41 protein-coding genes and 1 tRNA gene (1 of these 42 only partly in view) are annotated in these 46,914 nt (G+C 66.8%); 17 read left to right on the forward strand and 25 right to left on the reverse strand.

Features of this window, described 5'->3' with window-relative positions; all coding sequences use genetic code 11:
- From nuoL to AC1DXX_RS10070, 21 genes are all read right to left on the reverse strand, one after another.
- Positions 1 to 1,080: the 5' portion of an NADH-quinone oxidoreductase subunit L gene (gene nuoL / locus AC1DXX_RS09970; RefSeq protein ID WP_478134020.1), read on the reverse strand. It extends 954 nt beyond the left edge of the window; only the first 1,080 of its 2,034 coding nucleotides appear in the window; the start codon lies at positions 1,078 to 1,080; its stop codon lies off the left edge, out of view.
- Between the two features lie 7 nt (positions 1,081 to 1,087).
- Positions 1,088 to 1,396: an NADH-quinone oxidoreductase subunit NuoK gene (gene nuoK / locus AC1DXX_RS09975; RefSeq protein WP_007837741.1), complete on the reverse strand. Its 309-nt coding sequence runs from the start codon at positions 1,394 to 1,396 to the stop codon at positions 1,088 to 1,090.
- Positions 1,393 to 2,040: an NADH-quinone oxidoreductase subunit J gene (locus tag AC1DXX_RS09980; protein WP_478134021.1), complete on the reverse strand. Its 648-nt coding sequence runs from the start codon at positions 2,038 to 2,040 to the stop codon at positions 1,393 to 1,395. Before AC1DXX_RS09980 ends, nuoK begins: the two co-directional genes overlap by 4 nt.
- Positions 2,041 to 2,078: 38 nt before the next feature.
- Entirely contained in the window at positions 2,079 to 2,600 is a 522-nt protein-coding gene (gene nuoI, locus AC1DXX_RS09985; RefSeq protein WP_478134022.1) for an NADH-quinone oxidoreductase subunit NuoI, read from the reverse strand.
- A 17-nt stretch (positions 2,601 to 2,617) separates the two neighbouring features.
- Positions 2,618 to 3,694: an NADH-quinone oxidoreductase subunit NuoH gene (nuoH, locus tag AC1DXX_RS09990; protein WP_478134023.1), complete on the reverse strand. Its 1,077-nt coding sequence runs from the start codon at positions 3,692 to 3,694 to the stop codon at positions 2,618 to 2,620.
- Positions 3,691 to 5,853, reverse strand: a complete 2,163-nt coding sequence (gene nuoG / locus AC1DXX_RS09995; RefSeq protein WP_478134024.1) for an NADH-quinone oxidoreductase subunit NuoG — start codon at positions 5,851 to 5,853, stop codon at positions 3,691 to 3,693. The genes nuoH and nuoG overlap by 4 nt, the downstream gene beginning before the upstream one ends.
- Positions 5,854 to 5,873: 20 nt before the next feature.
- Positions 5,874 to 7,214, reverse strand: a complete 1,341-nt coding sequence (nuoF, locus tag AC1DXX_RS10000) for an NADH-quinone oxidoreductase subunit NuoF (protein ID WP_478134025.1) — start codon at positions 7,212 to 7,214, stop codon at positions 5,874 to 5,876.
- Positions 7,214 to 7,759 (reverse strand): NADH-quinone oxidoreductase subunit NuoE family protein, encoded by a 546-nt coding sequence (locus AC1DXX_RS10005; RefSeq protein ID WP_478134026.1) that lies wholly within the window; start codon positions 7,757 to 7,759, stop codon positions 7,214 to 7,216. Before AC1DXX_RS10005 ends, nuoF begins: the two co-directional genes overlap by 1 nt.
- Positions 7,760 to 7,769: 10 nt before the next feature.
- The gene (locus tag AC1DXX_RS10010) at positions 7,770 to 9,023 is read right to left on the reverse strand and encodes an NADH-quinone oxidoreductase subunit D (RefSeq protein WP_429611292.1); all 1,254 of its coding nucleotides are present in this window, start codon (positions 9,021 to 9,023) and stop codon (positions 7,770 to 7,772) included.
- Between the two features lies 1 nt (position 9,024).
- Complete coding sequence (locus AC1DXX_RS10015) at positions 9,025 to 9,636, reverse strand: NADH-quinone oxidoreductase subunit C (protein ID WP_478134027.1); 612 nt, start codon at positions 9,634 to 9,636, stop codon at positions 9,025 to 9,027.
- 13 nt (positions 9,637 to 9,649) lie between these two features.
- Positions 9,650 to 10,129, reverse strand: a complete 480-nt coding sequence (locus AC1DXX_RS10020; RefSeq protein ID WP_007837763.1) for a NuoB/complex I 20 kDa subunit family protein — start codon at positions 10,127 to 10,129, stop codon at positions 9,650 to 9,652.
- Between the two features lie 15 nt (positions 10,130 to 10,144).
- Complete coding sequence (locus tag AC1DXX_RS10025) at positions 10,145 to 10,504, reverse strand: NADH-quinone oxidoreductase subunit A (protein ID WP_012748607.1); 360 nt, start codon at positions 10,502 to 10,504, stop codon at positions 10,145 to 10,147.
- A 67-nt stretch (positions 10,505 to 10,571) separates the two neighbouring features.
- A tRNA-Leu gene (locus AC1DXX_RS10030) sits at positions 10,572 to 10,656 on the reverse strand.
- A gap of 119 nt (positions 10,657 to 10,775) precedes the next feature.
- Positions 10,776 to 11,177: a preprotein translocase subunit SecG gene (gene secG / locus AC1DXX_RS10035; protein WP_478134028.1), complete on the reverse strand. Its 402-nt coding sequence runs from the start codon at positions 11,175 to 11,177 to the stop codon at positions 10,776 to 10,778.
- Between the two features lie 37 nt (positions 11,178 to 11,214).
- A complete protein-coding gene (gene tpiA / locus AC1DXX_RS10040) occupies positions 11,215 to 12,000 on the reverse strand; it encodes a triose-phosphate isomerase (protein ID WP_478134029.1) in 786 nt (261 codons plus the stop codon).
- The gene (locus AC1DXX_RS10045) at positions 11,994 to 12,992 is read right to left on the reverse strand and encodes an NAD(P)H-quinone oxidoreductase (RefSeq protein ID WP_478134030.1); all 999 of its coding nucleotides are present in this window, start codon (positions 12,990 to 12,992) and stop codon (positions 11,994 to 11,996) included. The genes tpiA and AC1DXX_RS10045 overlap by 7 nt, the downstream gene beginning before the upstream one ends.
- 87 nt (positions 12,993 to 13,079) lie before the next feature.
- A complete protein-coding gene (pnp, locus tag AC1DXX_RS10050) occupies positions 13,080 to 15,392 on the reverse strand; it encodes a polyribonucleotide nucleotidyltransferase (protein WP_478134031.1) in 2,313 nt (770 codons plus the stop codon).
- A 206-nt stretch (positions 15,393 to 15,598) separates the two neighbouring features.
- A complete protein-coding gene (rpsO, locus tag AC1DXX_RS10055) occupies positions 15,599 to 15,865 on the reverse strand; it encodes a 30S ribosomal protein S15 (RefSeq protein WP_007837783.1) in 267 nt (88 codons plus the stop codon).
- Between the two features lie 89 nt (positions 15,866 to 15,954).
- Positions 15,955 to 16,884 carry a DMT family transporter gene (locus AC1DXX_RS10060; protein WP_478134032.1) on the reverse strand — a complete coding sequence of 310 codons (930 nt, stop codon included), beginning with the start codon at positions 16,882 to 16,884 and terminating at the stop codon, positions 15,955 to 15,957.
- A gap of 79 nt (positions 16,885 to 16,963) precedes the next feature.
- On the reverse strand, positions 16,964 to 18,136 hold the full coding sequence (locus tag AC1DXX_RS10065) for a pyridoxal phosphate-dependent aminotransferase (protein ID WP_478134033.1): 1,173 nt from the start codon (positions 18,134 to 18,136) through the stop codon (positions 16,964 to 16,966).
- A gap of 23 nt (positions 18,137 to 18,159) precedes the next feature.
- Entirely contained in the window at positions 18,160 to 19,440 is a 1,281-nt protein-coding gene (locus AC1DXX_RS10070; protein WP_478134034.1) for a branched-chain amino acid ABC transporter substrate-binding protein, read from the reverse strand.
- Between the two features lie 124 nt (positions 19,441 to 19,564).
- Here AC1DXX_RS10070 and AC1DXX_RS10075 point away from each other — a divergent pair, with 124 nt between their 5' ends.
- Positions 19,565 to 19,936: an Hsp20/alpha crystallin family protein gene (locus tag AC1DXX_RS10075; protein ID WP_478134035.1), complete on the forward strand. Its 372-nt coding sequence runs from the start codon at positions 19,565 to 19,567 to the stop codon at positions 19,934 to 19,936.
- A gap of 190 nt (positions 19,937 to 20,126) precedes the next feature.
- Complete coding sequence (locus AC1DXX_RS10080) at positions 20,127 to 20,879, forward strand: alpha/beta hydrolase-fold protein (protein WP_478134036.1); 753 nt, start codon at positions 20,127 to 20,129, stop codon at positions 20,877 to 20,879.
- On the opposite strand, the gene tsaD is transcribed toward AC1DXX_RS10080, so the two are convergent.
- The gene (tsaD, locus tag AC1DXX_RS10085; RefSeq protein ID WP_478134037.1) at positions 20,818 to 21,876 is read right to left on the reverse strand and encodes a tRNA (adenosine(37)-N6)-threonylcarbamoyltransferase complex transferase subunit TsaD; all 1,059 of its coding nucleotides are present in this window, start codon (positions 21,874 to 21,876) and stop codon (positions 20,818 to 20,820) included. The two genes, AC1DXX_RS10080 and tsaD, sit on opposite strands and share 62 nt — an antisense overlap.
- Before the next feature lie 104 nt (positions 21,877 to 21,980).
- Here tsaD and AC1DXX_RS10090 point away from each other — a divergent pair, with 104 nt between their 5' ends.
- From AC1DXX_RS10090 to AC1DXX_RS10105, 4 genes are all read left to right on the forward strand, one after another.
- Positions 21,981 to 23,258 (forward strand): nitrate- and nitrite sensing domain-containing protein, encoded by a 1,278-nt coding sequence (locus AC1DXX_RS10090; RefSeq protein WP_478134038.1) that lies wholly within the window; start codon positions 21,981 to 21,983, stop codon positions 23,256 to 23,258.
- Positions 23,259 to 23,595: 337 nt separating this feature from the next.
- On the forward strand, positions 23,596 to 24,840 hold the full coding sequence (locus tag AC1DXX_RS10095; RefSeq protein ID WP_478134039.1) for a CmpA/NrtA family ABC transporter substrate-binding protein: 1,245 nt from the start codon (positions 23,596 to 23,598) through the stop codon (positions 24,838 to 24,840).
- Between the two features lie 13 nt (positions 24,841 to 24,853).
- Complete coding sequence (gene ntrB, locus AC1DXX_RS10100; protein WP_478134040.1) at positions 24,854 to 25,774, forward strand: nitrate ABC transporter permease; 921 nt, start codon at positions 24,854 to 24,856, stop codon at positions 25,772 to 25,774.
- A gap of 55 nt (positions 25,775 to 25,829) precedes the next feature.
- On the forward strand, positions 25,830 to 26,639 hold the full coding sequence (locus AC1DXX_RS10105) for an ABC transporter ATP-binding protein (RefSeq protein WP_478134041.1): 810 nt from the start codon (positions 25,830 to 25,832) through the stop codon (positions 26,637 to 26,639).
- A 25-nt stretch (positions 26,640 to 26,664) separates the two neighbouring features.
- Here AC1DXX_RS10105 and AC1DXX_RS10110 read toward each other — a convergent pair whose 3' ends face one another.
- Positions 26,665 to 27,957, reverse strand: a complete 1,293-nt coding sequence (locus tag AC1DXX_RS10110; protein ID WP_478134042.1) for an ANTAR domain-containing response regulator — start codon at positions 27,955 to 27,957, stop codon at positions 26,665 to 26,667.
- Positions 27,958 to 28,217: 260 nt separating this feature from the next.
- Here AC1DXX_RS10110 and AC1DXX_RS10115 point away from each other — a divergent pair, with 260 nt between their 5' ends.
- Positions 28,218 to 29,483, forward strand: coding sequence for an MFS transporter (locus AC1DXX_RS10115; RefSeq protein ID WP_478134043.1), 1,266 nt, complete (start codon positions 28,218 to 28,220; stop codon positions 29,481 to 29,483).
- A 23-nt stretch (positions 29,484 to 29,506) separates the two neighbouring features.
- Here AC1DXX_RS10115 and AC1DXX_RS10120 read toward each other — a convergent pair whose 3' ends face one another.
- A complete protein-coding gene (locus AC1DXX_RS10120) occupies positions 29,507 to 31,210 on the reverse strand; it encodes a bifunctional protein-serine/threonine kinase/phosphatase (RefSeq protein WP_478134044.1) in 1,704 nt (567 codons plus the stop codon).
- Between the two features lie 64 nt (positions 31,211 to 31,274).
- On the opposite strand from AC1DXX_RS10120, the gene nirB reads away from it, so the two are divergent.
- The 6 genes from nirB to cobA all read left to right on the forward strand — a co-directional run bounded on the left by nirB (position 31,275) and on the right by cobA (position 39,494).
- A complete protein-coding gene (nirB, locus tag AC1DXX_RS10125; RefSeq protein ID WP_478134045.1) occupies positions 31,275 to 33,707 on the forward strand; it encodes a nitrite reductase large subunit NirB in 2,433 nt (810 codons plus the stop codon).
- A gap of 22 nt (positions 33,708 to 33,729) precedes the next feature.
- Entirely contained in the window at positions 33,730 to 34,509 is a 780-nt protein-coding gene (locus AC1DXX_RS10130; protein ID WP_478134046.1) for a type IV pili methyl-accepting chemotaxis transducer N-terminal domain-containing protein, read from the forward strand.
- Between the two features lie 11 nt (positions 34,510 to 34,520).
- A complete protein-coding gene (gene nirD, locus AC1DXX_RS10135) occupies positions 34,521 to 34,910 on the forward strand; it encodes a nitrite reductase small subunit NirD (RefSeq protein ID WP_478134047.1) in 390 nt (129 codons plus the stop codon).
- Between the two features lie 16 nt (positions 34,911 to 34,926).
- Positions 34,927 to 37,722, forward strand: a complete 2,796-nt coding sequence (locus AC1DXX_RS10140) for a nitrate reductase (RefSeq protein WP_478134048.1) — start codon at positions 34,927 to 34,929, stop codon at positions 37,720 to 37,722.
- Positions 37,723 to 37,791: 69 nt separating this feature from the next.
- Positions 37,792 to 38,697, forward strand: a complete 906-nt coding sequence (ybiB, locus tag AC1DXX_RS10145; RefSeq protein WP_478134049.1) for a DNA-binding protein YbiB — start codon at positions 37,792 to 37,794, stop codon at positions 38,695 to 38,697.
- Positions 38,694 to 39,494 (forward strand): uroporphyrinogen-III C-methyltransferase, encoded by an 801-nt coding sequence (gene cobA, locus AC1DXX_RS10150; RefSeq protein WP_478134050.1) that lies wholly within the window; start codon positions 38,694 to 38,696, stop codon positions 39,492 to 39,494. The genes ybiB and cobA overlap by 4 nt, the downstream gene beginning before the upstream one ends.
- 378 nt (positions 39,495 to 39,872) lie before the next feature.
- On the opposite strand, the gene AC1DXX_RS10155 is transcribed toward cobA, so the two are convergent.
- A complete protein-coding gene (locus tag AC1DXX_RS10155; protein ID WP_478134051.1) occupies positions 39,873 to 40,958 on the reverse strand; it encodes a hypothetical protein in 1,086 nt (361 codons plus the stop codon).
- 221 nt (positions 40,959 to 41,179) lie between these two features.
- Between AC1DXX_RS10155 and AC1DXX_RS10160 the strand changes: the two genes are divergently transcribed.
- The 4 genes from AC1DXX_RS10160 to AC1DXX_RS10175 all read left to right on the forward strand — a co-directional run bounded on the left by AC1DXX_RS10160 (position 41,180) and on the right by AC1DXX_RS10175 (position 46,751).
- Positions 41,180 to 43,273, forward strand: a complete 2,094-nt coding sequence (locus AC1DXX_RS10160; protein ID WP_478134052.1) for a type IV pilus secretin PilQ — start codon at positions 41,180 to 41,182, stop codon at positions 43,271 to 43,273.
- Positions 43,274 to 43,434: 161 nt separating this feature from the next.
- Positions 43,435 to 44,469, forward strand: coding sequence for an ABC transporter ATP-binding protein (locus tag AC1DXX_RS10165; RefSeq protein ID WP_478134053.1), 1,035 nt, complete (start codon positions 43,435 to 43,437; stop codon positions 44,467 to 44,469).
- A gap of 68 nt (positions 44,470 to 44,537) precedes the next feature.
- The gene (locus AC1DXX_RS10170) at positions 44,538 to 45,806 is read left to right on the forward strand and encodes an ABC transporter substrate-binding protein (RefSeq protein WP_478134054.1); all 1,269 of its coding nucleotides are present in this window, start codon (positions 44,538 to 44,540) and stop codon (positions 45,804 to 45,806) included.
- 27 nt (positions 45,807 to 45,833) lie between these two features.
- Positions 45,834 to 46,751 (forward strand): ABC transporter permease, encoded by a 918-nt coding sequence (locus AC1DXX_RS10175; RefSeq protein WP_478134055.1) that lies wholly within the window; start codon positions 45,834 to 45,836, stop codon positions 46,749 to 46,751.
- Positions 46,752 to 46,914: the final 163 nt, after the last annotated feature.

Raw genomic sequence — 46,914 nt, forward strand, 5'->3', positions numbered from 1 at the left:
CAGCAGCGCCTTGAAGAAGGCGTGCGTCATCAGGTGGAACACGGCGACCGAGTACGCCGAGGCGCCGAGCGCCACCGTCATGTAGCCGAGCTGCGAGAGCGTCGAGTACGCGACCACGCGCTTGATGTCGTTCTGGATGATGCCCAGGAAACCCATGAAGAGCGCCGTGATCGCACCGATCACCAGCACGAAGCTCAGGGCCGTGTCGCTGAGTTCGAACAGCGGCGACATGCGCGCCACCATGAAGATGCCGGCCGTGACCATGGTCGCGGCGTGGATCAGCGCGGAGATGGGCGTCGGGCCTTCCATCGAGTCGGGCAGCCACACGTGCAGCGGAAACTGCGCGCTCTTGCCCATGGCGCCGATGAACAGGCAGATGCAGATCACGGTCACCAGCATCCACTCGGTGCCGGGGAAGGTGATGCCAGCCAGCATATTAGCCTTGGCGAAGGCCTCGCCGTAGTTCAGCGTGCCGGCGTAGGCCGCGATCAGGCCGATGCCGAGGATGAAGCCGAAGTCGCCCACGCGGTTGACGATGAAGGCCTTCATGTTCGCGAAGATCGCGGTCGGCCTGTTGAACCAGAAGCCGATCAGCAGGTACGACACCAGGCCCACCGCTTCCCAGCCGAAGAACAGCTGGAGCATGTTGTTGCTCATGACGAGCATCAGCATCGAGAAGGTGAACAGCGAGATGTACGCGAAGAAGCGGTTGTAGCCGTCGTCTTCCTCCATGTAGCCGATGGTGTAGATGTGGACCATCAGCGACACGAAGGTCACCACGCACATCATCATGGCGGTGAGGCCGTCGACCAGGAAGCCGACTTCCATCTTGAGGCCGCCCACGACCATCCATTCGTAGAGGGTGGCATTGAAGCGGGCGCCGTCGACCACCACGCTCTTGAGCGTCATGGCGGAGATGACGAAGGCGACGAACACGCCGAGGATGGTCAGCGAATGCGTGACCTTGCGGCCGATGTGATTGCCGCCGAACTGGGTGCCGAACAGGCCGGCGACGACGGCGCCGACCAGGGGTGCCAGCGGCACGGCCAGCAGGGCGGATGCGGAAAGGGTTGCGCTCATGTTGATTTCAACCCTTGAGCGAGTTGAGTTCGTCGACGTTGATGTTCGACTTGTTGCGGAACAGCAGCACCAGCAAGGCCAGGCCGATGGCCGACTCGGCCGCTGCCACCGTCAGGATGAAGAACACGAAGATCTGGCCGTGCATGTCGCCCAGATAGTGCGAGAACGCCACGAAGTTCATGTTGACCGCGAGCAGCATCAGCTCGATGGCCATCAGCAGCACGATCAGGTTCTTGCGGTTCAGGAAGATGCCGATCACCGACAGCGCGAAGAGCATCGCGCCGAGGGAGAGGAAGTGTCCGAGCGTGAGCGTCATGCCTTGTTTTCCTTTGCCGCATCTGCATCCACCACGGGTTCGGCGGCGCGCGTGACCGGCATCTGCACGATGCGCACGCGGTCGCGCGCCTTCACGCGCACCTGGTCCGACGGGTTGACGTACTTGCTGTCCTTGCGGGTGCGCAGCGTCAACGCGATGGCGGCGACGATGGCCACGAGCAGGATGACCGCGGCAATTTCCAGCGGATAGAGGTATTCGGAATACAGCAGCTTGCCGAGCTCGAGCGTGTTCGAGCTGTTGGCAGTGGTGGCCGCCATGGCGCGCGGCCCTTCGCCGAGGCGGAAGCCGCCCATCAGCACGGCCGCCATTTCGAGTGCGATCAGCGCGCCGACACCGGCTGCAAGCGGAAAGTGCTTCCAGAAACCCTGCCGCAGGCTGTCGACGTTGATGTCCAGCATCATCACGACAAAGAGGAACAGCACCATCACGGCACCGACATACACCAGCACGAGCGAGATCGCGAGGAACTCGGCGCGCAGCAGCAGCCAGATGGCCGAAGCCTGGAAGAAAGCCAGCACCAGATACAGCGCGGCATACACGGGATTGCGGGCGGTGATGACGCGGAAGGCTGCGAACAGCAGCACCACGGCAAACAGATAGAACAGACCGGTCTTGACGTCCATTGGAATTCGAATTGGTACGGGTTTCGGGCTGAACTGGATCAGCGGTACTTGGCGTCGGCCGCCTTGTTCGCTGCAATTTCTTTTTCGTAGCGGTCGCCCACGGCCAGCAGCATGTCCTTGGTGAAGTACAGGTCGCCGCGCTTTTCGCCGTGGTATTCGAAGATGTGGGTCTCGACGATCGAGTCGACCGGGCAGCTCTCTTCGCAGAAGCCGCAGAAGATGCACTTGGTCAGGTCGATGTCGTAGCGCGTGGTGCGGCGCGAGCCGTCGTCGCGCACCTCGGACTCGATGGTGATGGCCAGCGCCGGACAGACGGCTTCGCAGAGCTTGCAGGCAATGCAGCGCTCTTCGCCGTTTTCATAGCGGCGCAGTGCGTGCAGGCCGCGGAAGCGCGGCGACAGCGGCGTCTTCTCTTCGGGGAACTGCACCGTGATCTTGCGGGCGAAGGCGTACTTGCCGGTGATGGCCAGGCCCTTGAACAGCTCGAGCAGCATGAAGCTGCCCAGGAAGTCCTTGAGCGAGAACGGAGCGGACGTTGGTGCGGTATGCGCAGCAGACATGATGTTGGCGCTTCCAGTTATTTCCAGATGTTGAACGGCGTCTGCATCCAGGCACCGACCACGACCAGCCACACGAGCGTGACGGGAATGAAGATCTTCCAGCCCAGACGCATGATCTGGTCATAGCGGAAGCGCGGGAACGTCGAGCGGACCCACAGGAACATGGTGACCACACAGAAGGTCTTGACACCGAGCCAGATCCAGCCCGGAATGAAGCTCAGGAACTCGAACGGCGGCAGCCATCCTCCGAGGAACAGCACGACGCACAGGATCGAGACCAGCCACATGTTGGCGTATTCGGCCAGGAAGAACATCGCGAAGCTCATGCCCGAGTACTCGATCATGTGGCCCGCGACGATCTCGGATTCGCCTTCGACCACGTCGAAGGGATGGCGGTTGGTTTCCGCCAGGCCCGAGATGAAGTAGACGACGAAGATCGGCAGCAGCGACAGCCAGTTCCACGACAGGAATCCGATGCCCATCCCCGCGAAGGTGCCCTTGCCCTGCCCCATCACGATGTCGGTCATGTTCAGGCTGGCCGAGACCATCAGCACCACGACGAAGCAGAAGCCCATCGCGATTTCGTAGCTCACCATCTGTGCCGAGGCGCGCAGCGCGCCCAGGAAGGCGTACTTCGAATTCGAAGCCCAGCCGGCGATGATCACGCCGTAGACCTCGAGCGAGGTGATGGCCATCACGAACAGCAGGCCGGCGTTGATGTTGGCGAGCGCCACGTCGGGACCGAAGGGAATCACCGCCCATGCGGCCAGCGCCGGCATGATGGTCATGATCGGGCCCAGCAGGAACAGGCCCTTGTTGGCGACCGTCGGAAGAATGATTTCCTTGGTCATCAGCTTGAGCGCGTCGGCGATCGGCTGGAGCAGGCCCAGCGGTCCGATGCGGTTCGGGCCGATGCGGATCTGCGTGAAGCCGATGGCCTTGCGTTCCCACAGCGTGAGGTAGGCCACGGCCCCCATCAGCGGGATCACGACCACGATGATCTTGATCAGCGTCCAGATCACCGGCCATGCCACGGCCGTCCACCAGCCCGCCGCGACCAGCCCCTGGCCGAAGCCATGAATCGTGTCGATCATGCCAATGCCTCCTCGGCACGGGCCGGTGCGACCGATGCGTTGCGCGCATCGGCGGTCAGTTGCAGCGACGGTGCACGGCGCACGATGGCGTCGAGCTGGTAGATGCTCGCAACCACGGGTGCCGGCGCTGCGCCGTTGGAAGCGACAGCTTTCGCGGCTGTCGCATTGTTCAAGGCGTTGGCCGGAACGGCGCCGCCCTCGCCTACCGTGCGCAGCACGTCGGCGGTCGATTCGAATGCGAAGCCCGGCAGACCCAGCAGATTGGCCAGCACGCGCAGCACCTTCCACGCCGGACGCGTTTCGCCTTGCGGCTTCACGACGGCATGGAAACCTTGCAGGCGGCCTTCGGCATTGACGAAGGTGCCGGGCGTTTCGGTGAACGGAGCGATCGGGAGCAGCACGTCGCTGAACTCGAGGTTGGCCTTGAAGGGACTCAGCGTGACGACCATTTGCGCATTGCCGATGACATCGGCAGCAGCGGCGCCGGCGGCCGAGTCGAACACCGGTTCGGTGTTCAGCAGCAGCACGGCCTTGAGGCCGGAGCCGGTGGCAAGCATGCGGCCGGCATCGAGGCCGCCGTTCTTCGGGAAGGCGCCGACGAGCTGCGCGCCCACGGTGTTGGCGGCTTCGGTCAGGTAGCCGACGGTGGCGCCGGTCTGTGCGCCGATCCAGTTCGCGAGGGCCAGCAGGCTGCTGGCTTGCGCATGGTGGGCGGCGGCATTGCCGAGCAGGATGGCCTTGCGCTCGCCACTCAGCAGCGAGGCTGCGATGGCTTGTGCGGCGGCGTCCGGTGCATTCTTCGGCGCCAGCGGTGCGGCCGCGCCGTTGGTCTGGCCGATGGCGGCGGCGACGGCTGCCAGTGCTTCGACCCACTGGTCGGCCTCGACGATCGACGATTGCGCCGCGTGGATGGCCCAGGCATCGCGGTCTGCCATCAGGCTGGCCGAGGTGATCACCGACAGTGCGGCGCCCTTGCGCACGGCCTGGCGGATGCGCTGTGCGAACAGCGGGTGGTCCTTGCGCAGGTTCGAGCCGACGACCAGCGCGCGCTGCACTTGCGTGAGCGAGGCGATCGAAGTGCCGAGCCAGCGCACGCCTTCGAACGCCGTGAATTCGGCGTTGCGCAGGCGGTAGTCGATGTTGTCGCTGCCGAGTTCACGCGTGAGCATGGCGGCGAGCTGCAGCTCTTCGAGCGTGCTGTGCGGGCTCACCAGCGTACCGATGCTCTGCGCGCCGTGGTCGGCCTTGATCTGCTTCAGGCCGTTGGCCACGTATTCGAGCGCGGTCTGCCAGTCGACCTGCTGCCATTGGCCGCCCTGCTTCAGCATGGGCTGCGTCAGGCGTTCCGGGCCGTTGAGCGCTTCGTACGAGAAGCGGTCGCGGTCGGCGATCCAGCATTCGTTGACGTCTTCGTTCTCGAGCGGCACCACGCGCATCACGCGGTTGTTCTTGACCTGTACGATCAGGTTGGCACCGGTGGAGTCGTGCGGGCTGACCGACTTGCGGCGCGACAGTTCCCAGGTGCGGGCGCTGTAGCGGAAGGGCTTGCTCGTGAGCGCGCCGACCGGGCAGATGTCGATCATGTTGCCCGACAGTTCCGAGTCGACCGAGTCGCCGAGGAAGGTTTCGATTTCGGAGTGCTCGCCGCGGTGCGACATGCCGAGCTCCATCACGCCGGCCACTTCCTGGCCAAAGCGGACGCAGCGCGTGCAATGGATGCAGCGGCTCATTTCTTCCATGCTGATCAGCGGGCCCACGTCCTTGTGGAACACGACGCGCTTTTCTTCTTCGTAGCGCGAAGAAGAACCGCCGTAGCCCACGGCCAGGTCCTGCAGCTGGCATTCGCCGCCCTGGTCGCAGATCGGACAGTCCAGCGGGTGGTTGATCAGGAGGAACTCCATGACCGACTGCTGCGCCTTGATGGCCTTCTCGCTCTTGGTGCGGACGATCATGCCCTGCGTGACGGGCGTGGCGCAGGCCGGCATCGGCTTGGGCGCCTTTTCAACGTCGACCAGGCACATGCGGCAGTTGGCCGCGATGCTGAGTTTCTTGTGATAGCAGAAGTGCGGGATGTAGGTGCCCGCCTTGTCGGCCGCATGCATCACCATGCTGCCTTCGGTCACTTCGACCTTCTTGCCGTCGAGTTCGATTTCGATCATGAGTATGTTTCTTCTCGCGCTCAGGCCTTGACGGGCGCCGTCGGGACGTGGCCCGGGATCAGGGCTTCGAACTCGTGGCGGAAGTGCTTGATCATGGCGCGCACGGGCATTGCCGCCGCATCGCCGAGCGCGCAGATGGTGCGCCCCATGATGTCGCCGGCGACGGAGTCCAGCAGCTGCATGTCGCTGGGCTTGCCCTTCCCGTTGTGGATGCGGTCCACCACGCGGTAGAGCCAGCCCGTGCCTTCGCGGCACGGCGTGCACTGGCCGCAGGACTCGTGCATGTAGAAATACGAGAGGCGCTTGAGCGACTCGACCATCGAGCGGCTGTCGTCCATGACGATCACCGCGCCCGAGCCCAGCATGGAGCCGGCCTTGGCGATGGAGTCGTAGTCCATCGTGCATTCCATCATGATCGATGCGGGCAGCACCGGCGCCGACGATCCGCCGGGGATCACCGCCTTGAGCGTGCGGCCCTTGCGCACGCCACCGGCCAGCTCGAGCAGCTTGGAGAACGGCGTGCCCATCGGCACTTCGTAGTTGCCCGGCAGTTCGACGTCACCGCTCACCGAGTAGATCTTGGTGCCGCCGTTGTTCGGCTTGCCGCACTCGAGGTAGGCCGGGCCGCCGTTGCGGATGATCCAGGGCACCGCCGCGAAGGTCTCGGTGTTGTTGATGGTGGTCGGCTTGCCATAGAGGCCGAAGCTCGCCGGGAACGGCGGCTTGAAGCGCGGCTGGCCCTTCTTGCCCTCGAGAGATTCGAGCAGCGCGGTTTCCTCGCCGCAGATGTAGGCGCCGAAGCCGTGGGCGGCGTGCAACTGGAAGTTGTACGTGCTGCCCATGATCTTGTCGCCGAGGTAGCCGGCGGCGCGCGCTTCTTCGAGGGCTTCCTCGAAGCGGTCGTAGGTCTGGAAGATCTCGCCGTGGATGTAGTTGTAGCCCACGCTGATGCCCATCGCATACGCGGCGATGGCCATGCCTTCGATCACGATGTGCGGGTTGAACTGCAGGATGTCGCGGTCCTTGCACGTGCCCGGCTCGCCTTCGTCCGAATTGCAGACGAGGTACTTCTGGCCCGGGAACTGGCGGGGCATGAAGCTCCACTTGAGACCGGTCGGGAAACCCGCGCCACCACGGCCGCGCAGGCCGGAGGACTTGACCTCGGCGATCACCTGGTCGGACGTGAGGCCCTCGGTGAGGATCTTGCGCAGCGCCTGGTAGCCGCCGCGCGCTTCGTAGTCGGCCAGGCGCCAGTTGGTGCCGTCGAGACCGGCATAGATCTGCGGCTCGATGTGGCGGTCATGGAAACAGGTCTGGACGCCCGTTGCCTGGAACTGCTGGAGCACTTGTTCGGGTGACATCAGGCAGCCTCCCCTTTGGTGGAGCCGCGCAGGCCTTCGATGAGCTGGTCGAGCTTCTCGTTGCTCATGAAGCTGCACATGGTGCGGTCGTTGACCAGCATCACGGGCGAATCGGCGCAGGCGCCGAGGCATTCGCTCTGCTGCAGCGTGAACAGGCCGTCGGCCGTGGTCTCGCCCATCTTGATGCCGAGCTTCTTCTCGAGGTGAACGAGCGCGGTGACGCCGTCGCGCAGCTGGCACGGCAGGTTGGTGCACACGTTGAGCTTGAACGTGCCCACCGGATGCTGGTTGTACATGTTGTAGAAGGTCGTGACCTCGTGCACGGCAATGGGCGCCATGCCGAGGTAGTCGGCAATCTCGCGCTCGCGCTGCACGCTGACGAAGCCTTCGTCCTGCTGGACGATGGCCAGGCAGGCCATCACGGCCGATTGCTTGCCTGCTTCGGGATACTTGGCGACCTCGCGCGCGAAGCGCTCGAGGATTTCAGCCTTCAGCGGCGCCGAGGGCGCGGCATGGCCGTCATGGTGGGTCGAGGGAGTCGTCATTCGCTCTTTCTCACCTGTCGATTTCGCCGAACACGATGTCCATCGTGCCGATCACCGCGACAGCGTCGGCGATCATGTGACCGCGCGACATTTCGTCGAGGGCGGCGAGGTGCGGGAAACCGGGTGCGCGGATCTTCAGGCGGTAGGGCTTGTTGGCGCCGTCGCTCACGAGATAGATGCCGAACTCGCCCTTCGGATGCTCGACGGCGGCATAGGCCTCGCCTTCGGGCACGTGGAAGCCTTCGGTGAAGAGCTTGAAATGGTGGATCAGCTCCTCCATGTTCGCCTTCATCGATTCGCGCGCAGGCGCGGCGACCTTGTGGTTGTCGGTGATCACCGGGCCGGGGTTGGCACGCAGCCACGCCGAGCACTGCTGGATGATCTTGTTGGCCTGGCGCATTTCTTCGACGCGCACGAGGTAGCGGTCGTAGCAGTCGCCGGTCTTGCCCACGGGCACGTCGAACTGCATCTGGTCGTAGACGTCGTAGGGCTGCTTCTTGCGCAGGTCCCACTCGATGCCCGAGCCGCGCAGCATGGGGCCGGTGAAGCCGAGGTTCAGCGCGCGCTCCGGCGTCACGACGCCGATGCCCACGGTGCGCTGCTTCCAGATGCGGTTGTCGGTGAGCAGCGTTTCGTACTCGTCGACCATCTTCGGGAAGCGCTTGCAGAAGTCGTCGATGAAGTCGAGCAGCGAACCCTGGCGGTTTTCGTTGAGACGTTCGATCGCCTTCGCGTTCTTGATCTTGCTGACCTTGTACTGCGGCATCGCGTCCGGCAGGTCGCGGTAGACGCCGCCCGGACGGAAATAGGCCGCATGCATGCGCGCGCCCGACACGGCTTCGTACATGTCGAACAGGTCTTCACGCTCGCGGAAGCAGTAGATGAGCATGTTCATCGCACCGCAGTCGAGGCCGTGTGCGCCGAGCCACAGCAGGTGGTTCAGAAGGCGGGTGATCTCGGCGAACATCACGCGGATGTACTGCGCGCGGATGGGCACGTCCAGGCCCATCATCCGCTCGATGGCGAGGCAGTAGGCGTGCTCGTTGGACATCATCGACACGTAGTCGAGGCGGTCCATGTAGGGCAGCGACTGGATGAAGGTGCGCGATTCGGCAAGCTTCTCGGTCGCGCGGTGCAGCAGGCCGATGTGCGGGTCGGCGCGCTGGATCACTTCGCCATCGAGCTCGAGCACCAGGCGCAGCACGCCGTGCGCTGCCGGATGCTGGGGACCGAAGTTGAGGGTGTAGTTCTTGATTTCGGCCATATCAGTGCAAACCGCCGCCGTAGTTGTCTTCACGGATCACGCGCGGCGTGATTTCCCGCGGCTCGATCGATACCGGCTGGTACACGACGCGTTTCTGCTCTTCGTCGTAGCGCATCTCGACGTAACCCGACACCGGGAAGTCCTTGCGGAACGGATGGCCGATGAAGCCGTAGTCGGTCAGGATGCGGCGCAGGTCGTCGTGACCGTCGAACACGATGCCGTAGAGATCGAAGGCTTCGCGCTCGAACCAGGTGGCCGCGCTCCAGACGGGCTGGAGCGAATCGACCACGGGCAGGTCTTCGCTGGGCGCGAACACCTTGAGGCGCACGCGCTGGTTGAGGGTCACCGACAGCAGGTGCGAAACGACGCAGAAGCGCTCGCCCTGCCACTCGCCTTCGCGGTAGTCGGAATAGTCCATGCCGCAGAGGTCGATCAGCTGCTCGAAACGGCAGCCGGGCGCATCGCGCAGCAGCGTGGCGGCTTCGATGTAGTCGGCAGCAGCCACCACCACGGTCACTTCGCCCAGTGCGAGCGTGACGCTCCTGGCCTTGGCACCGAGCGCCTCGGTGATGGTGGCGCGCAGCACCTCCGGCGAAATTGCAAAATCGGTCATCGTCGGCAATCTCTCAGGCGCGGGCAATGGTGTTGGTGCGGCGAATCTTCTGCTGCAGCTGGATCACGCCGTAAAGCAGCGCTTCGGCGGTGGGCGGGCAACCCGGCACATAGACGTCGACGGGCACGATGCGGTCGCAGCCACGCACGACCGAATAACTGTAGTGGTAGTAGCCGCCGCCATTGGCGCACGAGCCCATCGAGAGCACCCAGCGCGGCTCGGGCATCTGGTCGTAGACCTTGCGCAGCGCCGGCGCCATCTTGTTGCACAGCGTGCCGGCCACGATCATCAGGTCGGACTGGCGCGGACTCGGACGGAACAGCATCCCGAAACGGTCGATGTCGTAGCGGGCAGCACCCGCGTGCATCATTTCGACCGCACAGCATGCGAGGCCGAAGGTCATCGGCCAGAGGGATCCGGTTTTCGCCCAGTTCACCACCGAGTCGTAGGTGGTGGTGACGAAACCTTCTTTGAGAACGCCTTCAATGGCCATCGTGTGCTTTCCTTGTCATTCCCAGTCGAGCGCGCCTTTTTTCCACTCGTAGGCAAAGCCCACGACGAGGATGGCGAGAAAGATCATCATGGCCCAGAAGCCGACAGCACCGATCTCCTTGAGCGCAATGGCCCACGGGAAGAGAAAGGCAATTTCGAGATCGAACAGGATGAAGAGAATGGCGACGAGGTAATAGCGCACGTCGAACTTCATGCGCGCATCCTCGAAGGCCTCGAAGCCGCACTCGTAGGGCGCGTTCTTCGCAGCGTCAGGCCGGTTGGGCCCGAGGATGTATCCGATGACTTGGGGGGCGACGCCTACGCCGACTCCGACCAAAATGAACAAAAGGACCGGAAGGTAGGAATCGAGGTTCATCGAGAAATTTTTCACCGCTTGCCACCGGCAGAAGAACCTCTGGATGAGGTTTTCTGCCGATGAGATTTGGTGCGGTCGGCGAGACTCGAACTCGCACAGCTTTCGCCACTACCCCCTCAAGATAGCGTGTCTACCAATTTCACCACGACCGCGGTTTTGTCTGTCCAGATGGCATGAGGTACCTGCTAAGGCATTTGGCTTTCTGAACAGCTTTAGAGTTTACCCTGAAATACAGCCGTTTCTCGCTGACGACTGCATGAAAACGACTTGATTACTTGTTCGGAATCTGACCGGCGCCCGAAACCGGTGCGGCAGGTGCCGATGCCGGTGCGCTCGGAGCCGCTGCACCAGGAATTTCGCCTGCTGCACCAGAGGCCGGCACAGCCGGTGCACCCACCGCTGCGCGCTCGAGAAGGCTGCCGCCGCCCGCAGGGCGTGCATGGCTGAAGTACGCGAGCAACAGCGTGCATGCGAAGAACACCGCAGCCAGCACGGCCGTGGTACGCGAAAGGAAGTTTGCGCTGCCGCTGGCGCCGAACAGGCTGCCTGCGCTGCCGCTGCCGAAGGCGGCGCCCATGTCGGCACCCTTGCCGTGCTGGATCAGGATCAAGCCGATCATCGCGAGGGCTGACAGCATTTGCACGCCGACCAGAAGATTGAGGACCACGTTCATTCGTTCTTACTCCTAATTGATAGCAGCCGTTGCGCGTTCAGCGCGCAGCGGCAGAAATGATCTGCAGAAAGTCGGGGGCCTTGAGCGACGCGCCGCCGATGAGGCCGCCGTCGATGTCGGCCTGCGCCAGCAGTTCGGCGGCGTTGGCCGCGTTCATGCTGCCGCCGTAGAGGATGCGGATGCCGGCGGCGTGCTCGCTCGCTGCATGGTGCAGCTGCGCGCGCAGCACGGCATGCACCGCCTGCGCCTGCTCCGGCGAGGCCGTCTTGCCGGTGCCGATGGCCCAGACAGGCTCGTAGGCCACGACGATCTCGCTGATGCAGTGGCCATTCACATGGATCACCGCGGCCAGCTGGCGCTTGACGACCTCTTCGGTCTGCCCTGCTTCGCGCTGCGCCAGCGTCTCGCCGACGCAGACGATCGGCGTGATGCCGTTGGCCAATGCAGCAGCCGCCTTGGCAGCCACCGCTTCATCGGTCTCGCCGTGGTACTGCCGACGCTCGGAGTGACCGACGATGGCATAGCGCACGCCGAAATCCTTCAGCATCGCCGCCGATTGCTCGCCGGTGAACGCGCCCTGCGGATGCGCCGAAACGTCCTGCGCACCGAGCGCCAGCGACGGCGACCCCGCCAGCAGTGATTGCAGCTGGGCAAAGTACGGCGCCGGCGCGCACAGCGCGACATCGCAAGCGGCCGGGCTTGCAGCCAGGCCTTGTTGCAAGGCCTTCACCAGCGCCTCGTTGGCAGCCAGGCTGCCATTCATCTTCCAGTTGCCGGCGATCAGTTTCTTCTTGGTTGTCATCGCGTTGTTCGTTGTCACCATGTCAGCACGATCTTGCCGATGTGCTGGTTCGATTCCATCAGCGTGTGAGCCTGGGCTGCGCCACTGGGTTCACCCGCCGCCGCAAAAGTGCTGTGAATCACGGGCTTGATCGAGCCGCTTTCGAGCAGCGGCCAGACCTTCTCGCGCAATGCCTTGGCAATCGCACCCTTGAACGCCACCGGCCGCGGCCGCAGCGTGGAGCCCGTGATCGTGAGCCGCCTGCGCAGCACGAGGCCCGCATTGATCTGGCTCTTCACACCGCCCTGCACCGCAATGATCACGAGCCGGCCGTCTTCGGCCAGGCATTCGAGTTCGCGTGCCACATAGTCGCCGGCGACCATGTCGAGGATCACGTCCACGCCCTTGCCACCCGTGAGCTCCTTCGCCTTTTCAACGAAGTCGCTCGTGCGGTAGTTGATGGCGTGATCGGCCCCCAGCTTCTTGCAGGCTTCGCACTTGTCGTCGCTGCCGGCCGTGACGATCACGGTCGCACCGAGCGCCTTGGCGATCTGGATCGCCGTGACGCCGATGCCGCTCGAACCGCCCTGGATCAGCAGTGTCTCGCCCTTCTGCAGGCGGCCGCGCTCGAACACGTTGCTCCAGACGGTGAAGAAGGTCTCGGGCAGCGAAGCCGCAGCTACATCGCTCCAGCCCTTGGGCACCGGCAGGCATTGCGCCACGGGCGCCACGCACAGTTCGGCATAACCACCGCCCGCAATCAATGCGCAAACGTGGTCGCCGATCTTGAAGCCCGCCTCGGCCAGCGCCGCAGCGTCGCCCGACACGATCTCACCGGCCACTTCGAGGCCCGGCAGGTCGGATGCGCCCGGCGGCACCGGATAGTGACCCATGCGCTGCAGCACGTCGGGACGGTTGACGCCACTGGCCGCGACACGAATCAGCAGCTCGCCCGCACCCGCCACCGGATCGGGACGATCGGCCACGCGCAGCACCTCAGGGGCGCCGTACGAAGTGATTTCAATGGCTTTCATGGTCTTTCGGCCTCCAACGCCCGCAGGTGGGGCGCAGCTAGCTGTTCAAAAGATAGCAACGGCAGAGAAACTGCCGTTGCGCCCTTCTTACTCCTGAGGCTCGCGCGGTGCCTGCGACTGCTCGCCGGCCGGAGCCTGCTGCTGTTCGCTGCGCGGCTGTTGCTGCTGGTCGTTGAAGCGCGGTGCGCGCTCGCCACGATCGCCACCGCGGTCGCCACGGTCCGAACGTTCGCGGCGGTCGCCGCCACGGTCGCCGCGGTCGCCACGGTCTTCACGCGGCGGGCGCTCGCTGTATTCCATGCCGGCCGGACGCTCGGTCAGCGCCTTCATGGACAGCTTGACGCGGCCCTTTTCGTCGGTCTCGAGCACCTTGACCTTGACGATCTGGCCTTCGCTCAGATAGTCGGTCACCTTCTCGACGCGTTCGTGCGCGATCTGGCTGATGTGCAGCAGGCCGTCCTTGCCGGGCAGCAGGTTGATGAGCGCACCGAAGTCCAGGATCTTGGTGACCGGGCCTTCGTAGACCTTGCCGATTTCGACTTCGGCGGTGATCTGCTCGATGCGCCGCTTGGCGAACTCCGCCTTTTCCGGATCGGTCGAGGCGATGGTGATGGTGCCGTCTTCGTCGATGTTGATCGTCGTGCCGGTTTCTTCCTGCAGGCCACGGATGACCGAGCCGCCCTTGCCGATCACATCGCGGATCTTCTCGGGGTTGATCTTCAGCGTGGTCAGGCGCGGTGCGAAGCTCGAGACTTCGGCCTTGGCCTCGCCCATGGCTTCCTGCATCTTGCCCAGGATGTGCATGCGCGCTTCCTTGGCCTGCGCCAGTGCGACCTGCATGATTTCCTTGGTGATGCCCTGGATCTTGATGTCCATCTGCAGCGCGGTGATGCCGTTGGTCGTACCGGCCACCTTGAAGTCCATGTCGCCCAGGTGATCTTCGTCGCCCAGGATGTCGGTCAGCACCGCGAAGCGGTTGTCTTCCTTGATCAGGCCCATGGCGATGCCGGCCACGTGCGCCTTCATCGGCACGCCGGCGTCCATCATCGAGAGGCAGCCGCCGCAGACCGAAGCCATCGACGAGGAGCCGTTCGATTCGGTGATCTCCGACACCACGCGCACGGTGTAGGGGAATTCTTCCTTGGTCGGCAGCACGGCGACGAGCGCGCGCTTGGCCAGGCGGCCGTGACCGATTTCGCGGCGCTTGGTCGAGCCCATGCGGCCCACTTCACCGGTGGCGAAGGGAGGCATGTTGTAGTGGAACAGGAAGCGGTCTTCGTACTCGCCGGCCAGCGCATCGATGCGTTGCGCGTCGCGTTCGGTGCCGAGCGTGGTGATGACCAGCGCCTGGGTTTCGCCGCGCGTGAACAGGGCCGAGCCGTGGGTGCGCGGCAGCACGGAATTGCGGATCTCGATGGGGCGCACGGTGCGCGTGTCGCGGCCGTCGATGCGGGGCTCGCCCGACAGGATCTGGCTGCGCACGATCTTCGATTCGATCGAGAACAGCAGGTCGTTGACCTTGCCGGCGTCGAAGGGCTCGCCGCTTTCCTTCAGCGTGCTCATCACGCTGGCGTTGGCTTCGCGCAGGGCTTGCGTGCGGGCTTGCTTGCTGCGGATCTGGTACACGGCGCGCAGCTTCTCTTCGGCCAGGCCCTTGACCTTGGCGACGAAGGCTTCGTCTTCTGCGGGTGCCTGCCAGTCCCACACCGGCTTGCCGGCGTCGCGCACGAGGTCATGGATCGCGTTGATCGCGATGTTGGCCTGCTCGTGGCCGAACACCACGCCGCCCAACATGACTTCTTCGCTGAGTTGCTGGGCTTCGGACTCGACCATCAGCACGGCGGCTTGCGTGCCGGCGACGACGAGGTCCATCTGCGAATCCTTGCGGGCGGTCTGGCCCGGATTCAGCACGTACTGGCCATTGATGTAGCCCACGCGGGCGGCACCGATCGGGCCGCTGAACGGGATGCCGGAGATCGCGAGCGCAGCGCTCACGCCGATCATGGCGGCGATGTCGGCGTCGACTTCAGGGTTGAGCGACACGGTGTGAATGACCACGTGCACTTCGTTCAGGAAGCCTTCGGGGAACAGCGGGCGGATCGGGCGGTCGATCAGGCGGCTGGTCAGCGTTTCGTGTTCGCTGGGCTTGGCTTCGCGCTTGAAGAAGCTGCCGGGGATCTTGCCGGCGGCATAGGTCTTCTCGATGTAGTCGACGGTCAGCGGGAAGAAGTCCTGGCCCGGCTTGGCGGACTTGGAGGCGACCACGGTCGCCAGGATCACGGTGCCGTCGATGTCGACCAGCACGGCGCCATTGGCCTGGCGGGCGACTTCGCCCGTTTCCATGACGACAGTCTTGTCGCCCCATTGGAAGGACTTGGTGACTTTGTTGAAGAGGCTCATGTTTGCTCCTGTTTTAGTAGCGAACCGCACAGGGTTCGCAAGGGGCGGAGGCTGTCTCAGAACACGATGCCATTCCAGCGAAGCTCGGGTCGAACTTCATTGGAATGACACAGCTTCGCTCTGTTTTGGCACTCCGAAAGTGGATCGCGAAGTAAAAAACGCCTGAGCTAGCGGACTAACCCAGGCGTTTTTTCATGCGATTCGGTTTACTTGCGCAGACCCAGCTTGGCGATCAGCGCGGTGTAACGGTCAGCGTCCTTGGACTTGAGGTAGTCGAGGAGCTTGCGGCGGCGGCTCACCATGCGCAGCAGGCCGCGACGACCGTGGTGGTCCTTGGCGTGCGTTTTGAAGTGGGGGGTGAGCTCGTTGATACGGGCGGTCAGCAGTGCGACTTGCACTTCGGGGCTGCCGGTGTCGTTGGCGGCACGGGCGTTGTCTTTGACGACTTCGGCCTTGATGGAGGCTGCGATCATGTTGAATTTCCTTGTTCCGGGATGTTTGACTTGCGGTGAGCGCTGGAACTGCCCTCACCGTGCGCCTTGCGGCATGCAAAGCCTCGGAATTATAGCTCGGCGGGCCTGAGGGGGCTTTCAGGCCTCTTCCCACCCCTTCCATCGAGTGACGCCAGCGCCACGGCGCCCAGCACGCAAGCCGCCCCGCCGATCTGCGCCAGACTGATACTTTCGCCCAGCCAGAGTGCCGCCAGTATCAAGGCCGAAACCGGCAGGAGCGCCGTGAAGAGCGCCGCTTCGGCCCCCTTCAACCGGGCCGATCCGGCGAACCAGAGGACGAAGCCCAGCACCGTCGGCACCAGCGCGTAGTAGGCCACGCCGGCCAGGGCCGCCGTCGGCAACGGGTGCTCCCAGGCCCGCTCGAACAGCGCCGGCACCAGCGACAGCAAGAGCCCGAAGGCCGTCATCAGCGTCGACAGCGCCAGCGGGCGCACCGGCACCCGCAAGCGCTTGTTGAGCAGGATGAACATCGCCTCGCAGACGACCGCACCCAGGACCAGCAGGTTGCCGACCATCGCAGCAGGGGATTTGGCGTCCCCTGCGGAGCCCTCCCCGGGCCAGCTGATCGCCAGCACCCCCGCCGTCGCCAGCACGATGCTGCCCACCAGATAGCGCCCCGGCCGCTCGCGCAGGGCCAGCACCGCCACCAGCGCCGCGACGGCCGGCAGCGTGCCCGCCACCACGCCCGCACTGGCGGCCGGCGCCCAGCGCACGCCCAGGATCAGCAGCACGGTGTAGCCGACGCTGCCCAGCCCGGCCTGGCACAACAGCAGCACGAGATCGCGCCGGTCAGGGCGAGGCCAAGGGGTACGGGTCAACCGCAGCAGCAGAAAAAATATCGGCAGCGCCATCGCAAACCGCAGCGCGGTCGCGGTGAATGGCGGCAGGCCGCCCGCGATGACCTTGCTGGCGACCACGGTGCTGCCCACCGTAACCATCGCCAGGGCGCACAGCGCCATTCCCTTCCGTCGTTCCGACATGCATGACCTTTCGCTTTCGAAGAAAGGCCAAGCTTCGCGGCCTGGGCGCGCCGCGTATTGAACGAAATTGCAGGCCGGCTCAGCCCTCGCGCTGCGGCTGCTCCGCCAGCCAGTTGCGCAGGCGCTCCACGCCCCTCACCAGGCGCTGCGGGTCCTTCGATGCAAAGCACCAGCGCAGCCAGCCCTGCGCCTCAGGTGCGAAGGCATTGCCCGGCGCGAGCCCCAGCCCCGCCTCGACCACCAGCCGCTTGGCCACGTCGAGCGAATCGCCGAAGCCTTCGAGCCGGAAGAAGGCATACATGCCGCCCTTGGCCGGCGCCACCTGCACGCCCGGCACCGACGCCAGCAGCGGCACGAGCGTGTCGCGGCACTGCCTCAGGTGCGCCACCACGCGCGGCGTGATCTCGCCCGTGTGTTCGATGGCCGCAATGGCCGCGCGCTGCGTGAACACGCTGGCGCAGGAGGTGTTGAACTCGATCAGCTTGCCGATGCCATCGACCATCGCGGGCGGCAGCACCAGCCAGCCGAGGCGCCAGCCCGTCATCAGGAAGCTCTTCGAGAAGCTGTGCGTCACGACGAGGCGGTCATCGGGCTTCGAGATGTCGAGGAAGCTGGGCGCACACCCGTTCGGCGTCGGTTCGAAGTAGAGCCGTTCGTACACCTCGTCGGCCAGGATCCAGGTGCCGGTCTCGCGGCAGTGGTCGAGCACCGCCTGCTGCTCGTCGCGCGTCATGGTCCAGCCCGTGGGGTTGTTGGGCGCGTTGACGATCAGCAGCTTGGTCTTCGCCGTGACTGCCGCACGCAGCGCGGACAGGTCGAGCGTCCACTGTCCTTCCACCGGCACCAGCGGCACCGTGCGCACATGGGCGCCCATGATCGCGGGCTGCGCCGTGAGGTTGGGCCACACCGGCGTCACCGCGACCACGTCGTCGCCCGCGTCCACCAGCGCCTGCACCGCGAGCATCAGCGCGCTCACGCCGCCCGAGGTGACGGCGATGCGCGATGCATCGACCGCCGGATGCAGCCCGCTGGTGTAGCGCGCGATCGCCGCGCGCAGCTCGGGCAGGCCGAGGTTGTGCGCATAGAAAGTCTCGCCGCGCTGCAGCGACTCGATGGCCGCCTGGCGGATCACCTCGGGCGTGACCTCGTCGCTTTCGCCGAACCAGAAGGCGAGCACGTCGTCGCGGCCGAGCCCGGCATTGGCAACCTCGCGGATCCTGGAGGCTTCGAGGTTGTGGATGGCTTCACGCATGTCCTGTTTTCCTGTTCTTCACATCAAGGTCTTTTCATCTTGCACGAGGTCGGCAATTCGGCGCGCTCAGGGGCGATCGTCTTGATCACGCGGAAGCCGTAGCCCGAGCCTTCGACATCGAATTGCACGCCGGGCTTGCCCTGCCTGTCCATCACGCCGACCACGAGTTGTTGCTGGAACTGGTGATCCGCCGCGCGCATGCGGCCGCGCTGGCCGTAGAGGCTGACGTCGGCCTGCTCCAGTGCGCGCGCCACAGCCGCGGCGTCGACGCTGCCCGCGCGCTCGACGGCCTGCGCCAGCGACTCGACCAGCAACTGCATCCGCATGTGCACGTAGTCGTCTGCCGGCTTCGGAAAGCGGGCGCGGAACGCGCGGTAGAAGGCCTCCGACTGCGCGGTCTGCACGTTGGGCAGCCAGTCGGCCACCGCGATCACGCGGCCGATGCCCGCATCGCCGATCGCCGCGGGTGCGCCCAGCGCGTTGCCGTAGAAGGTATAGAAGGTGCCGTTGAAGCCCGCCTCGCGCGCCGCCTTCACGAGCAGAGTGAGGTCGTTGCCCCAGTTGCCGGTGACCACGGCCTGCGCGCCGCTCGCGAGGATCTTCGTGGCATAGGGCGCGAAGTCCTTCACCTTGCCCATCGGGTGCAGTTCGTCGCCGACGATCTCCACGTCGGGCCGCTGCACGCCGAGCTGGCGCCGCGATTCGCGCAGCACCGCCTGGCCGAAGCTGTAGTCCTGCCCGATCAGGTAGACGCGCTTGAGCGCCGCGTCGTCCTTCACCACGTCCATCAGCGCGGCCACGCGCATGTCGGCGTGGGCGTCGAAGCGGAAGTGCCAGAAGCTGCAGCGCTCGTTGGTCAGCACCGGATCGACCGCCGCGTAGTTGAGGAAGATCACGCGCCGCGCGGGATCGCGCTCATTGTTCTTGTCGATGGCATCGACCAGCGCCGCAGCAGTGGCCGACGAGTTGCCCTGCAGCACGATGCGCGCACCGTCGTCCATGGCCGCGCGCAAGGCGGAGAGCGCTTCTTCGTTCTGTCCCTTGCTGTCGTAGCGGTCGAGTTGCAGGAGCCTTGCGCCGCCCGGCAGCTTCACACCGCCGCGCGCGTTGACACGCTCCACCGCCCACAGCAGGTTGCGAAACACCGCCTCGCCCGTGTTGGCGAACGGTCCGCTCATGCTCTCGATCAAGGCCAGGCGGATCGGCGGGGGCGGGGTCTGCGCGGGCACGGCAAAGGGCGCCGCGCATAGCGCCAGCGCCGCAAATTTCAAGGCCCGGCGGCGCCAAATAAAGCTGGAGGTCATTGTCTTGAAACGCGTGCGGCCGCGCCTAGATGAGGTGTCAAGCGGCACTCAGGATTGAATGGCCGCGCAGTGTAAGGGACACACATTCCTTGTCCCCATTGTGTTCATTCAGGAGCTCTTCATCATGTTTTTCGCACCCACCCTTCGCACCACCCGTTTCGTGCCCCGCTCGTACGACCGCGCCTTCGAGCGCTTCGTGAACGACGCCTTCGCCGGCAACCGCCGCTCGCCGCTCGTGGAGCAGGACGACAAGAGCTGGACCCTCTCGCTGGACGTGCCGGGCCTCTCGCGTGAAGACCTCGCGATCAGCATCGAAGGCGCCGTGGTCCGCATCGACAGCAAGGCCGAAGCCAAGCGCCAGTTCAAGGCCGCCTACGAGCTGCCGCAGGACATCGATGTGGCTGCAAGCGAAGCCAGGCTCGAGAACGGCGTGCTCACGCTGAAGCTCGGCAAGCTGGCGCCCGTGAGCCAGGCCTCGCAGTTGCAAATTAACTAGCCGAACCTATGCCCATAAGAGGAAAATGTTAGTAATGGCTTGTTTTTGACTTTAAACAAGCACCTTATTCACAATAGCACTGGATAACGTCACATGATGTGGCGTTTTTTTAGAACTTTCTTCTTCGTGGGCGTCTCGCAAACGCATCGAATTTCGTGACGGTGCGCGTCCGGGTGCCCCTCAAGGCACCATGAACACGCACCTGCAGTCAGCCAATGACAACGAACGGTCCGATACGCTTCTGGTCTTCCTGCCGGGCGCGTACCTGAAACCCGAAGAGTTCGAACGACAGGGTTTCATCAGCGCCGTCCGGGAGCGCCACCTGGCGGCCGACGCGCTGCTGGTGGACGCCGACGTCTCCTACTACTACGACCAGACGCTCAGCGAGCGTCTGCACGCGGACGTCATCGAGCCGCAGCGCGCCAAGGGCTACAAGTCGATCTGGCTCGTGGGCATTTCCATCGGCGGTTTCGGTGCGCTGATCCATGAACTGGCACGGCCGGGTTCGGTGGATGGCATCGTGGCGCTCGCGCCCTACCTCGGCCGCCGGGTTCTCGGCGCAGAGATCAAGAAGGCCGGCGGCCTGCGCACCTGGCATGCGCCCACCGGCCCCCAGCCCGACGAAGAGCCCGACCGCAAGCTCTGGCCCTTCTTCCAGCAGTACCTCGCGGCCCAGCCCGCCAAGGACCTGCCGCCGCTCTACCTGGGTTTCGGCCTCAATGACCGCTTCGCCGGCAACCACAAGCTGCTGGCCGACGCCCTGCCCCCGGGCCGCGTCTTCACGACCGAAGGCGGACACGACTGGCCGGAATGGCGCCAGCTCTGGCGCAACGTGCTGGACGTGCTGCCGCTGCCCGCGATCGGCCGCTCGCGCCAGCCGGCTACGCGGCCTCCGGCAGCCGCGCCTCGGCCGTCAGCAACGCCATGGGCCATCGCGGCTTGACGTCGAAGGCGTAGCGCTCGCTGGCCTGCGACAGGCCCGACTGCAGGCGCATGGCGGCGGCCATGGCAATCATGGCGCCGTTGTCGGTGCACAGGTGCAGCTCGGGGTAGTGCACGCGCACCCGGCGCTTGGCACAGGCGGCATTCAGCTGCTCGCGCAGGTTCTTGTTCGCCCCCACGCCGCCGGCCACCACCAGGCGCTTCAGCCCGGTCTGGTCGAGCGCGGCGAGCGACTTCTTCAGCAGCACCTCGACGATGGCGGCCTGCGTGGACGCTGCGAGATCGGCCTTGTTCGCCTCGAGCCGGTCGCCGAGCTTCTTGGCCTGCGTGAGCACCGCCGTCTTCAGGCCGGCAAAGGAAAAATCGAGATCGCCGCTGTGCAGCAGCGGCCGCGGCAGCTTGAACGCGGTGGCGCTGCCATCTTCGGCCAGCTTGGCAAGCCACGGGCCGCCCGGGTACGGCAGGCCCATGAGCTTGGCGCTCTTGTCGAAGGCCTCGCCGGCCGCGTCGTCGATGGTTTCGCCGAGCAGCTCGTAGCGGCCCACGCCGTCGACCCGCATCAGCTGGGTATGCCCCCCCGACACCAGCAGGGCGACGAACGGAAATTCAGGCGGATCGGCACTCAGGAACGGCGACAGCAGATGCCCTTCGAGGTGATGCACGCCCAGCACCGGCTTGCCGAGCGCCACGCCCAGCGCGCAGGCCACGCCCGCGCCCACCAGCAGTGCCCCCGCCAGCCCCGGCCCGCGCGTGTAGGCCACCACGTCGATCTCGCCCAGCGAGCGCCCGGCCTCGGCCATGACGGCTTCGGTGAGCGGCAGCACGCGGCGGATGTGGTCGCGGCTGGCCAGCTCGGGCACCACGCCGCCGTAGGCCTGGTGCATGGCGATCTGGCTGTGCAGCGCGTGCGAAAGCAGCACCGGCAGCGCGTCGCCGTGCGACTCGACCAGCGCCACGCCGGTTTCGTCGCAGGATGATTCGATTCCCAACAAAAGCATGCCGCGAGTGTAGGTGTCGCTTGCAAAGGGCGCCCGCAAAGGGGCAAGCTCGGGTCGAGGCACGGATGTTGCAGTAACGGTGCGCGCAACCTCCCTCACCCACCATGAAATCCGGTCTGCATTTCCTGATCGCCGCCCGCCAGTGCGAAATCGACGAGCTGGACCAGCTCGCCCGCACCAGCGAGCTGGTCGGCGTGATCGGCCGGCTGGTGCATGCGCTGCAGCGCGAGCGCGGCATGTCCAACGTGTTCCTCGCCTCGCGCGGCGGCCGCTTCGCCGACCAGCGCGATCCGCAGATCGCCGAATGCCTGGCGCTCGAACAGGAAGTGCGCAACGGTTTCGACCAGCTCGAGACCGAGGCCCGCCAGCGCGCCAGCGCCGGCAACAGCGCGCGCCTCTTCAGCCGCATCGCCTGGGTGCTGCCGGGCCTGGACGCCCTGCCCGCGCTGCGCCGCCGCGTCGGCGCGCTCGAGCTCACGCCGGCGCAGTCCACCGCGGCCTTCGCCAAGCTCGTCGCCGGCCTGCTGGCCGTGGTGTTCGAAGCGGCCGACGGCGCCACCGACCCCGAGATCTCGCGGCTGCTGGTCGCGATGTTCAACTTCATGCAGGGCAAGGAGTTCGCGGGGCAGGAGCGGGCCTTCGGGGCCGCCACGCTGGCGCTGGGCCGCAGCAACGACGCGCAGCGCGTGCAGTGGCTGCACCTGATCGAATCGCAGGAGCGCTGCTTCCACGTCTTCACCRATTTCTCGAGCGAAGAGGTGCTGGCGCTCTGGCGCGAGAGCGAGTCCAGCGCCACCATGGCCGAGCTCGAACGCCTGCGCCGCACCGGCACCGCCCCGGCCGCCGCGCCCGACGCGCCTTACAGCCAGCTGAGCCAGAGCTGGTTCGACTGCTGCACGCGCCGCATCGACGCCATGAAGACCGTCGAAGACCGCCTCGCTGCCGACCTGCGCGCCCTGTGCGGCCGCAAGACCGCGCAGGCACGCACCGAACTGGAGGCCTACCAGCAGTTGCTCGGCACGCTGGCACCGCAGTCCGGCGGCGCCATGTTCTTCGACGATGCCGGCACGCAGGCCGTGGCCCCTGCCCCCTACGGCCGCGTCCTGGAGCGCTCGGTGCTCGACATGGTGCAGGAGCAGTCGCAGCGCCTGCAGGCCATGAGCGACGAACTCGAGACCGTGCGGGCCTCGCTCAACGAACGCAAGGTGGTCGAGCGCGCCAAGGGCCTGCTGATGGCGCACCGCCGCCTCAGCGAGGACGAAGCCCACAAGATGCTGCGCCAGACCGCCATGAACCAGAAGCGCCGGCTGGTCGACGTGGCCGAGTCGATGCTGGCCATGGCCGACTACCTGCCGCTGCCCGACGCCCGGCCGCCGCGCTGAGAGCGTTCAAGTTGGTGCAGCGCACAAAAACGTGCTTTCGATGCCTTGCGAGTCTCGGCGGCACTTCGGCCTTCCCACACCGCGTCCTCGAGCTACTTTTTCGATAGCACCAGACCGGACGTAGTCATTGGCACACAGTTTGCTTAAGTGAGTCCACAGGCCCTCGTGGTCTTCAGGCAGGCGGCACCCAACGGCGGGTGTCGTCCACCGAACCGGACAAAGGCGTCCCCATCCCGCAAGGGCTCGTTCGCGAGCAGCCCCTGCGCGGTCGGGACGCCTTTTTTTGTTTTTCGCTTCTGCTTTTTGTTTGTTCATTCTTCAACCGGAGCCCGTCCCCATGACCGACCTGCTGAAAACCCGCCTCAGCCGCCGCCGCGTACTGCAAGCCGCCGCCATCGGCGCCGTGGGCATCGACCCCGCGCTGCGCGCCGCCGTCTGGGCCCAGGGCTCCGACAAGCCCGAGAAGGAAGAAGTGAAGATCGGCTTCATCCCGCTGACCGATTGCGCCAGCGTGGTGATGGCCTCGGTGCTCGGCATCGACAAGAAGTACGGCGTGAAGATCGTCCCCAGCAAGGAAGCCAGTTGGGCCGGCGTGCGCGACAAGCTCTCCAACGGCGACCTGGACATGGCGCACGTGCTCTACGGCCTGGTCTACGGCATGCACCTGGGCCTGAGCGGCCCCAAGAAGGACATGGCCGTGCTCATGACCCTCAACAACAACGGCCAGGCCATCACGCTCTCGAAAAAGCTGGCCGACAAGGGCGCGGTCGATGCCGCGTCGCTCGCCAAGCTCATCGCCACCGAGAAACGCGAATACACCTTCGCACAGACCTTCCCCACCGGCACGCACGCCATGTGGCTCTACTACTGGCTGGCCTCGGCCGGCATCGACCCGTTCAAGGACGTCAAGAACATCACCGTGCCGCCCCCGCAGATGGTGGCCAACATGCGCGTGGGCAACATGGACGGCTACTGCGTGGGCGAGCCCTGGGGCCAGCGCGCGATCATGGACGGCATCGGCATCACCGCCATCACCACCCAGGACATCTGGAAGGACCACCCCGAGAAGGTGCTCGGCTGCACCGCCGAGTTCACGAAGAAGTACCCGAACACCGCGCGCGCCGTGACCGCCGCGATCCTCGAGGCCGGCAAGTGGATCGACGCCGGCCTGCAGAACAAGAACAAGATGGCCGAGACCATCGCCGACAAGAGCTACGTCAACACCAGCGTGGACGCCATCAACCAGCGCATCCTGGGCCGCTACACCAACGGCCTCGGCAAGAGCTGGGACGACCCCAACCACATGAAGTTCTACAACGGCGGCGCCGTGAACTTTCCGTACCTGTCGGACGGCATGTGGTTCCTCACGCAGCACAAGCGCTGGGGCTTGCTGAAGGAGCACCCCGACTACCTGAAGGTGGCCACCGAGATCAACCGCATCGACATCTACAAGCAGGCCGCCGCCGCCACGCAGACGCCCGTGCCCAAGGAGGTGCTGCGCACCAGCAAGCTGTTCGACGGCACGGTCTGGGACGGCAAGGACCCGAAGAAGTACGCCGATTCGTTCAAGCTGCATGTCTGAGGAGCAACACACCATGGTCAGCGCTGTTTTCCACTCCCCGCTCGAAGCGGTCGCGTCGCAGGCCGCGTCGCCTGCCGCGGCCAAATCCGTGGCGCCCGCGCCTGCCGCGGTGACGCCCCCGGCACCCGAGCCCCGCACCCGCACGCCCATCGACATGCGCGCCTTCTGGATGCGCGTGCTGCCCCCGATCGCAGGCTTCGGCCTGCTGGTGCTGATCTGGGAGCTGGTCGCAATGAAGAGCACCACCGGCTTTCCCACGCCGCTGGCCACCTGGCAGCAGGCGCTCACGGTGTTCAGCGATCCGTTCTACAGCAAGGGGCCGAACGACCAGGGCGTGGGCTGGAACGTGCTCTCGTCGCTGCAGCGCGTGGCGCTGGGCTTCGGCCTCGCAGCCGCGGTCGGCATTCCGGCGGGCTTCGCGATCGGGCGCTTCGAGTTCCTTGCGCGCATGTTCAACCCGCTGATCAGCCTGCTGCGCCCGGTGTCGCCGCTGGCCTGGCTGCCCATCGGCCTGCTGGTGTTCAAGGGCGCCAACCCGGCGGCCATCTGGACCATCTTCATCTGCTCGATCTGGCCGATGGTGATCAACACCGCCGTCGGCGTGCAGCGCGTGCCGAGCGACTACATGAACGTGGCCAAGGTGCTGAACCTGAGCGAATGGAAGATCCTCACCAAGATCCTCTTCCCCGCCGTGCTGCCCTACATGCTCACCGGCGTGCGGCTCGCGGTGGGCACCGCCTGGCTGGTGATCGTCGCGGCCGAGATGCTGACCGGCGGCGTCGGCATCGGCTTCTGGGTGTGGGACGAGTGGAACAACCTCAACGTCGCCAACATCATCATCGCGATCTTCGTGATCGGCATCGTCGGCCTGGTGCTGGAGTTCGCGCTCATCAAGCTCGCCACTGCATTCACGTTCGAAGAGGTGAAATCATGAGCCGCACGGCCGCTCCGAAGGCGAATACCGCAGCGCTGCTGCGCGGAGGTTTCCAATGAACGACGATTCGAAGTACATCGAGATCCACGGCGTCGAGCAGCGCTTCAAGACGGCCAAGGGCAGCTTCCTGGCACTGCGCGACATCAACCTCAACGTCGCCAAGGGCGAGTTCATCACGCTCATCGGCCACTCGGGCTGCGGCAAGTCGACGCTGCTGAACCTGATTGCCGGGCTTACGACGCCGACGCAAGGCGTGCTGCTGTGCGCCAACAGGGAGATCAAGGGCCCCGGCCCCGAGCGCGCGGTGGTGTTCCAGAACCACTCGCTGCTGCCCTGGCTCACCTGCTTCGAGAACGTGTACCTCGCGGTCGAGCGCGTGTTCGCAGCCACCGAAAGCAAGGCGCAACTGCGTGCGCGCACCGATGCGGCGCTCGCGCTGGTCGGCCTCACGCCCGCCGCGCAGAAGCGCCCCGGCGAGATCTCCGGCGGCATGAAGCAGCGCGTGGGCATTGCACGCGCGCTGTCGATGGAGCCCAAGGTGCTGCTGATGGACGAGCCCTTCGGTGCCCTCGACGCCCTCACGCGCGCCAAGCTGCAGGACGAGCTGCTGGCCATCGTGCAGAAGACGCACAGCACCGTCGTCATGGTGACCCACGACGTCGACGAGGCGGTGCTGCTGAGCGACCGCATCGTGATGCTCACCAACGGCCCGGCCGCCACCATCGGCGACGTGCTGGCCGTGGACATCGCCCGTCCGCGCAACCGCGTCGAACTGGCCGAAGACCCGGCCTACGTTCACGCCCGCAAGGCCGTCATCGATTTCCTCTACACGCGCCAGGCGCATGTGGAGAAGGTCGCGGCCTGACGCAACAGGCACGGCACAACCGGTGTCAGGACATGATGACCTGCAGGCTGTGCTCGTACCAACCCGTGAGGCGCTCGAAGGTATCGACGAGCGCCTCGCTGGAACGAACCAGCGTTGAGCGGCCCTCGGCGCTGTCGAGCGCCTGCACGCCGCCGACGAGGCGCAGCCATTCGTCGCGCGCGGTCACCAACCCGGTGCGAATCTCGGGTGAACTGAGGGGCGCGCGCTCCAGCTCGAGCAGCGCGGCCTCGAACTCGTTCATGGTCGGCAGCAGCCGGTCGCGCGAGACGCCTGCCGCGAGCGTCGACGCGAGCAACGCATCCTTCGCAAGCCGCTGCGCCCGCATGCGCTGCCGCCCGCAGATGTTGACGATGCGAAGCGCACGGCGCGCGCCCGACGCCTCCAGTGCTTCCGTCAGGGCCTCGGCCGCCTGCAGCAGTGCCTCGCCGCGCGCGTCGATCTCGGCGAGCCCCTGCGGCGCAGGTTTCGCGGCCAACGACGTGGCCAACCCGCTCCATGCCGTCTGCGCCCCGCCCAGCGCCAGCACACCGGCCGCGCCCAGCTCGAGGGTCGCCAGATGATCCAGATTCTGCTGCACCCGCTCGGTCGATTGCGTGCGCAGGACCCGCGCACGCTGCACGTCGATGCCGGCGAGCAGCTGTGCCGCCACCCGCACCAGCCGCTGCGACAGCATGCGCAGTTGCCCGGCGCGGTTGATCGCATCGGCCCACTGCGCGGCCTCGATGACGGAGCGCGACACCTCGCCCAGGCGCAGGTTGGCGTGCATGGCCGCGCCGCGCAGCAGGCCGAAGGCTTCGTCCTCGCCGATGCCCCGTGCGGACATCAGCAGGCCCTTGGCGCGATCGACCCACTTGCGTTCGTCCATGCGCGTGCGCAGGCCGTCGAGTTCGGTGCGGAGCGTGGCTTCGCGTTGCCAGCGGGCCTGTGCCTGCACGGTCAACGCCGCCAGCGAGGGCCCGTCGAAGGCGCCGAGCGGCGCCCACGCATGCACGCCGAGCGCAACCAGTGCCTCGTGCTGCTCCCGGCCCAGCGCTGCGCTGACCAGGCTCACTGCGCAGGGCGGCATGCCATTCCAGCCCTGCAGGGCATCACACAGCGCCTGCAGCTGATGCGCCGGCTCCGGCAGGCAGATCAGCACCTGTTGCGGTGCAAGCACCCCCACCTGCTGCACCAGCGTGTGGCAGGTGGCGCGCCCGAGCACCGTGGCATCGGCACCCGCCAGCGCCTGCTGCAGCGGTTCCGGCAAGGGCGCGGCGTCGGCGAATTCGTTGGGCAGGGCGAGAAGAAGGGAAATCATGGCAGGGCGTCGGAAGGCACCGGAAGCATAGGCCACGCCAGCGCAAATGCGCTGGCACGCCTTTTGCATCGATGGGGGTGCGGTGTAACGAAGCACCGCTTTGGTGAGGCTGCAGACTCCTGCATCCGGCCCGGCCGCGCAACCGCCGGGCACACCCTCCGCGCCGACAGCGTCCGCTGCCGGCACACCACCCCCACCCCGTCCGACGACGCTGCCCAAGAAAGGCCGCGCCGCGGCATTTCGCACGATTGAACGACACCATGTCCAGCTTCAAGACCTTCTTGCACTCAGGCCACGGCCCGACGCTGTTCGCGGCCTTCCTGTACTTCTCGTTCTCCTGCTGCATCTGGGTGCTGAACGGCGCCATGGCCCCCTTTATCGGCGAAACCTTCAATCTCTCGCCGGCGCAGAAGGGCCTGATGCTGTCGGTGCCGATCATCGCGGGCGCGCTGATGCGCTTTCCGCTCGGCATCCTCTCGCAGTACATCGGCCGCAAGAAGGCCACGCTGGTCGAGATGGCCCTGATCGCGGTGGCCATGCTGTTCGGCTTCTTCTTCGTCAAGAGCTTCAACGACCTGCTCGCCATGGGCGTGCTGCTGGGCATTGCCGGCGCCAGTTTCGGCGTGGCGCTGTCGCTGGGCTCGGGCTGGTTCCCGCCGCAGCACAAGGGCCTGGCGATGGGCCTCGTGGGCGCCGGCAACGTGGGCACGGCGGTGTCGGTGCTGGTGGCGCCGCCGCTCGCGCAGTGGCTGGGCTGGCAGGCGGTATACGGCGTGGCCGCGGTTGCCATCCTGATCCCGATGGTCGTGATGATCGTGCTCGCCAAGGAGCCGCCGGACGTCGACAGCCACTCCAGCTTCCGCGAACACATCGCCTGCCTGTTCGAGAAGGACGGCTGGGTGTTCAGCCTGATCTACGGCGTGACCTTCGGCGGCTTCATCGGCCTCACCACCTTCCTGCCCTCCTACTACTACGACCAGTTCGGCGTGAGCAAGGTGCAGGCGGGCCAGCTCACCATGCTCGCGGCCTTCATGGGCGCGGCGGTGCGCATCGTCGGCGGCTGGCTTTCCGACCGCTGGGGCGGCGTCAACACGCTGACCGTGGTGCTGCTGGTGGTGGCCGTCGGCCTCGTGCTGGTCGGGCTCTCGTCGGGTTCGCTGGCCATCACCACGCTGCTGCTGATCGTCTGCTTCGCCGCGCTGGGGGCGGGCAACGGCGCGCTCTTCCAGCTGGTGCCGCTGCGCTGGCCCACGAGCACCGCGGTGGCCGGCTCGATGATCGGCGAGATCGGCGCGCTGGGTGGCGGCCTGGTGCCCAACGCGATGGGCCTGTCGAAGCAGTACCTGGGCAGCTACCTCTGGGGCTTCGTCTTCTTCGGTGCGCTCTCGCTGGCGATGCTGGGCGTGATGCGGGTGATGCAGATCCGCTGGACGCGCACCTGGGCCGAGAAGGGTGGCCGTGCGCGCGTCACGACCTCGCACGCCCCCGCAACAATCGCGAACGCGCGCAAGACGGCACGTTCATGACCCTCCGCCCCGCCCTCACCCGCTCAGCGTGGCAAGAACAGAAGCCACACGACGAGCAGTGCGTTGAACAGCAGCGACATGCCGAGCGCGATCTTGTAGAGCATCAACGGGTCGCGGCGGATCAACGGCGTGGCGGCGGGCGCACTCACGGGCCGGGATGCGCCCCGCTCCAGGGCGAGCAGCATTTCCTCGGCGGTCTCGAAGCGCTCGCGCGGATCGCGGGCGACGGCCTTGCGCACCAGGTGGTCGAGCCACACCGGCACATCGGGCCGCAAGCGCGAGAGCGCGACCGGATCGCGCCGGTAGCGCGCCACCTGGTAGGGCTCGATCTCGCCGTAGGGCAAGTGGCCGCCGAGCCACTGGTAGAGCGTGGCGCCGAGCGCGAACAAATCGCTGCCGGCGTCTGCCACACCGCCCTCCTCCCACTGCTCGGGATTGATGTAGCTCGGTGTGCCGGCATGCAGCTCGCGCTGGGCCGCGCCCTCGCGGCCGGAGAGCGCCACACCGAGGTCGAGAACGCGCCAGCGGCCGTCGTCGCCCAGGTGCAGGTTGCCGGGCTTGATGTCGCGGTGCACCACGCCCTGGCGGTGCAGCCGGCCGAGCGCCTTGCTCACCTGGATGGCCGCGCCGACCACCTCGGCCACCGTGCCGCGCGCGCCGGACTTGCGCATCTGCTCGAGCGTGCGGCCGCCGTGCCAGTCGAACACGATGTAGAGCGCGCTGGCGCTCTCGGCGCGCTCGTGCACGCGCACGAAGCCGCCGTCGCCGACCCGCTGGCCCAGCCAGGCTTCATGCGCCAGCATCGCGCGCTCCTGCGGATCGCTGGCGCGCGAGGGATGCAAGGTCTTGAGCGCCACCAGTTCGCGCGTGGCCGGATGGCGCGCCTGGTAGAGCAGGTGCACGCCGGTGTCGGCCACCAGGCCGGTGACGACGTAGCCGTCGAGCACATCGCCCACCTTCAGCAGGGGCGGCGGTGCGAGCCGGCGGCCGTCGCCGAGTTCGTCGTCGAGCTGCCGCGCATCGAGGCCGACGACGCGGATCACCAGCGCGGTCGCGTTGTCGCGCGTGCCGGCGTCGAGCGCCGCATTCACCAGCGCCTCGCTGGCCTCCTCGGCGTCGCCCTGCAGGGCGAGCGCGGCCACCTGTTGGGGCTTGAGCACGCCGTGCACGCCGTCGGAACTCAGCACGAAGCAATCGCCCACGCGCACGTCGCCCTGGGCGTAGTCGACACGCACCTGGTCGTCCAGGCCGATGGCGCGCGTCAGGCGGCTGCGCATGTCGGGATGCTCGAAGGCGTGGTCCTGCGTCAGCGGCAGGGCCGGCGCGCCGTCGGCGCGCACGCGCCAGGCGCGCGTGTCGCCCACGTGCGCCAGCGTGTAGCTCTGGCCGTGCAGGACCAGCGCGGTCATGGTGGTGAGCGCGGTCGCGCTGCCTGCGCGACGGCGGTTGTGGTCGGCCAGCCAGGCGTTCTGCGCGCCGATCAGGCGGTCGAGCGCGGCGGTCGGCTCCCAGGTGTCGGGCGTGGCGAAGTAGTCGGCCAAGAGGCCCATCACCGTGGTCTGCGCCGCCTCCAGGCCGCGGCCGCCGGTGGACACGCCGTCGGCAATCGCGGCAATCAGCCCGCGTGCCTCGTCGCCCGGCGGCGCATGCACGGCGCCGGCGAAATCCTCGTTCACGTCGCGCGGCCCGCGAAGGCTGCTGTAGCCGATGTCCACTTCAAAGCTCATGGCGCGATTCTCTACGCGCGCCGTGCGCTTCCGTTCGCTTGATTCTCAGGAAAGGTCCAGCCCCATGAAGAAAATGAAACTCGTGATGGTCGGCAACGGCATGGCCGGCGTGCGCACGCTCGAAGAACTGTTGAAGATCGCGCCCGATCTCTACGACATCACCGTCTTCGGCGCCGAGCCGCACCCCAACTACAACCGCATCCTGCTGTCGCCGGTGCTGGCCGGGGAACAGACGATCGACGAGATCGTGCTCAACAGCTGGGAGTGGTACGCCGACAACAACATCACCCTGCATGCGGGCAAGAAGGTGGTCGAGGTCGACCGCGTCAAGCGCATCGTGCGCGCCGAGGATGGCACCGAGGCCGCCTACGACCGCCTGCTGATGTGCACCGGCTCCAACCCCTTCATGCTGCCGGTGCCCGGCAAGGACCTGAAGGGCGTGATCGCCTACCGCGACATCGCCGACACCGACTACATGATCGAGACCGCCCGCACCCACAAGAACGCGGTGGTCATCGGCGGCGGCCTGCTGGGCCTCGAGGCGGCCAACGGCCTGATGCTGCGCGGCATGAACGTGACCGTGGTGCACGTGATGCCCTGGCTCATGGAGCGCCAGCTCGACGACGTGGCGGGCAAGCTGCTGCAGAAGTCGCTGGAAGACCGCGGCCTGAAGTTCCTGATGGGCGCGCAGACGCAGGACATGGTCGGCGGCGACGATGGCCGCGTGAAGACCATCCGCTTCAAGGACGGCACCGAAGTCGCGGCCGACCTGGTGGTGATGGCCGTCGGCATCCGCCCCAACGTGGAGTTGGCCGAGAAGATGCGGCTGCACTGCAACCGCGGCATCGTCGTGACCGACACCATGCAGACCGTGACCGACGCGCGCATCTACTCGGTCGGCGAATGCGCCGCGCACCGCGGCATCGCCTACGGCCTGGTCGCACCGCTGTTCGAACAGGCCAAGGTCGCGGCCAACCACCTGGCCCTGTTCGGCATCGGCCGCTACCTGGGTTCGCTCACCTCCACCAAGCTCAAGGTCACGGGCATCGACCTGTTCTCGGCCGGCGAGTTCATGGGCGGCGAAGGCACCGAGGAGATCGTGATGAGCGACCCCTTCGGCGGCGTCTACAAGAAGCTGGTGCTCAAGGACGACAAGCTGGTCGGCGCCTGCCTCTACGGCGACACGGTCGATGGCAGCTGGTATTTCAAGCTGCTGCGCGACGGCCGCAGCGTGCACGACATCCGCGACAAGCTGATGTTCGGCGAATCGAACATCGGCGACACCGGCCACGAGGGCCACAGCAAGGCCGCGAGCATGCCCGACGATGCCGAGGTCTGCGGCTGCAACGGCGTGAACAAGGGCACCATCTGCAAGGCCATCAAGGAAAAGGGCCTGTTCACGCTCGACGAGGTGAAGAAGCACACCAAGGCCAGCGCCAGCTGCGGCTCGTGCACCGGCCTGGTCGAGCAGATCCTGATGTTCACCGCGGGCGGCGACTACTCGGCCACGCCGAAGAAGAAGGCCGTGTGCGGCTGCACCGACGCGAGCCACCAGGACGTGCGCGACGCGATCCGCAAGGAACACTACCTCACGCACGACGAGGTCTACCGCAACCTCGGCTGGCGCACGCCCAACGGCTGCGCCACCTGCCGCCCGGCCGTCAACTACTACCTGATCAGCACCTGGCCCAAGGAGGCGAAGGACGATCCGCAGAGCCGCTTCATCAACGAGCGCAGCCACGCCAACATCCAGAAGGACGGCACCTACTCCGTCATTCCGCGCATGTGGGGCGGCCACACCACGCCCGACGAGCTGCGGCGCATTGCCGACGCGGCCGACAAGTACAAGATCCCGACCGTCAAGGTCACGGGCGGCCAGCGCATCGACCTGCTGGGCGTGAAGAAGGAAGACCTCGAGGGCGTCTGGAAAGACATCGGCATGCCCTCGGGCTTCGCCTATGCCAAGTCGCTGCGCACGGTGAAGACCTGCGTGGGCAGCGAGTGGTGCCGCTTCGGCACGCAAGACTCCACCCAGATGGGCAAGGACCTGGAGCGCGCGCTCTGGGCCATGTATTCGCCGCACAAGGTCAAGCTGGCCGTGTCGGGCTGCCCGCGCAACTGCGCCGAGGCCGGCATCAAGGACGTGGGCGTGATCGGCGTCGACTCGGGCTGGGAGCTCTACGTGGGCGGCAACGGCGGCATCAAGACCGAGGTGGCCCAGTTCCTCGTGAAGGTGAAGACCAGCGAGGAAGTGATGGCGTACGCCGGCGCCTTCCTGCAGCTCTACCGCGAGGAAGGCTGGTACCTGGAGCGCACGGTGCACTACATCGGCCGCGTGGGCCTGGACTACGTGAAGAAGAAGATCCTCGAGGACGCGGAAGGCCGCAAGACGCTCTGGGAGCGGCTGCAGTTCGCGCTCGACGGCGAACCCGATCCGTGGTTCGAATCGGCGCAGGCCTCGGTGGACGTGCGGCAGTTCGCGCCGCTGACGGCGTGAGCGGACAAGCGGAGAAAAAGGCTTGAAAAGACGACTCTTCATCGCTTCCTCGGCGCTCGCCGCGACGGGCGCCCGCGCGCAGGTGGCCGACCTCAACGACGCCATCAACAAGGCGGGCCGCCTGCGCATGCTGTCGCAGCGCACGAGCAAGGCTTATCTCGCGCTGGTGCATAACGTGGAAACGCGCAATGCCCAGCAGGTGCTCGACAAGTCGATCGCGCTGTTCGAGAAGCAACTGGCCGAGCTCAAGGCCTTCGCGCCGAGCCCGGCCATCCGCGGCACCTACGACGCGCTCGACGGCGCCTGGGGCGACTTCAAGCGCCCACTCGCCGGCATGGCGCCCAACAAGGAGGAGGCCGCCAGGATCGTCAAGCTCGACGCCACCGTGCTCGCGCTCGCGAACCAGGGCACCGCCCAGTACGAAGCCACCTCGGGCAAGCCCGTGGGCCGGCTGGTCAACATCGCAGGCCGGCAGCGCATGCTGTCGCAGCGCATGGCCAAGTTCTACCTGGCCGGCGCGATGCAGATCGACGCGGCCGGCAGCACGGCCGAGATCGCCAAGGCACGCGCCGAATTCCTGGCGGCGCTCGAAATCCTGCGCAACGCGCCCGAAGCCACCCCGCAGATCCGCCAGGAACTGGTGCTGGCCGACGCGCAGTGGATGTTCTTCAACCGCGGACTCCTGCGCCTCGAAGGCGCCGGGGCCTCGCCCGCCCTCATGTCCGACGTGTTCGTGAGCAGCGAGAACCTGCTCGCGATCATGGACCGCGTGACCGGCCTGTACTCCGACCTCAAAACCTAGAGAGCCCCACCATGAGCGAATGGAAAGCCATCTGCCGCATCGACGACATCCCCGTGCTCGGCGCCCGCCGCGTGGCGCGGCCCGCGGGCGTGGACGTCGCCGTGTTCCGCAACGCCGAGGACCAGGTCTTCGCGCTGCTCGACCGCTGCCCGCACAAGGGCGGTCCGCTGAGCCAGGGCATCGTGTTCGGCACCAGCGTGGCCTGCCCGCTGCACAACTGGGCCATCGGCCTCGACGACGGCTGCGCCAAGTCGCCCGACGAAGGCTGCACGCCGAAGTTCGCGGTGAAGGTGGAAGACGGCGTGGTGCACCTCGATGCGCAGGAACTCGCAACGCATGCCATCGACCTGCCGCGCCCCGTGGCCGGCCCCGCGCGCACCATCGCGCTCGCCTCCGCCTGACACCGGCCCCTCACACATGAACGAAACGAAGTCCACCTGCCCCTACTGCGGCGTGGGCTGCGGTGTGATCATCGAGTCCGACGGCACGCAGATCACCGGCGTGCGCGGCGACCCCGACCACCCGGCCAACTTCGGGCGGCTGTGCACCAAGGGCTCGACACTGCATCTCACGGCCAGCGCCACGGTCACGCGGCAGACGCGGCTGCTGCAGCCCCTGCAGCGCATCGCGCGCCACGAGGCACCCATGCCCGTGTCATGGGACACGGCCCTCGACAACGCCGCGGGCAAGTTCGCGCAGGTCATCGACGACCACGGCCCCGACGCCGTCGGCTTCTACGTCTCGGGCCAGCTGCTGACCGAGGACTACTACGTCTTCAACAAGCTCGCCAAGGGCCTCATCGGCACCAACAACGTCGACACCAACTCGCGCCTGTGCATGAGCAGCGCGGTGGCCGGCTACAAGCAGACGCTGGGTGCCGATGCGCCGCCGGCCTGCTACGACGACCTGAAGCATGCCGACTGCCTGTTCATCGTGGGCAGCAACACCGCGTGGGCGCACCCGATCCTGTTCCGCCGCATCGAGGACGCGAAGGCGGCCAACCCCGCGCTCAAGATCGTCGTGGCCGACCCGCGCCGCACCGACACGGTCGAGATCGCCGACCTGTTCCTGCCGATCCAGCCCGGCACCGATGTGATGCTGTTCAACGGCATGCTGCACCTGATGCTGTGGGAAGGCTGGATCGACGCGAAGTACATCGCCGCCCACACCAACGGCTTCGACGCGCTGAAGGCCACGGTGCGCGAATGCACGCCCGACAAGGTGGCACAGGTCTGCGGCATCCCGAAGGACGACCTGCTGGCGGCCGCGCGGCTGTTCGCCACCTCGCCCGCCACGCTGAGCCTGTATTGCCAGGGCCTGAACCAGTCGTCGAGCGGCACCGCGAAGAACGCGGCGCTGATCAACCTGCACCTGGCCACCGGCCAGATCGGCAAGCCCGGCGCCGGCCCGTTCTCGCTCACCGGCCAGCCCAATGCGATGGGCGGGCGCGAGGTCGGCGGCCTGGCCAACCTGCTGAGCGCGCACCGCGACCTGGCCAACCCCGAGCACCGCGCCGAAGTGGCCGCGCTCTGGGGTGTGCCCTCGGTGCCCGAGAAGCCCGGCAAGACCGCGGTCGAGATGTTCCAGGCCGCCGCCGACGGCGAGATCCGCGCGCTGTGGATCGCCTGCACCAACCCCGCCCAGTCGATGCCCGACCAGGCTACGGTGCGCCGCGCGCTGGAGCGCGCCGAGTTCGTGGTGGTGCAGGAAGCCTTCTCCACCACCGCCACCTGCGCCTTCGCCGACCTGCTGCTGCCCGCCACCACCTGGGGCGAGAAGGACGGCAGCGTGACCAACAGCGAGCGCCGCATCTCCCGCGTGCGCCCGGCCGTCGCGGCGCCGGGCGAGACGCGGCACGACTGGTCGATCGCGGCCGATTTCGCGCGCCGGCTCGAACGGCGCCTGGGCCGCACGTACTCGCTCTTCCCCTACGAGACGGCCGAATCGGTCTGGAACGAACACCGCGAAACCACCCGCGGGCGCGACCTCGACATCACCGGCCTGAGCTACGCGATGCTCGACGACGCCGGCCCGCAGCAATGGCCGCTGAAGGAAGGCGAGCGCACCGGCCGCGTGCGCCTCTACGAAGACGGCGTGTTTCCCACGCCCGACGGCCGGGCACGCTTCGTCGACACGCCCTACAAGCCCGTGGCCGAGGCCCGCGAGGCGCGCTACCCCTTCTCGCTCAACACCGGGCGCCTCCGCGACCAGTGGCACGGCATGAGCCGCACCGGCACGGTCGGCAAGCTGTTCGGCCATGTGGCCGAGCCCATGGTGCAGATGAACGCACAGGACATGGCGCGGCGCCAGCTGAAGGACGGCGACCTGGTCCACCTGACCTCGAAGCGAGGCTCGATCCTGCTGCCCGCGCGCGCCAGCACCGAGATCGGCATGAGCCAGGCTTTCGTCGCGATGCACTGGGGCGAGGAATACCTGAGCGGCTGTTCCTCCACCGGCACCCGGCTGGCCGGCATCAATGCGCTCACCACGCCCGTCTACTGCCCCACGTCGAAACAGCCCGAGCTGAAGCACGCGGCGGTGAAGATCCTCAAGGCCGAGCTGCCGTGGTCGCTGCTGGCCATGGCCTGGCTGCCCGGAGACACGGCGCTGGCGGCGCACCGCGCGCTGCAGCCGCTGATGGCGATGTTCCCCTTCGCCACCTCTGTGCCGTTCGCCGGCAGCACGCCGGGCGCGGAGCGCAGCGGCCTGCTGTTTCGCGCGGCAGCGCACGATGCCCCGGCCGACGCGCTGCTGGAACAGATCGAAGCCCTGCTCGGGCTGCAGGTCGCCGACACCCTGCGCTATGCCGACCGCCGCCGCGGCCAGCGCCGCTCGGTGCGGCTGGTGCGGCGCAGCGACGACAGCGCCGGCCTCGAAGCCTTCCTGCTCGGCGGCGACACCAGCGCCGAAGCCTGGATCGCGACGCTGCTGCGCGAGGAACTGCCGGCGCAAAGCTACGGCCGCCTGCTGCTCTCGCCCGGCGCGCGCGCGCCGCTGGCCGTGCAGTCGCGCGGGAAACCGGTCTGCACCTGCTTCAACGTGACCGACCTGGCGATCCAGGCCGAGCTGGGCCGCTGCAGCGGGACGGCCGACGAGCGGCTGGCCGCCCTGCAAGGCACGCTGAAATGCGGCACCAACTGCGGCTCGTGCATTCCGGAACTCAAGCGCATGGTGCGCATGACGCCTTCCGAGGCGATGGCGGAGGCCCCATGACCCCGCGTCTTGCCGTGCATAAGCCGACTCGCATTCCGGCATAAGCGTTGCAGGACAATCCGCCTACCCATGGGAATCAGCCAATACATCAAGGAAATCGGCCGCGGCGCGCGAGGCGCCAAGCCGCTCACGCGCGAGCAGGCCACCGACCTGTTCGGCCAGGTGCTGGACGGGACCGTCACCGACCTCGAGATCGGCGGCTTCTGCCTGGCCATGCGCATCAAGGGCGAGACGCCCGAGGAGATGGCCGGCTTCCTCGATGCCACGCACGCGCGGCTCCACCGCATTCCCGCCGGCGACCGCGCCCTCGTCGTGCTGCCCAGCTACAACGGCGCGCGCAAGCTGCCGGTGCTCACGCCGCTGCTGGCGCTGCTGCTGGCCCGGGAGGGCCTGCCGGTGCTGGTGCACGGCAGCGCCACCGAAACGGCCAGGGTGCTGGCCTCGAACGTGCTCGCCGCGCTGGACATCCCGCCGATGGCCGCCATCCGTGCCATCCCTGCCGGCGAAGTGGGCTTTGCCTCGACCGAGTTGCTGAATCCCGCCCTGAAGCGCCTGCTCGACGTGCGCCGCGTGGTCGGCCTGCGCAACCCCGGCCACAGCGTGGTCAAGCTGATGCAGCCCACGGCCGGCCCCTGCGTGGTGGTCGCCAGCTACACGCACCCCGAATACGCGCGCACCATGGGCGAGACCTTCGAACTCATGGGCATGACCGCCCTGCTCTCGCGCGGCCTCGAAGGCGAAGTGGTGTCCGACCCGCGCCGCACCGCGCAGATCGACGGCTTCGTGCGCGGCGTGCGCACCGAACTGCAGGCACAGGCCAGCGGCACCGCCGCCGAGGTGCCCGGCCTGCCGAAGGAAATCGATGTCGCCACCACGGTCGGCTACACGCGACGCGTATTGAACGGCGAGCTTCCCGTGCCCGAAGCCATCGCCACGCAAGTCAGGCACATCACGCAACTGGCATCCCACGCATGAACACCTCCTCCACTTTCATCACCGGCCGCTGCACGCTGGTGGGCGCCGGCCCCGGCGACCCGGAGTTGCTGACCATCAAGGCCGTCAAGGCGATCCAGGCGGCCACCGTGCTGCTGGTGGACGACCTCGTGAGCGAAGACATCCTGGCCTATGCCCGGCCCGGTGCGCGCATCGTGCACGTGGGCAAGCGCGGCGGCTGCAAGAGCACGCCGCAGGCCTTCATCGAGCGGCTCATGATCACCGCGGTGCGCGAAGGCGAAACCGTGGTCCGGCTCAAGGGCGGCGATCCCTTCATCTTCGGCCGCGGCGGCGAAGAGGTCGAGCACCTGCGCGAAGCCGGCATCGAATGCGCCGTGGTCAACGGCATCACCGCCGGCCTTGCGGCCGTGACCTCGCTCGGCGTGCCGCTCACCCACCGCGACCATGCGCAGGGCGTGGTGTTCGTCACCGGCCATGCCAAGACCGGTGCCGGCGCCCAGGAAGACCCGACCGACTGGCGCGCCCTGGCCGCGATGGCGCACAACGCGCGCCTCACGCTGGTGATCTACATGGGCGTGGCGGGCGCCGGCCACATCGAGCGCGAGCTGCTGCACGGCCTGCCCGGCGACACGCCGGTGGCCGTGGTGCAGCACGCGAGCCTGCCGCACCAGCGCCACATCGCGACCACGCTGGCCGGGCTCCAGGCTCGCATCGCCGAGGCCGGGCTCGCGAGCCCGGCGGTGATCGTGGTGGGCGACGTGCTGCGCGGCCTGGCCGCGGCGGCGCTGCCGACAACCGCGAACCGGTTCGGCACCTGAGCATCAGAGCCTGTTTACGATCTTGGGGCCACGTTGAGGCTCGTTGTTCAGGGCGCGCTCACGCCGACGGTGTGCTCTGCTCCGCGAATGTCCCCCGGCGCGGCCTATGGCCGCAGGCCTCCTCCTTTATTTCGCTGCGCAGAGCACACCATCGGCGTGATCGCTCAGAGCAGTCGTTGATCGGCTCGCACAGGCGCTGCGTCCATCGTGCACAGGGCACCGGGTGCTCCCCGCAGCGAAATAAAGGAGGAGCGAAGCGGGGGACATTCGCGGAGGGGAGTACCCGGTGGCCTGTGCACGCACCCCGAACGCACGCATCCCGAACCCCAGCACCCCAACAGGCATCTGCATGGTCCCAAATAGATCGTAAACAGGCTCTCAGAAACTGCCGATGAGCCCCGGCCGACCGCGGACGGCCGCGGCATCCGGCGCAGGGCTCGCGCGCAGCACCACCGGGGTCCGGCTTCCGAGGCTCGCGACGAGGGCAATCCAGGCGATGGCGAGTTCGCCGTCGGCCGCGGCCAGCCGCTGCTGGTCCAGCATCAGGCCCTGGAAATCCTCGAGCATCCGGACCTCCGACACTTCTCCGCGGTCCATCCGCGTTTTCGAGCGTTCGAACATCGCCTTCGCCTCGCGCACCCGCCGGTTCGCGTCGGCCGCGACGTCGTTCGATGCCTGCAGCCTTCGCAAGGCCTCGGCCACCTCGGCGCGGCCCTGCGCCACCGCCTGCGGATAGAGCGGGTAGCCGGGGAGGCTGGCATCGGTTGCCGGGTCGCTTTCGCCGGACGCCTCCTCGGCATCGATCGCGCCAGCGAGCAGGGTTCGCGGCTCGATGCCGTAGAGCGACGCCGCCAGCTGGACGTCGTCCCGGTTGGCGAGCAGCGCCGCAGGCAATGCCTGCGGCAGCGAGGCCGCGAAGCGAGGCAGCCTGCGCTGCGCGACCTCACCGGCGATCGCCTGTTGCAACACCTCCTCCGACAGGCCGCAGCGCGCCACGAGAAAGGCGAGGTTCGCTGCGCGCTGCGCGTCGATCTTCTTCATCGACGCGTCGGCACCCGCTTCGCGGCGCTTCAGCTCCTGGCTGAAGTCGTCGTACGGCGCCGAGCTGGCGGCCACGAGCTGCGATTGCCGCCGCACGGCGGTACGTGCGCTGTCGATGTAGGCCAGGCGCAGCGTCTGGACCAGCAGCGCAACGTAGGCCGCCGAGACACCGATCTCCGCGGCCGGTGTGTCCAGCCGCTCACCGAAGCCCGCGGACGCCGCATCGCGGCCGGCATCGGCAATCAACCCATTCAGGGTCTCGCTCTCGAACGCCGACCACCACGGGCGTGCCGTGGCACGCAATGCAGACGCCACGGGCTGCACCTCCTGGYGCTCCAGGCCGGGGTGCGCCACGACATGACTCGCGCTCACGCCGGAACCGGCGCAGGCGATGCCCAGCGCGCCGAAAAGCATCGCAACCATTGACCGACTCGCCACCATTCGTGCGCTCCACGGGAATCCCGAAGCCGCGATGGTTCCTCGCAAATTCGGAGAAATCGGAGAGGCGGCGCATGGCATCCGTGCAACACAAGTTGCGATCGGTCGCCGTTCGGCGAGATTCCTCCCAGATTGGACGAAACCATTCACCCCGTCACCGGCGGAGCGCGCATGTCGTTCGCGCCCCGCCTCAACGGAGAGAACCCATGAAGATATGCCCGCGCTCCCCGAGCGCCTTGCGACTGCGACGGTGGATCGGTGTTGCGCTCGTCTCGCTGGCGTCGATGAYGGCGCAGGCGCAGAACGCCATCGAGGCCGTCACGAGCACTGCGAGGGCCGACTCGGAGCTGGTTCGCATCGACTTCACGCAACCGCTGACCGCGCTGCCCATCGGCTTCGTGGTGCAGGAGCCGGCGCGCATTGCGCTGGACTTCCCGGGCGTGACCAGTGCCGTCGGCCGCTCGGCCATCGAGTTCAACCTGGGCAACCTTCGCACCGCCAATGTCGTGCAGGCCGGCGAGCGCTCGCGCGTGGTGCTGAACCTCCAGCGCGCAGCAACCTACCAGGCGGAGATCCAGGGCCGCTCGCTGCTGGTCTCGCTGCAGTCCGGAACGGGCCAGCCGGCCAGGACCTCGACCACCGCCGCATTTGCCGAAGGCAGGGAGCGCCAGGTGACGCCGCTGCAGGACATCGACTTCCGGCGCGGCGGCGATGGCGCCGGCCGCGTGCTCATCGCCATGGGCAGCAGCCAGCTCGGCGTGGACGTGCGGCGGCAGGGCTCGACCCTGGTGGCCGAGTTCATGCAGGCCTCGTTGCCGGAAGGGCTGCGCCGCCGCCTCGACGTGTCCGACTTCGGCACGGCCGTCGAGTCCGTGACTGCGCAGCAGATCGGCGACCGGGTCCGCCTCTCCATCGGCGCGCGCGGCGACTGGGAGCAGAGCGCCTACCAGACGGACACGCAGTACGTCATCGAGGTGCGCCCGCGAAAGACCGACCCGGCCAAGCTGACCCAGGGCACGGGGTACGCGGGAGAAAAGCTCACGCTCAATTTCCAGAACGTCGACGTGCGCGCGCTGCTGCAGGTGATCGCGGACTTCACCGGCTTCAACGTGGTGACCTCCGACACGGTCTCCGGCGCCCTGACGCTGYGGCTCAAGGAGGTGCCGTGGGACCAGGCGCTGGAGGTCATCCTGCAGGCGAAGAACCTCGGTATGCGAAAGAACGGCAGCATCCTCTGGATCGCGCCGAGGGACGAGATCAACGCCAAGGAAAAGATCGAGCTCGAAGCGCAGTCCGCGCTGGAGAACCTGGTGGCGCTGCGCACGCAATCCTTCCAGCTCAACTACGCCAAGGCCGCCACGGTCGTGCAAAGCCTGACGGGTGGCGGCGCCGGCGGAAGCGGCGGCGCCTCGGCGACGCGCCTCCTGAGCACCCGCGGCAGCGCGATCGCGGAGACGCGCACGAACCAGCTCTTCGTCACCGACACGCCGGTGCGCCTGGCCGATGTGAGCGAGCTCATCCGCAAGCTGGACGTGCCGGTGCGACAGGTGCTGATCGAGGCGCGGATCGTCGAGGCCTCGGACACCTTCGGCAAGTCGCTCGGCGTCAAGCTGGGCGGCGGGGCCATCGGCAAGAACAGCTCCTTCGGCACCAGCCCCACGGGCACCGACAACGCCTTCACCTCGTACACCAGCAGCAACTTCGTGAACCTGCCGGCCGGCGACGCGGGCGGCACCGGCAGCAGCGCCGGGGCCTTCTCGCTGTCGCTGTTCAACTCCGCCTTCACCCGCATGCTGAACCTGGAGATCTCCGCGCTCGAAGCCGAAGGCAAGGGCCGGCTGGTGTCGAGCCCGCGCGTGGTGACGGCGGACCAGACCAAGGCGCTGATCGAACAGGGCGAAGAGATTCCCTACCAGCAGGCGACCTCCAGCGGCGCGACCTCCATCTCGTTCCGCAAGGCGGTGCTGAAGCTCGAGGTCACGCCGCAGATCACGCCGGAGGGCAACATCATCCTCACGCTCGACGTGAGCAAGGACGCCCGTGGCGTCAACACCTCGGCCGGCCCGGCCATCAACACCAAGCATGTGCAGACGGAGGTGCTGATCGACAACGGCGGCACCGTGGTGATCGGCGGCATCTTCGAGCTGACCGAGACCAACGACGAATCGCGCGTGCCGGTGCTGGGCGAGGTGCCCTACCTGGGCGCGCTGTTCCGGTCGCGGGAGCGCGTCGTGAACAAGGTCGAGATGCTGGTGTTCATCACGCCGAAGATGATTGCGCGGCCGAACGCCGCCCTTTAGCACCAACATGGCATGGAGCGTGCTTAGACCGTGCATGCTCGCCTCCAGCTCATTTTTCGCCGTCCTGAACGCCTTTCGGACCGATGCGCCGCATCGGAAGGGGCACTGCATGCGCCCCGGCTGCGCGCAACCCCGGCACATGTCCTGCTGAGCGTCCGGCGATGAGTGCCGTCACCACGCCTGCGCCTGCGGCGGTCGAGATCGTCGCGCTGAGCAAGCGCTACGCCGCAGGCACGCCGGCGGCCGTCGACCAGATCGACCTGCGCATCGCCAGCGGCAGCTACTGCTGCCTGCTGGGCCCGTCGGGCTGCGGCAAGAGCACCACGCTGCGCATGATCGCGGGCCACGAGTCGGTCACCAGCGGCGACATCCTGCTCGACAACCGCAACATCACCCACCTGCCCGCGGCCGCGCGCGGCACGGCGATGATGTTCCAGAGCTTCGCGCTGTTCCCCCACCTGTCGGCGACGGACAACGTGGCCTTCAGCCTCAAGATGAAAGGCGTCGGCAAGTCCGAACGCCAGAAGCGCGCACGCGACCTGCTCGAACGCGTCGCGATGGGCCACCTGGCCGAACGCAAGCCCGGCGAACTCTCCGGCGGCCAGCAGCAGCGCGTGGCGCTGGCGCGCGCGCTCATCACCGAGCCGCGCGTGCTGCTGCTCGACGAGCCGCTGTCGGCGCTCGACCCCTTCCTGCGCATCCAGATGCGCGCCGAGCTGCGGCGCTGGCAGAAGGAACTGGGCCTGACCTTCGTCCATGTCACGCATTCGCAGGAAGAAGCGATGGCGCTGGCCGACACCATGGTGGTCATGAACCACGGGGTGATCGAGCAGGTCGGCTCGCCGCATGAGATCTACAACCATCCGGCGAGCGAGTTCGTGGCGCGCTTCATGGGCGGCCACAACGTGCTCGACACGCCCGCCGGCCCGATCGCCGTGCGCAACGACCGCATGCGCATCGCCCCGGGTTCGGACGCCGGCGCATCCGGCGGCCTTGCCGCGGCCGTCACCGATGTCGAGTACCAGGGCACCTACGTGCTGCTCGGGCTGGCGCTGGAAGCGGCCGCGCCGGCCCGCCGGAACGTGTCGGTCCTGCTGGGCGAAGCCGCTTTTCTCGCAAGCCCCTATGCACAGGGCGAGACGGTGCGCCTGTCCTGGGCCGAAGCCGACGCACGCGCGCTCGCCGTGCCCCTGTGAGTGAACGCACCGCCGCCCCACCCTTTCCCCGCTCCTTCATCCGCCACTCTTCATACGGAGGCTCTTCCATGACCGACCCCATCGACTCGTCCGCCGGCTTCAAGCGCCGCACCCTGCTGCAAGGCACCGCCGGCATCCTGGCCACGGGCATCGCGCCCTTCGTGCATGCGCAGGAAAAGATCGTGCTGCGCTACCTGGGCACCGCGGTGAACCAGGACAAGGCCATCGCCGAGAAGTTCAAGGCCGACACCGGCATCGAGATCCAGTACGTGGCCGTGACCACCGACGACGTGACCAAGCGCGCCGTCACCGCGCCCAACAGCTTCGACCTGATCGACACCGAGTTCTTCTCGCTCAAGAAGATCGTGCCGACCGGCAACCTCAAGGGCATCGACACCAGGAAGATCAAGAACGCCGACAAGATCACCACGCTCTTCACCAAGGGCGAAGTCGCCGGCAAGGCGGTGGGCGACCAGGGCACCGCCCCCAAGAAGGTGATCTACCTCGAAGGCGAGAAGAGCAAGAAGTTCGCGACCGCGCCGACGCAGTTCATGTCGCTCATCCCGACGGTCTACAACGCCGATACGCTGGGCATCCGCCCGGACCTGATCAAGCGGCCGATCAGCTCGTGGGCCGAGCTGCTCAATCCGGAATTCAAGGGCAAGGCCGCGATCCTGAACATTCCGTCGATCGGCATCATGGACGCCGCGATGGTGGTGGAGGCCAAGGGCATCCACAAGTACAAGGACAAGGGCAACATGACCAAGGCCGAGATCGACCTGACGATCAAGACCCTGATCGAGGCCAAGAAGGCCGGCCAGTTCCGCGCGCTGTGGAAGGACTTCAACGAGTCGGTCAACCTGATGGCCTCGGGCGAGGTGGTGATCCAGTCGATGTGGTCGCCGGCCGTCACGGCCGTGCGCACCAAGGGCATCGCCTGCAACTTCCAACCGCTGAAGGAAGGCTACCGCGCCTGGGCGGCCGGCTTCGGCCTGCCGGCCACGCTGTCGGGCAAGAAGCTCGACGGCGCCTATGAATTCATCAACTGGTTCCTCGACGGCTGGGCCGGCGCCTACCTGAACCGCCAGGGCTACTACAGCGCCGTGCTCGACACCGCCAAGGCCAAGATGGAAGCCTACGAATGGGCTTACTGGATGGAAGGCAAGGCAGCTTCGCAAGACATCAAGAGCCCCAACGGCGACGTGCTGGCCAAGACCGGCGCGGTGCGCGACGGCGGCAGCTACGAGCAGCGCATGGGCGGCATCGCCTGCTGGAACGCCGTCATGGACGAGAACGAGTACATGGTCCGGAAGTGGAATGAGTTCGTCGCCGCATAAGGGCGTGGGCAAGTTCAACCCGCAGGCATGAGCGCACCCGCCACGTCCAGCCACGCCGCCATCATGCCCACACACGCCGTGAAGGCGTGGTGGCAGGCGGCGCCGTTCGCGCTGGTGTTCCTGCTGTTCTTCCTGATTCCACTGGCGCTGGTCGCGATGGTCAGCCTGTGGAATTTCAACGAGTACGAGCTGATCCCGGCGGTCACGCTGCGCAACTACCTGAGCCTGTTCGAGGGTTGCTCGCACCTCACCGACAACGGCGACCTGTGCGTCACGCTCAACACCTACCTGAGCACCTTCAAGTTCTGCGTGTTGGTGTGGGGCATCACGCTGCTGATCGGTTTCTCGGTCGCATACTTTCTCGCGTTCCACGTGCGCTCGTCGACCATGCAGACGGTGCTGTTCGTGCTGTGCACCGTGCCCTTCTGGACCTCCAACGTGATCCGCATGATCTCGTGGGTGCCGCTGCTGGGACGCAACGGGCTGGTCAACCAGGCGCTGACGGGCCTCGGGTTCGTGAACCAGCCGGTCGAGTGGCTGCTGTTCTCCGATTTCTCGGTGGTGCTCGCCTTCGTGCACCTCTACACGATGTTCATGATCGTGCCGATCTTCAACAGCATGATGCGCATCGACCGCTCGCTGCTCGAAGCGGCCAGCGACGCGGGCGCCTCGGGCTGGCAGACGCTCTGGAACGTGGTGGTGCCGCTGTCGCGCACCGGCATCCTGATCGGCTCGATCTTCGTCATCACCATCGTGATGGGCGACTTCGTGACCATCGGCGTGATGGGTGGCCAGCAGATCGCATCGATCGGCAAGATCATCCAGGTGCAGACCTCGTACCTGCAGTTTCCGCTGGCTGCGGCCAACGCGATGATTCTTCTGGCTGTAGTGCTGATGATCATCTGGGGGCTGACCCGGCTCGTCGATATTCGCAAGGAGCTCTAGATGGAATTGAGCTTCGTGGATCGAATCGGGCTGCCGTGTTCAGGGCGCGCTCACGCCGACGGTGTGCTCTGCTCCGCGAATGTCCCCCGGCGCGGCCTAGGGCCGCAGGCCTCCTCCTTTATTTCGCTGCGCAGAGCACACCATCGGCGTGATCGCTCAGCGC

This window comes from Variovorax sp. P4_B10, from assembly GCF_056402375.1.

Excerpts from the sequence above, each read along its gene's own strand:
- nuoK (WP_007837741.1), bottom strand. The coding sequence starts at position 1,396 with ATGACGCTCACGCTCGGACACTTCCTCTCCCTCGGCGCGATGCTCTTC.
- AC1DXX_RS09980 (WP_478134021.1), bottom strand. The coding sequence starts at position 2,040 with ATGGACGTCAAGACCGGTCTGTTCTATCTGTTTGCCGTGGTGCTGCTG.
- nuoI (WP_478134022.1), bottom strand. The coding sequence starts at position 2,600 with ATGTCTGCTGCGCATACCGCACCAACGTCCGCTCCGTTCTCGCTCAAG.
- nuoH (WP_478134023.1), bottom strand. The coding sequence starts at position 3,694 with ATGATCGACACGATTCATGGCTTCGGCCAGGGGCTGGTCGCGGCGGGC.
- nuoG (WP_478134024.1), bottom strand. The coding sequence starts at position 5,853 with ATGATCGAAATCGAACTCGACGGCAAGAAGGTCGAAGTGACCGAAGGC.
- nuoF (WP_478134025.1), bottom strand. The coding sequence starts at position 7,214 with ATGTCACCCGAACAAGTGCTCCAGCAGTTCCAGGCAACGGGCGTCCAG.
- AC1DXX_RS10005 (WP_478134026.1), bottom strand. The coding sequence starts at position 7,759 with ATGACGACTCCCTCGACCCACCATGACGGCCATGCCGCGCCCTCGGCG.
- AC1DXX_RS10010 (WP_429611292.1), bottom strand. The coding sequence starts at position 9,023 with ATGGCCGAAATCAAGAACTACACCCTCAACTTCGGTCCCCAGCATCCG.
- AC1DXX_RS10015 (WP_478134027.1), bottom strand. The coding sequence starts at position 9,636 with ATGACCGATTTTGCAATTTCGCCGGAGGTGCTGCGCGCCACCATCACC.
- AC1DXX_RS10020 (WP_007837763.1), bottom strand. The coding sequence starts at position 10,129 with ATGGCCATTGAAGGCGTTCTCAAAGAAGGTTTCGTCACCACCACCTAC.
- AC1DXX_RS10025 (WP_012748607.1), bottom strand. The coding sequence starts at position 10,504 with ATGAACCTCGATTCCTACCTTCCGGTCCTTTTGTTCATTTTGGTCGGA.
- secG (WP_478134028.1), bottom strand. The coding sequence starts at position 11,177 with ATGAACGTGGTCCTCAATCTTCTGGTCGGCGTGCAAATGCTGTCAGCC.
- tpiA (WP_478134029.1), bottom strand. The coding sequence starts at position 12,000 with ATGGTGACAACGAACAACGCGATGACAACCAAGAAGAAACTGATCGCC.
- AC1DXX_RS10045 (WP_478134030.1), bottom strand. The coding sequence starts at position 12,992 with ATGAAAGCCATTGAAATCACTTCGTACGGCGCCCCTGAGGTGCTGCGC.
- pnp (WP_478134031.1), bottom strand. The coding sequence starts at position 15,392 with ATGAGCCTCTTCAACAAAGTCACCAAGTCCTTCCAATGGGGCGACAAG.
- rpsO (WP_007837783.1), bottom strand. The coding sequence starts at position 15,865 with ATGATCGCAGCCTCCATCAAGGCCGAAGTCGTCAAAGACAACGCCCGT.
- AC1DXX_RS10060 (WP_478134032.1), bottom strand. The coding sequence starts at position 16,884 with ATGTCGGAACGACGGAAGGGAATGGCGCTGTGCGCCCTGGCGATGGTT.
- AC1DXX_RS10065 (WP_478134033.1), bottom strand. The coding sequence starts at position 18,136 with ATGCGTGAAGCCATCCACAACCTCGAAGCCTCCAGGATCCGCGAGGTT.
- AC1DXX_RS10070 (WP_478134034.1), bottom strand. The coding sequence starts at position 19,440 with ATGACCTCCAGCTTTATTTGGCGCCGCCGGGCCTTGAAATTTGCGGCG.
- AC1DXX_RS10075 (WP_478134035.1), top strand. The coding sequence starts at position 19,565 with ATGTTTTTCGCACCCACCCTTCGCACCACCCGTTTCGTGCCCCGCTCG.
- AC1DXX_RS10080 (WP_478134036.1), top strand. The coding sequence starts at position 20,127 with ATGAACACGCACCTGCAGTCAGCCAATGACAACGAACGGTCCGATACG.
- tsaD (WP_478134037.1), bottom strand. The coding sequence starts at position 21,876 with ATGCTTTTGTTGGGAATCGAATCATCCTGCGACGAAACCGGCGTGGCG.
- AC1DXX_RS10095 (WP_478134039.1), top strand. The coding sequence starts at position 23,596 with ATGACCGACCTGCTGAAAACCCGCCTCAGCCGCCGCCGCGTACTGCAA.
- ntrB (WP_478134040.1), top strand. The coding sequence starts at position 24,854 with ATGGTCAGCGCTGTTTTCCACTCCCCGCTCGAAGCGGTCGCGTCGCAG.
- AC1DXX_RS10105 (WP_478134041.1), top strand. The coding sequence starts at position 25,830 with ATGAACGACGATTCGAAGTACATCGAGATCCACGGCGTCGAGCAGCGC.
- AC1DXX_RS10110 (WP_478134042.1), bottom strand. The coding sequence starts at position 27,957 with ATGATTTCCCTTCTTCTCGCCCTGCCCAACGAATTCGCCGACGCCGCG.
- AC1DXX_RS10115 (WP_478134043.1), top strand. The coding sequence starts at position 28,218 with ATGTCCAGCTTCAAGACCTTCTTGCACTCAGGCCACGGCCCGACGCTG.
- AC1DXX_RS10120 (WP_478134044.1), bottom strand. The coding sequence starts at position 31,210 with ATGAGCTTTGAAGTGGACATCGGCTACAGCAGCCTTCGCGGGCCGCGC.
- nirB (WP_478134045.1), top strand. The coding sequence starts at position 31,275 with ATGAAGAAAATGAAACTCGTGATGGTCGGCAACGGCATGGCCGGCGTG.
- nirD (WP_478134047.1), top strand. The coding sequence starts at position 34,521 with ATGAGCGAATGGAAAGCCATCTGCCGCATCGACGACATCCCCGTGCTC.
- AC1DXX_RS10140 (WP_478134048.1), top strand. The coding sequence starts at position 34,927 with ATGAACGAAACGAAGTCCACCTGCCCCTACTGCGGCGTGGGCTGCGGT.
- ybiB (WP_478134049.1), top strand. The coding sequence starts at position 37,792 with ATGGGAATCAGCCAATACATCAAGGAAATCGGCCGCGGCGCGCGAGGC.
- cobA (WP_478134050.1), top strand. The coding sequence starts at position 38,694 with ATGAACACCTCCTCCACTTTCATCACCGGCCGCTGCACGCTGGTGGGC.
- AC1DXX_RS10165 (WP_478134053.1), top strand. The coding sequence starts at position 43,435 with ATGAGTGCCGTCACCACGCCTGCGCCTGCGGCGGTCGAGATCGTCGCG.
- AC1DXX_RS10170 (WP_478134054.1), top strand. The coding sequence starts at position 44,538 with ATGACCGACCCCATCGACTCGTCCGCCGGCTTCAAGCGCCGCACCCTG.
- AC1DXX_RS10175 (WP_478134055.1), top strand. The coding sequence starts at position 45,834 with ATGAGCGCACCCGCCACGTCCAGCCACGCCGCCATCATGCCCACACAC.